This window comes from Deltaproteobacteria bacterium (assembly GCA_035063765.1).
GTDB lineage: Bacteria > Myxococcota_A > UBA9160 > UBA9160 > PR03 > CAADGG01.
Genome location: JAPSFT010000007.1, coordinates 56655 through 113365 on the forward strand (window position 1 = coordinate 56655; position 56711 = coordinate 113365).

A 56711-nucleotide genomic window follows, 5' to 3' on the forward strand; every position below is an offset into this window, starting at 1 on the left:
CTGCTACCCGCCGCGGAGATCGAGCCCTGGACCGGGCCCGACGACGCTGCGCGTCCCGCACGCCACCTGTTCTTCGACACGCGTGAGCCGATCGCCGAGGAGCTGCGCCGCGGCGGCGCAGCCGGTGCCCACCGCGTCGTGCTCGATCGCACCGATCACGTCGACGACGCCGAACTCAGCGTGTTGCCCAACCTGCACGGCTCCGGCCGTCGCCACCCGCGCCTGCTCCAGGGCGGGCGCTGGTGTGTGATCCCGAGGGAGTTCCGCGCGCTCGCCGCGCGTTGCGAGACACCGGCGCGCAGCGGCGTGCTCGTCACGATGGGCGGCGCCGACCCGCACGACCTGACTGGCACGCTCTGCGAGCCGCTCGGCAAGGCGCTCGCCGCCGCGGGCGCCGATCTCGGCCCCGTCCACGTGCTGATCGGCCGCTGCTTCGGGCGGCGAGAGACGCTGCTTCGGCGCATCGACCAGCTCGGCTTCCGCGTACACACGGATCTCGACCGGAGCACGCTCGGACTGCTCATGCAGCGCAGCGTGTTCGCCGTGTGCGGCTTCGGCACGACGGTCTACGAGCTGGCCTGGTTCGGAACGCCGGCCCTGTACCTCGCGCACGGCCTCGAGGACGCAGCCGACGCCGAGGGGCTGGAAGCGATCGGCGTCGGCGGCCTCGGCGGCGCCGCGCCCACCATCGAGCCGGAAGCCCTGCACCGGCGGCTGCTCGAGACGGTGCTCGATCCGGAGTGGCGCCGGCCGCGTTCCGCGCGGGCGCGCGCGCTGCTCGGCGACGGGCGGGGCGCGGTTCGGCTCGTCGAGGCGATGGACGCCGCGCGGTGCGCGATCGCGAGCGAGGGGGGACAGAGGTGAGGCTACGGGGCAAGGTGTGCCTGGTGACGGGGGGGAGCCGCGGGCTGGGTGCGGCGATCGTACGCGCCTTTGCGCGCGAGGGCGCGATTGCGGTGCCCACGTACTGCACGGGCCGCGCCGACGCGGAGAAGCTCGCGGCCGACGCCGGCTGCGCCGAGCCGCTGGCGCTCGACGTGCGCGATCGCACGAGCGTGCGCGGAGCGATGGCGACGGTGGCCGCCCGCTACGGCCGCATCGACGTGCTCGTCAACAACGCGGGCGTCAACGTGACCGGCGACTTCGACCAGATCAGCGACGCCCAGTGGGACGCGGTGCTCGACGTCGACTTGAAGGGTGTCTTCGTGTGCTGCCAGGAGGCGCTGCCGTACCTGCCGCAGGGCGGGCGCGTGATCAACGTCGGCTCGCTGTCGGGCGAGTACGGCGGCCCGCGCACCCCCTCCTACGCCGCCGCCAAGGCTGGCGTGATGGCGCTGACCCACTGCCTGGCCCGCTTCCTCGGGCCCCGCGGCATCACCGTGAACTGCCTCTCGCCGGGCGTGATCGACTCCGAGCTCACGGACCGCTCGATGCCGGCGTCGCTGCGCGACCGCATCCTGCCGACGATCCTGCTCGGCCGCCTCGGTCGACCCGACGAGGTACCCGGTGCCGCCGTCTTCCTGGCCTCCGACGAGGCCAGCTACGTCACCGCGCAGACGATCTCGGTGAACGGCGGCGCGTGGGTGCGATGAGCGCGCTGGCGGGACGCCACCTCCTGCTGGTCGGCGGGGGCCGTGAGGCGCTGCCCGGCTTCGCACGCCTGCGCGCGCTCGGCGCCCGGCTCGCGGTGAGCGACCGGGATCCCGCAGCCCCCGGCTTCGCCCTCGCCGACGAGCGCCTGCTCGCCAGCACCTACGACGCCGAGGCGACAGTGGCTGCCGCTCGCGCCCTGCACGCGCGCCTGCCGCTCGACGGCGTGCTCACGATCGCGGCCGACGTACCCGTCACCGTGGCGAGCGTCGCCGACGCGCTGGGCCTGCCCGGACTCCCGCTCGCCGCTGCACGCCGCGCGGCGGACAAGCTTGCGATGAAGGAAGCGCTGCGCGCGGGCGGCGTGCCGGTACCCGAGTTCGCTCCGGTAGCCTCCGCTGCCGACCTGAGCTCCGCGCTGCGCCGTATCGGGCTGCCAGCGATCGTGAAGCCGGTCGACAGCCGTGGCGCGCGTGGCGTGGTCCGGCTGCGCCCGGGCGACGACGTCGCGGCGGCCTTCGCCGCCGCGCAAGCGGCCTCGCCGGCGGGTCGCGTGCTGGTGGAGCGCTTCGTCCCCGGACCACAGCTCTCGAGCGAGTCCTTCGTCGCGGGCGACACGATCGCGACGCCTGGCCTCGCCGATCGGAACTACGAGTGGCTCGAGGCGTGCGCGCCGCACGTCATCGAGAACGGTGGCCTCCAGCCGGCCCGGGCGGCCACCGTGCTGGCGCCACGCGTCGACGCGCTGGTGCGCGCCGCCGCGCATGCGCTCGGCCTGCCGGGCGGCATCGTGAAGGGTGACCTCGTGGTCGACGAGGACGGCACCCTGCGCGTGATCGAGGTGGCGGCGCGGCTCTCGGGGGGCGCCTTCTGCACGCTCACGATTCCGCTCTCGACCGGTGTAGACCTCGTCGCTGCCGCCGCGTGTCACGCCGTCGGCGTTCCCGTCGATCCGACGACGCTGCGGCCGCGCCGCGCGACGCCGGTGGCGAATCGCTTCTTCCGGCCGCCGCCGGGACGATTGCGCGCGGTCACGGGCTTCGCCGCGGCGGCGCGCCTGCCCGGCGTCGCGTGGGCCGAGCTCACCGTCGAGCCCGGCGACCGGATCCGCCCGCTGACCGACCACACCTGCCGCGTCGGCTCCGTGATCGCGATCGGCGAAGGCGCCGACCAGGCGATCGCGCGCGCCGAGGCCGCCGTCGCGGCCGTGCGCTTCGATGTCGAACCCGAGGCCGCATCACCCGCGGCCGTTACGGAGGAAAACCACCGTGAAGCTCTTCCTCGATACGGCCTCGCTCGCTGAGATCGAGCGGCTCGCGCCGCTCGGCCTGGTCGACGGGGTCACCAGCAACCCGGCGTTGCTCGCGCGCGAGCCGGGTGAACCCCTCGACGTGCTGCGCGCGATCGCGGCACGCGTCGCCGGCCCCGTGTCCGCGCAGGTGACGCACGGCGACGCCAAGGAGATGGTGGCACAGGGTCGCGGACTCGCCGCGCTGGCGCCGAACGTCGTGGTCAAACTTCCCGCCGACCGCGCCGGCCTGGAGGCCGCCCGCACGCTCGGTGCGGAGGGCATCCCGTGCAACGTGACGCTCTGCTTCGAGCCCGCGCAGATCGTGGCCTTCGCACGGGTGCCCGTCGCCTACGTGAGCCTGATCCTCGGCCGCACGGAGGACTTCGGGCTCGGTGACGAGCAGCGCGTGGCGGACGCCGCCAGCCTGCTCGCGCGCCTCGGCTCGCCGACCGAGCTGCTCGTCGCGAGCGTGCGCAACCCCGGCCACCTGCGACTCGCCGCGCTGGCCGGCGCGCACGTTGCCACGGTGCCGCCCGCCACCTGGGACCTCGTACTCGACCACCCGCTCACCGGCCGGGGCCTCGACGATTTCGCACGCAGCTGGCTCACCCTGCCTGCGCCGCGCCGCGCCGCCTACGACGCGCTGGGGACCCCGTGCCCGGGCGCGTGCTAGACCGGCCTTCCGCCGCACCGGCGCCCATCGCAGACAGCGAGGCGGCGTTCTTCGCCGCCTGCGGCGCGCCTCTCGCGGAGCGACTCGCCAATTTCGAGAAGTACGTGCCGCGGCCGAGCCTGCTGCGCTTCGTGGTCCGTTACGAGCTGTTCCGCCGCGCGCTCGACGTCAAGGGCTCGGTGATCGAGTGCGGGGTGCGGCAGGGGGGGGGACTGTTCGCGTGGGCCAAGCTCTCCTCGACCCTCGAGCCCTTCGCGATCCACCGGCGCGTGATCGGCTTCGACACCTTCGAGGGCTTCCCCGCACTCTCGGCCCACGACGAGCCCGCCGCCGGGACGCCGCTCGCCGAGCGCCGCCCCGGCGGTTTCGCGCCCACGCACGACGTCCACGGCGAGCTGTCGGCGCTGGCGGAGCTCCACGACCGCGGCCGCATCCTCGGCCACCATCCCAAGATCGAGCTGGTGCGCGGTGATGCTTGCGAGACGATCCCGCGCTTCGTCGCCGAGAACCGGCACCTGCTGGTGGCGTTGCTGTTCCTCGACTTCGACCTCTACGAGCCGACCCGGGCCGCGCTCGAGCACCTGCTTCCGCGCATGCCGAAGGGCGCCGTGATCGCCTTCGACGAGGTCAACAGCGCGTACTGGCCGGGCGAGACCGAGGCGCTGCTCGAGCGGTTCGACCTGCGCCGGCTACGGCTGCGCAAGTTCCCGTTCGACCCGAACGTCGCGTGGGCGGTGCTGTGACGGCCGTGCCCTCCCGGTCGCGGGCGCCGCGGGTACTCCAATGCGGATTCCCGAAGTCGGGCAACTATGGCGTCTACCGTCTGCTGGCCGCGCTGCTCGATCGTCACGGCCTGCGCCAATCCTTCAAGCGGCGCACCGGGTTGGCCCACGTCGCCGCGACGCTGGGTGCCGAGCAGCTGCTCTTCCCGGAGGCCGCCGAGGTCGACGCCGTCTCGTTTGCGAGCGGGGCTGCGCTCCTCGAGTTCCCGCACCCGGACTGCCGCTGGCTGCCCGTCGACGCCGGACTCCTGCTCGCGGGCTCGACCTTGCTCTGGACGCACGACCCGTGCGAGGTAGCGTCCCGTCCCGAGCTCGACGCGGTCACGCACCGCGTCTACGTCGCCCGCGACGGGCGCGACGTCCTCGACTCGCTCGCCCATCACGTGGTGCGTCCGGAGATCCGGCGCCTGCACCCCGAGTACCGGCACGCGTCGCCGGCCGCGGTCTACGCCGACCTGCCGCTCTTCACGCGCTACGCCCGGCGCTGGTCCGAGCACGTGGGTTCGTACCTGAAGCACCGCGAGCGCTTCCTGCTCGTGCGCCTCGAGGACCTGGCACGTGACCCGGCCGGCACCGTGGAGCGGGTCGCAGCGGCGCTCGGGCTTGCCGTCGACGCACCCGCGCTCGGAGCGCGGCTCACGTTCGCGGCGCTCGCGCCCGATGCGCCGGGCCACCTTCGCCGCGGTGCGCCGGGGGGCTGGCGCGAAGCCTTCGGCCCCGCCCAACGGCTCGCCTTCGAAGAGGCGGCGGGCGAGGCGCTGGCCGCGCTCGGCTACACGCCGGGAGACGCGTCGTGAGCACGGCGCGCAACGTTCCGCTGGCGCGCTTCCTCGTACAGGCGAGCTCGCGCTCCTGGAAGGGCGCACCCGACCCCTGCCTGCAGCCGCTGGAAGGGCGCCCTGCCGTCGTGCATACCCTCGAGCGCGTCGCTGCACGCTGGCCGGCGCTCGGAGTGACCCTGGTGGCACCGGCCTTCGATCGCGAGGGGCCCTTCCCCGGACTCGCGCCGCGCATCGCACCGGCCCGCTTCGCGCGCCTGTTCGCCCACGACGGCGATCCGCTCGCGAGGCTCGTCGATGCAACAGCCGATCTCCCCGCCGGCGCACTCGTCGCGCGCTGCGACGGCCAGCACCCCTTCGTCGACCTCGACGTCACCGAGGCGCTGGCGGCCTGCGCGACGGCCGAGGGACTCGACTGCGCGAAGCTGCCCGACGACTTCCCGCCGGCTTTCGCCTCCGAGGTGTATCGAGTGGGCGCGCTGCGCCGGCTGGCCGCGGCGCTCCACCCGGCCCGCGACGCCGCCCTGCGCGCGTACCCGCGCCATGCGGCCTGCCGGGCGGAGAGCGGCCTGCGCTGGCGGCACTTCCCCCCGCCCCGCTACGCGCCGGCCCGCCTGCACGCCTGGCGTCGTGCCGCGCGTGCCCTCTACGACACGCCGCGCGCCGAGGGGGACCCCGCGCACCGCCAGGCCGCCGGCGACCAGTCGCGCTTCCACTACGAGCTTGCCGCCGCGCACCTCGCGTCCGACTTCCGCGTCCTCGAGGCCGCCTGCGGAGACGGCGGCGGCACACGCTTCCTGGCCGAGCGGGTGGCCGAGGTCGTCGCCGTCGACCTCGCGCGCGGCCAGCTCCCGCGACTTGCCGGGCTGCGCGCACGCCGCTGGCCGGTGCGCGCCGTCGTCGCCGACGTGTCCCGATTGCCCTTCCCCACCGGTCGCTTCGACGCCGTTACGTCGTTCGAGACGCTCGAGCACACGGTGGATCCCGAAGCCTGCCTGGCCTCGTTCGCCCGCGTGCTGCGGCCCGGCGGGGTCCTGGTGCTCTCGACGCCGCAGAGCTCGCTCGGCGCCGTGCCGCTCAACCCGCATCACCACCGGGAGTTCTCGCTCGACGAGTTGCGCGCACTGGTGACCGCGCGCTTCCGGATCCACGAACTGATCGGGATCAAGGCTGGACGCATCGTCGTCCCGGGGGATCCGGTGGGCAACAACACGGTGATGGTATGCGAGCGGCGTTGACTCCTCCGGACGGAGCCCCGCTGCGCGTCCTCCAGTGCGGCTACTCGAAGTCCGGCAACTGGCTGCTGCACGGGATCGTGGCGGCGATCCTCGGCCGGCACGGACGCTTCCGCTCCTTCGTCGAGGCGAGCGGCGTGGGAGCGGTGATCGATGGACTCTGCGGCGCCACGCGGCGCATGCCCGACGCCCACCGCGTGGACAACTTCAAGCTCGTCGACGGGCGCTGGCACGTGCAGTTCCCGGACCATCGCTGCCGCTTCCTGCCGCTCGACATCGAGCTGGCACTGGCACACTCGACGCTGGTCTGGAGCCACGATCGACCGGACGAGCTGGCGCCCTGGAGCCCACGCTTCTCGCACCGTCTCTACGTGCTGCGCGACGGCCGCGACGTCGTGAACTCGATGCTCCACTACCTGGTGACGCCCGCGATCCTGGCGCTCTACCCGGACCACCGCTTCGAGACGATCGAGCAGATCTACGGGGACCTCGACTTCTTCGCCGGCAAGGTGACGGCCTGGCGCGACCACGTGCGCGCTCTGGCCGGCCGCGCCGGTGGCTGGCGGCTGGTGCGCTACGAGGCGCTGGTCGAGGACCGAGAGGCGACGGTCGCCGCCCTCGCCGCACACCTCGGTCTGCCGGTCGACGCGTCCGCGATCGCACGCGACGCGGACTTCGCACGCATGCGCGAACAGGCGCCACGCCACCTGCGCGCGGGCCGGCGCGGCGACTGGCGACGCTGGTTCGGCACCCGGCACCGCGCGGTCTTCAAGGACCTGGCCGGGTGCGAGCTCGTCGAGCTCGGCTACGCCAGCTCCCTCGACTGGTGAGGCGATGCCGCGTTCTGCCAGCGCCAGGGATCCAGGACTGTCTCGGGGAGCGGCGGCACCAGCACCGCAAGCTCCTGCTGCAGGCGCGCCGCACGCGCGATCGCCGCGTCTGCCCGCAGGTGCGCGCCGAGCTGGGCCGCGCACTCGACGCCGATCACGAGCGCCACGCCAGGGACCGCAGCCGCAAAGCCGAGCAGCAGCGCGGGGAGCGGCAACGCATGCGCCGCGGCGAAGGCGTGGACGCGTGCGAGCGGCGGCCGCAGCGCAGCGAGTGCGGGCGGCAGGGCGTCGGGCGGCAGGAGGGCGGCGCCCTGGAGGAACACGCTGCGCACCTGCACCTCGACGCCACGCGCCGCAGCCTCGGCAAAGAAGCCGGTGCGCAGCAACCGCTGGTCGAACAGGCTCGCCGCCACCTGGACGCGCTCGACGGTGGGATCGGCGAGCGCGTCCCAGGCCTCGGCGGGGCTCGCCGCGGAGACGCCGAGCCGGCCGATCCGGCCGGCTCGGCGTTCCGCCCGTAGTCGCGCCCAGAGCGCGCCGGCCGCGGCCTCCCGGTGCGCTGCCCGGTGCAGGAGCAGCGCATCGAGGCGCTCCACACCGAGCGCCTCGCGGCTCGCGAGGAGGCTCTGCTCGACGCGCGCGTGCACCTCGGCCTCCGACGCACCCGGCGGGCAGACGTCGGGAGCGAGCTTGGTCCCCACCGTGAAACAGGTCGCGGTGGCGGCCATCGCTGCGGCGATGCGTTGCTCGCTCTCGCCGTAGGCACGCGCCGTGTCGAGCCCGCGTACGCCGGCAGCGCGCGCCAGCATGAGCAGGCGCGCCCGCTCGTCGGCGACCGGTGGTCCGCCGCGGTTGGCGATCCCGTAGGGTCCGCCCCACTGCGCGGTCCCGAGCACGAGGCGCGCCGCGATCACCAGGCGGTCCAGCCGCCGTCGACGACCAGGTCGTGGCCGGTCACGAAGCTCGCCGCGGGGGAGAGCAGGAACGCAACCGGCCCGACCAGCTCCTCGGCGGCGGCCACCCGCCCGAGCGGCGTGCGCGCCTCGAGCGCGGCCCGGAAATCGGCGTCGCCACGGATCTCGTCGCGGGGGAAGGGACCCGGCGAGACGCTGTTGACGCGGATCCCGAGCGGGCCCAGGTGGCAGGCCGCGTAGCGCGTGAACTGCACGAGGCCCGCCTTGGCTGCGCCGTAGGCCGGGGGGTTGTGCCACTGTGGATGACGCCGATAGGCAGCGGGTTGCGGTGAGACGTGGCCGTACATCGAGGCCACGTTCACGATCGCCCCGCCCCCTCCACGCATGCGTCGCGCGGCGGCCTGCGTGGCGAGGATCGGGTCGGCGAGGCCGCTCGCGAGCGCGGCGCGCGCTGTCTCCGGCGTGAGGTCCGCGAACAGCAGCCCGCCCGGGCCCCCGTAGGCGTTGTTCACCCAGCCGCCGACAGCGCCCGCCTCGCGCTCGATGCGGTCGAGGACGCGCTCGACGTCGTCGGGCCGCGCGACGTCGGCCACCTCCCAGCACACGCGACCGGCGGCGCCGCGCGCAGCCGCAGCGTCGGCGACGGCGCGGAGCGGCGCCTCGCGGCGCCCGCACACCACCACCACCGCGCCGGCCGCGGCGAGCCCGCTCGCGAGCGCGCTTCCAAGGTGCCCCCCGCCGCCCGTCACGCCGATCCCGACGCCGGCGAGCCCAAGGCCCGCGAGCGGCGGTGCAGCGACGGACGGCGGCGACACGCTCACCCCTCCGCCAGCGCCTTCTGGCGCACGTGCGCGTTGCCCGCGACGAGCGCCGGCCGCGCGTCGAGCGCACGCACCATGGCCGGGTAGTCGATCGTCACGGCCTGCGCGCCGAAGGCGGCGAAGGCTCCCTGCGCCATGGTCAGATCCGCCGGCGTGTCGACGGTCCAGCGCCACGTCGGACGCGCCGGCCAGGCCGGCGGCAGCGGCACGGCGTGGCGCGCGCCACGCGCGGCGAGCCAGGTGAGCACGTGCGCCCGGTCGTGCGCCTCGGTGGCGCCTGCGTCGGCCGCCAGGACCGCCGCGCCACGCGCTACCTGCGGCGCGTAGCCGAGCGGCAGCACGCCGCCGGCGGCCTCGACGAGCGCTACGGACGGCGGCTGCACGGCCGCTCCGGCCAGCAGGTGGTCGACGATCGCGGCGTCGGTGAAGGGGTCGTCAGCGGTGATGCGGACGATCCAGGCAGGGCGTCGCGCGCGCGCGATCTCGGCGAAGCGCGACAGCACGTCCTCCACAGCGCCGCGCTGCACATGCCATCCGAGCGCCTCGCCCCAGCGTGCGGTCACGTCGTCGTCGGGGCCGGCGGTGGTGGCGAGCCACCACTCGTCGATCCGCGCCGGCGCGAGCCGCGCCGCCAGCAGCGCGAGGAGCGGCCGGCCGGCCAGCGGCGCCAGCACCTTGTTCGGGAGCCGGGTCGAGCCAGCGCGCGCCTGCACGATGCCGACGATGGCGCCCCTCACGCCGGTTCGCCTCCGGAATCCGCGGCGGGATCCGCCGCCGTCGCCCCCGGGCAGGCTTGCGCTCCGGCGGCGGCGGGATCCGACCCGGGTGGCTCCACCCCCGCCGTGGCCGGCGGTGCCGTGTGCGCCGAGGAGCCCGGGGCGCCCGGCGATGCTGCCTCCACCACCGTGCTCGTGTCGTCCGCGCCGGCGGCCGGCGGTGATCCCGTCCCGGCCCACAGTGCCCGCGCGATCTCGGCCGGGTCGTAGGGCCGGCGCACGACGGTGCGCGCACCCGCACGCAGCGCGAGCTCGATGTGCACGCGCGTCGGCGCCTCGACAGCGAGGGCCGCTGGCACTCCTCCGGTGGCCGGGTCGTGCGCGAGCGCCTCCACCACGTCGAGTCCTGCCCGCACGCCCAGGTCCCAGGCCACGACGACTCCCCGCGCGCCGGCCAGCGCGGCAAGAGCGGCCGGCCCGAGCACGCCCGGGTCGAGAGCCACGACCGGCACGCCGCCGAGCGCGTCCGCGGCCGCCGCGAGCCGCTCGCGCTGCGCCGGACTCGGGTCGATGACGACGAGCGCCGGCGCTGCCGCCGCCCCTTCCGCGGTCATCGCGCGGCCCCGGTGATCGCCCGCGCCCGGGCGCCCGCTTCGTGCGCCGGGGCCGGCCGTCCGGGCGCCGGGCCACCGTCCTCTCGCGGTGTCGGCCCAGCTTCCGGTACCGACGCGAGCTGCTGTTCGAGCCGGTCGAGGAGAGCTCGGGCCCGCTGCGCCGCGGTGAGGGTCGCGGCGAAGAGCCGTGCCGCCTCGGCGGCGGCGCCCTCGGCGGCGGGCGTCGCGTCGGCGCGGCGCGTGGCGAGCTCGTTGCGGTGACGGTCGAGCTCGGTGAGATCGTCGAGCCAGGGCAGCGCGTCGAGCGCACGGCGCACGTCACGCTCGGCACGTCCGATGGTCCGCAGCAGCTCCGCGCGCCGGCGGAGTCCGGAGGCCTGGCGCAGCGCGCGCGGCGCCTCCGCCGCGGCGCGCGCGCCCATCCGCGCCGCCCGCTCGATCGCACCGAGCGCACGGCGCCCTGCCGCGACACGTTCCGCGAACGCCGCGACCGGCGGGCGCGACGCGATTGCGTGCGCACGATCGATCGCGCCGACGTCTACCGTCTGCGCCGGCAGCTCGCCCAGGACCTCGGCGAGCGCACGATGTGCGAGGCCCGGGATGCGCGCTCCTCCCTCGGTGCAGTTGACGATGCGTACCCCGCGCGCGGCCCAGAAGGCACCGATCGCGCGGTAGTGCTCGAGGAAGGCAGCGTAGGTGCGGGATGTGGCAACGTGGCCACCGTTCCAACCCGCCACCTGGAGCAGCTCGTCGCTAGCTCCCTCGGAAGGCGGGGCCAGGCCGAGCATCGACTTCTTCTCGGCGAGTCCCGCGAACGCGTAGCGGCCGCCGCCGAGCGTACGCAGCGACACCATGTCGTAGGCGCTGCCGCGCGCGTAGACCCGCCCGTCGGTGAAGGCGAGGTCCTGGCCGACGAGCAGGATCGGGTCGGCGCCGAGGTGCGCTGCCAGATGGACGGCGCTCTGGGCCACCGTCGCCCCGCCCGGCAGCCAGCGGCGCTCGCCGAAGCCGCGTGCCAGCCAGCAGGCCAGCCCGTTGGGCTCGGGGTAGCCGACGAAGCGCGCGCGCACCGGCGTGGCGAAGACCCGGGGATGCACCGAGGGCGGCACCACCAGCGCCAGCGACTCCGCCGGCCCGCCGTCGACGAGCTGCCCCGAGACGTCCTTGCTCTCCACCACGTGTACCAGGTCGGGTTCGATCCCGGCTCGGCGCAGCGCCGGCAAGGCCTGCCCGATCGCGATCAGCAGCACCTGCTTGCGCGCCTGCGCCAGCGTCTCGAGCTGCCGGTCGAGCGAGGGCCCGGCAGCGGCCACGACCGCCGGAACGCCCGCGAACGCGTCGAAGAGCACCGCGGCCGAGGGCGTCGCCGCGAGCGCGGGAGCGTTCTCGATCGCGAGCGCGGCCCAGGTCTCCATCATCGCGATGCGTGTGCCGGCCACCAGGTCAGCGCTGCGCTTGGTATCGGCGACGCGGCCAAGTGCCGCACGCGCCGCATCCGGCGCGAGCGCCTGGAGGGAGGGGTGCAGGAAGACGCGCACGGCGAGTCCCGCGACGTAGCGCTGCGCGAAGGCGCGCGCGAGCTCGTCGGGATCGGCCGCGAAGGCCAGCGCCGGATCGGACAGCCAGGGCAGCTCGCCGCGCAGCGCGAGCGCCGCGCGCAGACGCGCCGGTGACGGTTCGTGCACGAGCACGCGCGCCGCCGGCCGGCGGGCAAGGAAGGTCTCGAGGTGGTAGCCGAGGCCGAAGCCGACCGCGACCAGGAGGTCCACCGGCGAGGCGGCGAGCACCTCCGCTTGCGCCGCGCCCTCGCCGGCGGGGTCGTACGCGGAGGCGATCTGGCGGCCGCCCTCGACGAGCGTGGTGGCGCCCGTCGGTCCCTGGACGGCGGCGATCGCTGCGGAGTCCGCCGCCGCCACCGCCGCGGCCAGGGCCGGGTGCGCCCGGCGCAAGCGCGCCAGGTTGCGCTCAAAGTCCCGGGGTGAGGCCAACGCCGTGCTCCGTTCGGTAGGCAAGCCCGCGCTGGATCGCGCGCGCCGTGCGACGCACGCCGCCGAGCTCGCCGGCATAGCCGACCAGCGCGACGTGGAACGACTGCACACCGCGCAGGAAGGTGGCGCGCGTCTCGTCGGTCTCCGCGGCGCTCTGGTGCAGGCGCAGCAGGAAGCGGTCCTCGGCGTCCTGGAACTCGAGCAGTGGCGCGAGCGCGGCCTGGGCGCGGTCGCCGATCACGGCGACGCCGGCCCGCTCGTCGCCCGCCGCCACCCAGCCCTCGGTTGCGCCCAGGCAGGACGTCGCCGACACCGACGGCGCAGCGGCGCGCGGCTGCTCGATGCGCGTCCCGGGCGGCAGGACGAAGCGCTCGATCTCGCGACCGCCGTTCACCGTGGCGAACGTGAGCCGTGCGCGCGCGTAGGCGCCGGGCATCCAGGTGACGGCCGCCACGCGCAGCGAGCGCAAGCGCACCTCGCGCAGGTGCAGCTCGTGCAACAGGTCGAGGCGCGGGCGGTCGCGGTAGGCACGGTAGACCTTGCGCCAGGGGCCGAGAGGGGTCGGGACCTCGAGCGCCAGCACGTCTCGCAGCGGACCCGCCGCCAGGCGGCGTACCCGCGCGATCGGCTGGAGGTCCGTGACCTTCTCGCCCGGCTCGGTCACGGCCACGGCATGCCCCGAGTAGAAATCGGGCGAAAGCGCCACGTCGGAGAAGGTGCCGTGCGGGATCGTGCCGACCAGCGGGGCCGGCGCGAGCGCCGGGAAGGCGAGCGCAGCGAGCGCGCCGCCCCGGTGCGGCAGCAGGCGCGCCTGCACGGCGTCCGTCTCGAGCCGCTCTGGATCCGCGGGGGCATCCGCGTCCTGTGTCGCCGGGCCTGGCACGAGGCGCAGCTCGAGGCGCTCACCCGGCGCGAGACACGGCGCCGCCACGAGCCGGGCGGTGCGGATCGAGCCGTCGCGGTGGCGCTCGAGCACCTCGACCTGCGCGGCACCGGCAGCCAGCGCCTCGGGCCGTTCAGCGACGACCGAGGCTGCCGCGAGGCGCCCGGGAGGCAGGCGCAGCAGCACCTCGACGACCTCACCCGGCCAGGGCTCCTCCCACGGGTTCGCGAGCAGCACGTCGGTGTCAGCACTACGTAGCGGCAGCAGCGCCTCGAGCCGCTCGCGCAAGAAGGCGTCGAGCCGCCCGGCGCCGGCGTGGAAGTCCTCGAGCTTCTCCTCGGTGGCGCGCGTGCGCAGGTCGCTGCGCCAGAGCTCGACGAGAGTCCGGCACCACTCCGGGCGCCGCGCCGTGCCGAGCGGCCCCTCGAGCGCACGCACCGCATGCAGCGTGCGGTGGAGCCGGAAGCAGCGCGTGTTCTGGCCGAGCCCGTCGCGGCCCGACACCGCCCAGCGGGTCGGGTTGTAGCGCGGCTGCTTCTTGCACGGGATCGGGTCGGCCGCGCTGGCCAGCTCGACCCGCGGGCCCGGCGCGAGACCGGCGCCGGCGTCGCGAGGCAGCACGAGCGCGCAGTCGGGCCGGCGCGCGAGCGCGGCGAGCGCGCCGCGGACGCGCGTCATCTCCTCGCCGCGCTCCGCGCCGGCGGGCGCCGAATGGCCCGGCCGGTAGTCGAAGATCTCGAGGTCGCCGCCGTAGGCGCAGGCCAGGCGCGGCTCACCCGGCGCCCGCGCCGCCAGCACGAAGTCGACATAGTCGGCGAGCGGCAGGACGCCGTGGGCGACGCGTTGGAACTTCTGGAACAGCACCGAGTCGTTCCACAGCAGCGGCAAGCCGCCGGTGTTGCCGATCGCGAGCCGCGCCGGGCGGTGGCGCAGCGGGCGCAGCTCCGGACGCCGGCTGGCCGGGTTGTTCCATTCCATCACGAGCGCAGTGGCGCCCAGTTCCTCGTAGAGCGGGCCGAGGCCCTGTGCGAAGGTCTGTTCGTGCACGAACCAGGTGCCCGGTGCCGCGCCGAGCAGCGCGGTATAGACGTCGCGGCCGAGGCGCAGGTTGGCGCGGTTCACGTCCTCGGGCACGAGCGGCGCGGCGAGCTGTGCAAGCCCCGAGCCCACCACCTCGACGAGCCCGCGCCCGGCCAGTTCGCGCAGGGTCTTCACCCACTCGGGATCCTCGCGCACCAGGCGTTCGAGCGTGCGCGCCGGCAGCTCGATGCCGAGCGGTAGCCGCTCCTCGGCGCTGGTGCGCAGGAGCGGCCAGTAGCAGCGCTCGAGCACCCGCGGCACGTCCGCTTCGGGTAGCGCCGAGAAATCCAGGTTGGCGTGGAAGACCGTGAACAGCCGCAGCACGCTCATCGTCGAGCCCGCCGTAGCTCGCCACGTAGCTCGTCGAGCACCCGATCCCAGTCGGCGTCGCCCAGCCAGGGATGGAGCGGCAGCGAGAGCAGGCCCAGGTACGCCTGCTCGGCCACCGGATGGTCACCGAAGCGGGTGCCGAGACGCTCGCGGTAGAGCGGCTGGAGGTGCACCGGCACGTAGTGCACCTGTACGCCGATGCCGCGCATGCGCAGAGCGGCGAAGAGCGCGGCCCGCCCGCCGCGCAGCGTGCCTGGCTGCACGCGCACCGGGTAGAGGTGCCAGGCCGAGCGCACGCCCGGGCGCTCGGAGGGCAGTACGAGCGCGTCCTCGCCGGCCAGCGCACTCGTGTAGCGCTCGGCGAGCGCACGCCGGCGCGCCACCCGCGAGGCGAGCCGCGCCAGCTGGCTGCGGCCGAGCGCCGCTGCGGGCTCCGCGAGGCGGTGGTTGGTGCCGAGCGCGTGCAGCTCGTAGACCCAGTCGCCGCGCTGCTCGGCGTCCCATTCCGGCGGCAGGCCCAGGCCGCGACGGCCGCTGTGCGCGCGCTCGAGACCGTGGTCGCGCAGGCGGCGCACCGCGCCGGCCAGCTCGGCGTCGTCGGTCACGACGGCACCGCCCTCACCGGTGGTGATGGCCTTGGCAGGGTGGAACGAGAAGCACGCCGCGTGGCCGAGCGCGCCGGCCGCGCGCTCCCCTACCGCGGCGCCGAGTGCGTGGCAGGCGTCCTCGAGCACGAAGCGCCCGGGACCCAGCGCCTCGGCGATCGCAGCGACGTCGGCCGGGTGGCCGGCGTAGTGGACCGGGATCGCGCCGCGCGTGCGCGACGTCACGGCGCGCGCCACCGCGGCGGGATCGAGGTTGAGCGTGTCGGGCTCGACATCCGCGAAGCGCGGTCGCGCGCCGCAGGCCAGCACGGCGTTCGCCGTCGCCACGAAGGTCAGCGGCGGTACGATCACCTCGTCACCGGGCCCGACGCCGAGGGCGCCGAGCGCCGCCGTCAGCGCGGCGGTACCGCTCGTGACGGCCACACCGTGCCGGGTCCCGATCGTGCGGGCCAGCTCGGCGCCAAGCGCCTCCGCTTCCGGCCCCTGGGCGATCGCCGGGCTTGCGAGGGCACGCAGCACGGCGGCGCGATCACCGTCGTCGACGTGGTGGCGCGCGTACGGGATCGGCGGGCCGGGCGCCGGCGGCGGCGCAGGCGCCGCGCTAGCGCTCATCGCCGGCAAGCTCGTGGACGAGCTCGCGCAGCCGGTCCACGTCGAGCCACTGGCTATTGGTGTCGCTGCGGTAGGCGAAGTCCTCGGATACCGGTCGACCATCGCTGCGCGGCGTGGTGCGGGACACGACGAAGTGGGTCGCGTACTCGCGCGTGCGGTGCGCCTCCTCGGGCGTCAGGAGCATCTCGTGCAGCTTCTCTCCGGGCCGCATGCCCACCTCCTTGAGCATCGCCTCGGGCGCGATCGCGCGCGCCAGATCCACCATCCGCATGCTGGGGATCTTGGGCACGTAGATCTCGCCCCCGCGCAGGTCGTGCAGGACCTGGAGCACCAGCTCCACCGCCTGGCCGAGCGTGATCCAGAATCGACTCATCCGCAGGTCCGTGATCGGCAGCACGCCGGTCGCTGCCTGCTCCAGGAAGAGCGGGACCACGCTGCCGCGGCTTCCCAGCACGTTGCCGTAGCGCACGCAGGCAAAGCGGGTCTCGCGCGGACCGCTGTAGGCGCTGCCGTGCACGAAGAGCTTCTCGGCGCAAAGCTTGGTGGCGCCGTAGAGGTTGACCGGGTTCACGGCCTTGTCGGTCGACAGCGCGACGACCTTCGCGACGCCGGCATCGATGGCGGCATCGATCACGTTCTGGGCGCCGAGCACGTTGGTCTTGACTGCTTCGGCCGGGTTGTACTCACACAGGTGGACCTGCTTGAGGGCGGCCGCGTGCACCAGCCAGTCGACGCCGTAGAGAGCGCGCGCCAGCCGGTCGCGGTCGCGCACGTCGCCGATGAAGAACCGGAGCCGCGGGTCGTTCCCGAAGGCGCGCGCCATCTCGTACTGCTTGAGCTCGTCACGGCTGTAGATCCGGATCGTGCAATCGGCCCGTTCGCGCAGCAGGCGGCGCACGAAGGCGCGGCCGAACGAGCCGGTCCCCCCGGTGACGAGGACCTGCGGCGGTCTGGCGTCCATGGCGTTCCCCCCCCCCCGCCGCCGGGACGGAACGGCGGCGGTGTTCGATGGAGCAAGACCGATGCCAACGCGTTCCGGGCGTGGGGAGGGAGGAGACGGAGCGGTGGGAAGCGATGGACCGGGGGCCGTGCAGGATGAAACGGTGACGCTTTCCGGTTGCACGCGAGCCGGACGCAGCGCGGGCGCCGCGACCGCTCAGGCCCGCTCGCTCACGAAGCGCGGCTCCTCGCGGCCGGCACCGCGCGCACGGCGGCCGCTCTCGGCTCCGGCCCGCAGCCGGGTGAGCGCGCGTCCGACGGCGTCGCGCCGCTCCGTCGCCAGCGCGACGAGGCGCGGCAGCCCGGCCTTGGAGCGGACCAGCGCAGCGGCGACCGCAGGTGCCGCGAGGGCCTGCGGATCGAGCGCCACGAGCGCGGCGATCCGTGCCTCTCGCTCGGCACCGAGCGCGAGTGCTCGCTCGACGGTGCCGGTCGCCAACGCCTCGCCCAGCGCGGCATCGAGGGCGAGGAGCGCAGCGGCGGCCGCGGAGGCCGCGTCGACCGCGGGCGTCGCGGCGCTCATCCGCCGAGCTCCGCTACCGGCCGTTCGGCCAGCTCGTGCCAGGCATCGCGCAGCGGCCCCAGCACGGAGGCGGCGGCAGCGAGCTCGACGACTGCATTGCGCTGGTTGGCCTCGAACAACCGCTCGCTTGCGTAGACGTAGAGCTCCTCGAGGCGCGGGGCCAGATCGGCGCCCCGCTCGAAATCGAGGCTGCTGCGCAGCTCGCCGACGATCGCAAGCGCGCGCGAGATCGCCTCACCGCGCTCGCGCACGCGTCCGGCCTCGTGGTGACGGCGGGCCGCCTCCACGTGGCGCAGCGCGGCGTCGTAGAGCTGCGCCAGGAGCGCCACCGGCGATGCGGTTCGCACCTGCATGTCGAGGTACGGGTTCGCCACTAGCCGCTACTCCCGAGGAACCCTGCTGACGCCTGGAGCGTCGAGATCAGCCGCTCGAGCGACGCGAACTGGCGCACCAGCGATTCCTCGCGCCGGCCGAGCCGGTCCTCGAGCCGGTCGATCGCATCCTGGAGCTGATCGACTCGCCGATCGAGCGAGGCGATCCGGCTGGTGACGGCCCCGTCGCCGGTGCGCACGAGCGCGTCGAGCGAGCGGGCCAGGGCGGTGGCGATGCCGTCCGTGGTACCGTCACCCGAGAGCAGCTCCCGCACGCTGTCGGGGTCCTGGTCGAGCGCCTCGCCCAGCCGCGCCCGGTCGAGCGTGAGCTTGCCGCTGCGGTCGAACGCGATGCCCACGGCGCCGAGCGAGGCGAAGCCGTTGCCGGCGAAGGCGCGGGTTCCCTGGAGCACGCCCTGGAGCGTGCGCTCGACGGTGCGCAGCGTGAAGTCGCCGGACAGCGGGCCCGCCTGCTCGTCGGCCCCGACCGTGCCCTGCTTCACGGTGAACTCGCGCACGGCGTTCCAGGCGTCGACCAGGGCTTGGAAGCGGCCCGCGACTGCCTCGTCGTCGCGGCTCACCGTGACGGTGTGCGCATCGGCCGGGTCGAGTGGGTCGTTGACCCGGCGCAGTGCAAGAGACACGCCCGGAAGCGCGTCGCCGATCTCGTTGCCCGCGCGCTCGATCGGCACGCCGAGCACGACGAGCCGGGCGTTCTCCGCTGGGCGCGAGAGCGCGGCGTCGAGGAACGCGGCGCCACCCGGGCCGACCAGCGTCCCGCCCAGCGTGAGGTCGTGGGCGGCCCCGGTCCGGGTGCCGGAGATCACCAGGCGTACCCCGCCAAGGCCGTCGTCGAGCAGGGCGGCACGCAGGTCCCCCTGGTTGCCCGAGTCGCCGTTGATCGCGTCGCGTATGCCGGTGAGCGTGGTATCACCGGCCAACTCGATCTCGAGCGGTGACGCGCCGCCGAAGTCGATCTGGATCGTGTCGCCCGCCCCGCCGACGACGTCGTCGGCACTCGCGAAGGCAGCGCTCACGAGCCTGGCGCTGGTGGCGAGACGCTCGACGCGTACGTCGTAGACGCCGGGCGCCGCGCGGCCGTCGGCGCTGACACCGAGTGCATCGGAGTCCGAGCTCTCGGCCGTGAGGGCAAGCAGCTCCTCTTCGGTGGCTACACTCGCCAGCGTGTCACTTCGGTTGTCGATCGCGCGCGCAGCGTCGCGCAGCGCCAGCAACAGGCCGTTGAACTGACGAAGCAGCCCCTGCTGCGTGCGGACGTCCCCCTGCTGCGCCTCGAGGCGCCGGACCGGCTGCCGCTCGACGTCGAGCAGCGCCTCGATGATCGCCGCCGTGTCGATGCCGGTGGCGAGCCCCCCGAAGCTGAGCCGTCCGCCGCTGACGGGATCGGTCGCCATGACCCTCCTTGGCCCGCGCAGGGGCCCGCCGCGGCGGGTGCCGCGGCGGGCCGGAGGCGTCCGGCCGGCAGCGGCCGACCGGAAGCCTCCGCGAGCGCTAGCCGAGCAGCCGCAGCGCGGCCTGGGTCGAGACGTTCGCCTGGGCGAGCACCGCGACACCGGCCTGCTGGAGCACCTGGTTGCGCGTCATCTCCGCGGTCTCGGAGGCGACGTCGACGTCGCGGATCCGCGACTCGGCGGCCGTCGTGTTCTCCACGGCCACCGCGATCGACCGGATCGCGGACTCGAGCCGGTTCTGTGCAGCACCGAACTGCGCGCGCAGGTTCGACACCGTGTCGATCGCGGAGTCGATCGCGGACAGCGCCGCCTGGGCGCCGCTTGCGCTGGTGATGCTGAGGCCGCTGACACCCACGCCCGACGCGGTGGCGTCCACGCCGGTCACCGTGATGCGATCGTTGGCCGTGTTGTTGGTGCCGATCTGGAAGGTCACCGACACGCTGCTCCCACCGTTCAGGACCTGCGTGCCGTTGAACTCGGTGACCGCCGCGATCCGGCTGATCTCCCCCACCAGCGCCTGGAACTCGTCGTTGAGCGTGGTCCGCTCGCCCGAGCCCAAGGTGCCGTTGGCCGACTGGATCGACAGCTCCCGCAGCCGGATCAGGATCCCGCTGGTCTCGTTGAGCGCACCCTCTGCGATCTGGAGCATCGACACGCCGTCGTTGGCGTTGCGCTGCGCCTGCGAGAGGCTGCGGATCTCGGCGCGGAAGCGCTCCGAGATCGCGAGGCCGGCGGCGTCGTCGCTGGCACGCGTGATGCGAAGACCAGACGACAGGCGCTCGAGCGAGCGGTTCAGGCGGTCGGTCGTGTTGACCAGGTTTCGCTGCGCGTTGACCGACGCAACGTTCGTGTTGACCCGAAGGCCCATTCCCATCTCCTTCCCTGTGTGGACGAGCCGCCCATCCCTGGCGGCCCACCGCGCCGGGCGCCGACCTGGCGTCCGGCACGGACGACCCGGCACGCGCCGGGCCGCCACCGGGGAGTGCAAGGGAGGTGCCAGCGGCCTGGCAGCGCAGCTCGGGCAAACCCCCGAGGCGTCCGCCGCCCGCCGCCACGGCGGGGGATCGCCCGCGAGTTGCGCGCGTGCTGCCCGCGCGCGATCGCTTGCTGCCGGCAGGCGCCGCCGCTCGGCCGCTTGCCGGCTGCAAGGGGGCATTCAAAACGCAAGGTTCGCGCAGCGATGCGGTGACCGCGAAGGCGCCGCGTGCGGCACCCGGTTTGCAGGTCTTCCCGCGCGGACACGCTCGACGATGGGAGCGCCCAGGGGCGAGCGGGACGCAGGAACGCCCCCGAAAGGAGCAGGAGGAGCGGAGATGGGGCGAGCGGCGAGCGAGGGCGTGGAGGCGGCGGCGCGTGCGGGACTGCTGGCCTGGCTCGAGGCGGGGCTGAGGCCGGAGCAACCGGGGGCTCTCGTCGCCGAGCAGCCGCTCGCGTTGGCCCCCGAGCGGGTCGGCGACCACGTCGTCGTCCGCCGCGCCGGCCACTTCGCCGCCCACGCGCTCGCCCGCCTGCTCCCGGTGCGCGTCGCCAACCGGCCCGCGTTGGTGGGCCTCGTCGGGCTGGTCTACACGGATCCGGGCTTTCGCGGCCAGGGACTGGCACGTGCCTGCGTGGCAAGGGCCGCACGGCGGCTCGCCGACGGCGGCGCGCTCGCCGTGCTGCTCTGGACCGATCTCGACGCGCTCTACGCGCCCCTCGGCTTCGGCCGGGCCGGGCGCGAGTGGATCCTCGCCCTCGACCCAGCACGCTGTGCGGCGGCCCGAGGCTTTGCGGACGGCGCAGTGGCGGTCGGCCCGCCTGCGCCCGGCGACTGGCCAGCGCTCGAGCGGCTCTACGACACCCGCCCCACGCGCGCCGAGCGCCCGCCCGGCGCGCTCGCGCGCCTGGCTGCGGCGCCCGACTGCACGACGCGTGTCGCACGCCGCGCGGGTCGCCCCGTCGCCTACGCCTGCGCGGGCCGCGGTGCCGACCTCGGCGGCTGTGTCCACGAATGGGCGGGCGATCCCGACGCCGTGCTCGCCTGCATCGAGGCTCTGGCGAAGGCCGGCGCGCGCCGCTGGCTGTGCGGGCCGGGCGACGACCCCGCCGCCGCCCGGCTACGCGAGGGCGGAGCGGAGGCGAGCCCGGGCGACTTCGCGCTCGCCTGGCTGCCCGATCCGCCGGCCCTCCTTGCGCACGTAGCCGGCGGCGTACCGGCGCTGGCCGGCATCCGATTGCGCGCCGAGGGCACGGGCTACGTCCTCACGGGCGGGCGCGGCGCCGTCGCGCTCTCGGCCGACCAGACACGCGCCTGGCTGCTCGGGCCGGAACGGCCGGCCGCAGCGGCGCGGGCGCTGGTGGCGAACGAGTGGCTGGCACTGCGCGCGCGCCTGCCCTGGCCGCTCGCGCTCTCCGGCTTCGACTCGGTATGAGCAAGCCGCTCGGCGTCAGCCCATGGAGCTGGCCGGAGGCAGCCTGGCCGCGTCGAGCACGCGCGCGCGGGTCGGATGGCCCGGCTCCTCCAGGATCACCTGCGCAGCGAGCCGGGTACCGGGGTGGATCAGGATGGGTGCGGCCAGGTTCAGCGTGACGCCGCCGGTGGAGACGGTGGCAAGCGCCAGCACCTCGAGCTCCCCCGGGTCGCTGGCGCCGAGCGCCCGCAGCGCCTGCGCCGGGATCGCGGGCGCGTAGTCGGGTCGGAAGCGAAACGGGCTCGCGACCACGAACGTGAGCGCCGGGTCGTCTACGCACAGGAGCCAACCGAAGCTCCCGCCGCGGTCGTGGCCGCGCACCAGGAAGCGGCGTGCCGCCGGAAAGCCCGGCAGACCGGGGAAGTGGACCAACTCGTCCTCGCTGGCCTCGATCGTCCCGAACTGCAAGGTCTCGAAGCGCATCCGCCCGCTCACTCGACTCCTCCCCCGGTCCTCACGATCTCGATCACCTCGAGCGGTGCCGACGCGGCGGCGCGGGCCGCCTCGCGATTGGCCTCCTCGATGCGCTCGAAGACCTCCTCGCGGTGCACGGCTACCGCATCCGGCGCCTCGACGCCGATCCGCACGTGCCCAGGCGAAACCGACACCACCGTAACGCGTACGTCGGCTCCGATCCGTAGGCTCTCGCCAGGGCGACGGGTCAGGACCAGCATCGCTAGCGCAGGAAGTCCAGCAGCGAAGGCGTGACGACCCGCGCAGCAGCCTCGAGTGCGGCGGTGAGCGCCGTCTCCTGGCTGACCAGGTCGGAGAGGACACGCAGCGTGTCGGCGTCCTGCGTCACGGAGAGCTGGCGGGTGGTCTCCACGCCGGCGTCGGCCAGGCTGCTCTTGGCGGCATCGAGCCGCGCGCCCTCGGCTCCGACGCGCGCACGCTCGAGCTCGAGCTGGCGTTGCACGCGGTCGAGGTCGTCGAGCGTGGCGGCGACCGCATCGCGGTCGTCGTCGACGAGCGCCTGCCAGAGCGCACCGAGCGTCGCGAAGGCGTCGGCACGGCCCGCATCCGGGACGGTGTCGCCGTCGCCGTCGCCGAGGAAGACGCGGCGACCGTCGAGGGTGACGGCGACGCGTTGACCGGGCGCGACGGCGAGCTCGATCTCGTCGGAACTCCCCGCGAAAGCGACGACCGGCGGGGCTCCGGCGGCGAAGGCGCCCGTGACGGTGAAGGCTGGCGTTGCGTTGGCGGTGCCGGCGAAGACCCAACCGTCGTCGTGGCGGGCATTCGCGGCGCCCGTCAGCTCCTCGAACAACACCTCCACCTCGGCGGCGATCGCGCGGCGAGCCACCGCGTCGAGCGTGCCGTTGGCGCCCTGCACGGCCAGCTCGCGGGCGCGTACGATCGCATCGCTCGCCGAGCCGAGCGCGCTCTCCGCGGCGCGGAGCCGGTCGGTGCCCCGCTCGACGTTGCGCGTGTACTGGAGCTGGGCCGCCTGCTCGGCCCGCAGCACGGCAGCGCGGCTTGCGCCGCTGGGATCGTCGGAGGGCCGGTTGATGCGCAGGTTGCTCGACGCCTGCTCCTGGGTGCGTGCGAGCCGGGCGCGCGCACGCACCACGTCGAAGAGACTGGTGCGCGTGACGATCGATCCCGGGATGCGGACGCTCACGGCGACCTCCTCACGCTACGGACCGACCATGCCGAGCACCGAGTCCAGCAGGCGCGTCAGCGTCTCCACCACGCGCGCGTTGGCCTGGTACGCAGACTCCAGCCGGATCAGCTGCACCATCTCTTCGTCGAGCGACACGGCCGACAGCGCGTCGCGGCGGTTCTCGAGCTGCTGGAGGGCGCGCGTCTGGTCGTCACGGGCCGTAGCGAGGCTGCGGCTCTCGGCCCCGACGCGGCCCACGGTCGCCGCCACGTGTCCGAGCAGCGTGCGCGAGGGGCCGCTGGGCGGGCCGGGCGGATCGCCGGGCAGCGCGATCACCAGTGGCGTCTGGCGCAAGGCAGCCAACGCGAGCGCGTTGCGGTTGTCACCGGGATCGGTGCCCAGGCCGGCGGCGATCGCCTCCGCGCTCGCCGCGACGGCGGGATCCAGCGTGAGGCTGCCGGCTGCGTCCTCGACGGCGGCCGTAGCAGCGAACAGGTTGCCGACCGTACCATCGAGTCCCACGCCCGCGGCGTGCACGCCGTTCACCTGGACGGCCAGGTTGTAGGCCAGCACGTCGAGTTCGCGGACCGCGTCCGCGGCGATCCCGTCGCGTACCGCGAGCCAGCCGCCGAGCTCGCCTTGGCCGAGGTCGGCGGTGAGGTCGGTGAGCGAGCTGCCGTCGTCGAAGAGGATGCGCGAGAAGGACGGCGAGAAGGGATGGGTGGGATCGGGCTCGGCGACCAGCCGGCGGGCGGTGACCCCGTCCACGAGCGGAAGCCCGCTTCCGACCATCACGACGAGCGAGCCGTCGGATTCCTCGAAGGTCGAGACGTCCACCTTCCGCGCGAGGTCGCGCACCAACGCGTCGCGCTGGTCGCGCAGGTCGTTGGCGGGAGCGAAGGCCTCGGCACGGACGATCTCACGGTTCAGACCCGCGATCTCGCGGGCCAGCGACTCGATCTCGCCGAGCGTCTGCACCGCACCGCGGTCCGCCTCGGCCTGGAGCCCGCGCAGCGCGCGGTCGGCGTCGTGGATCGCGTCGAGCAGCAGCCCGGCAGCCGCCCGCACGCCCTCTCGCTCGACCGGGGCGCCCGGGGTGGCGGCGCTCGCCAGGTCGTCGAAGGCATCGAAGAGCGCGCCGAGACGCGCCGCCAGGCCCTCGCCCGACTGCTCGTTCCAGACCTCCTCCACCCGTGCCAGCGCATCCGCCTCGATGCCGAGCGCCGCACCACGCGCGTCCTCGTCGGCAAGCTGGCGCAGCAGCAGCGGGTCCGCGAGCCGCTCGATCGAGAGCTGCTCTACGCCGGTCCCGATCGCGCCACTACCCGATTCGATCGGATCACCGGCCGCCAGGACCTGGCGCTGGCGCGAGTAGCCCGGCGTCTCGACGTTGGCGATGTTGTGTGACACCACGCGGACGCCGCTCTGCGTCACCGCGAGACCGCGGCTCGCTACGTCGAGGATGCCGAAGAGGCCCGACACGCCTAGGCCACCCGCTCGACCAGCCGGCCGGGCCCGCCCGCCGCCGCACGCGCGCCGGCCGGGGTATAGACCGGCTCGCAGGGCAGCAGTCGGCCCAACGAGGCGAGCGTCTCGCGCACGTGGGCGAGGCTCTCGCGCGCGAAGCCGGCGTTCGCGTCCACCAGCTCACCCACTGCCGCCAGCAGTGCGACCAGGCGCGAGTGCCGCTCGCGCAGCGCGGCACCCACCCTGCCGAGCCGCTCGCATAGCGCCGACAGCGTCGGCGCCGCCGCCAAGCCGAGTGCTGCGGCCAGCTCGTCCGCGACGGCACGGCGGGTTTCCTCGAGCAGCGCCGCCTCGTCGGCGAGCGCCTCCTTGGCGGCGACCACCGCCTCGAGACCCTCGGCGTCGAGCATCACCATGCAGTCACGCTCGCGTTGGAGGGCGTCGCGCAGCTCCACGTACAGTCGCTCCTCGGCCGCCAGGACGGCCTCGAGCCGTGCCACGATCGGCGCAAGGGGAATCGGACTCATCTCACTCCTCCTTCCCGGACGACCCCGTGCCGGGACGCTCGCGTGAGCCCGCGGTCACCGCCTCGCCGTCGGCCACGTCCGCGACTGCCCGCGCCAGGCCGAGACCGCCGCGCTCTGCCGCGAGCCGCGCCACCTCGGCGGCAAAGAGCTGGCGCGAGAGCGTGCCGCCGGGGCTGCCTCCACCCAGCGAACCCTTCGCGAAGAGCGGGCGAGTGACCGGCTCGAGCAGCCGCTCGAGCACGAGCGCCTCGAAGCGGCGCGCGACCTCGGGGGCGCTTGCCGGCGCCGCAGCACTCGCACGCACGTGCGGAGCCAGCGCATCCATCCGCATCACAGGATCCCCAGCTCGGCCTGCAGCGCACCCGCCGCCTGGATCGCCTGCAGGATCGCGATCAGGTCGCGGGGCGTCACACCGAGCGCGTTGAGGCCGCGAACCAGCTCGTCCACCGTGACGCGCCCGCCGACGAGCGCGAGCTGGCCGGGTTCCTCGGTCGCCACGACGTCGGAGTTGTCGAAGACCACCGTGTCGCCCTCACCGAACGGACTCGGTTGCGACACGTCACGCGTAACGGCGATCGACACCGAGAGGTTTCCGTGTGCCACTGCCACCCGACTGATCGCCACCTCGGCGCCCATCACGACGGTTCCCGTGCGTTCGTTCAGGACGATGCGAGCCGCGCGATCCGCCTCCACCTCGAGCGACTCGACCGACGCCAGGAATCCGACTACGTCACCCTCCCATCCCGGTGCCACATCGACCTCGAGCGTGCCGGCATCGCGAGCACGCGCCACGGCGCTGCCGAAGCGCGCGTTGATGCGCTCGGCCATCCGGCGCGCGGTCGTGAAGTCCGCGCGCTTGAGCGCCACCTCGAAGCGCGACTTGCCATCGATCCGGTATTCCAACTCCCTTTCGACCGTGGCACCGCTGGCGATCCGGCCAACGGTCGGGTGGTTCTTCTGCACGCTGCTCCCCCCGCTCCCGCCGCCGGCCGTGAACCCGCCGACCGAGATCGGGCCCTGGGCGATCGCATAGACCTCGCCGTCGGAGCCGTAGAGCGGGGTCATCAGCAGCGTGCCTCCCTCGAGGCTCGTGGCGTCACCGACCGACGAGATCACGGCGTCGAGCGTCGAGCCGGTCCGTGCGAATGGATGTAGCTGTGTGGTGACCATGACGGCCGCCACGTTCTTGACCTTCACGAGGTCGGACTCGACGCCGATGCCCATGCGCCCGAGCAGGCTCGTCAGCGAGCGGACCGTGAACTCGGTGCGCTCCTTGTCCCCGGTGCCGTTCAGGCCGACGACCAGGCCATAGCCGATGATCTGGTTCTCGCGGACGCCCTTCACGGACGCCAGGTCCTTGACCCGCCCCGCCTCGGCCGGACCGGCCGGCGCGGCCACGACGAGCGCGCCGGCCGCGAGCACGGCCAGCAGCGCGCCCGCTCGGCACGCTCGCGTCCGCCGACGCGCGCTCAGAACGGCGCCGTCCATCCAAGGAGCCTCGCCAGCCACCCGGGCCGCTGCTTGTCGTCGATCACGCCGAGCCCGTCGATCGTGATCCGCGCGTCTGCCAGCGCGGTGGACGGAACCACGTTGTCGATCCCGATGTCCGCGCGGCGCACCAGTCCCTCGACGGTCAGGTACTGGAGCTCGTGGTTCACCACCGTCGCGCGCCGGCCTCGCACGTGGAGGACGTCGCCGGGCAGCACCGCCATCACGCGACAGGTGATCACGGCGTCGAAGCGTCCGCCGCGCGACGTCGTGCCGCTGCCGTCGAACTCGTTCTTCGTGCCGCCTTCGGCGATGTTCAGCTCGGTGCCGGGCGGTACGTCGCGGCTCTCGGCGTTCAGGAGCAGGTCCAGGATCTCGCTTACCGGCTTGGCGATGAGGTCCTGGAGCCCGATGTCGGAGGCGATCGTCGCCGACACGTTGGCATCGCTCTCGACGTTGGTGGCTGCATCGCTGGTGGCGCGGGTGCGCTCGGACACCACCACGGTCACGAGATCTCCGACGCCGCGCGCCTTGCGGTCGAAGGAGAGGAACGAGCCCGAGGCGAAGTAGCCCGGGTAGATCGCGCCCTCGGTGGGCGCCGGGACCGGCGGCACCGCGATCGGCTCGTAGTCGAACGGCTGGCGCGCCTCGCGAAGCGCGGTCTCGACGCAGCCGGCCCCCGCCAGCGCCGCTGCCGCGAGCGCCGCCGCCCCGCGCCGGGCCCGGTTCCGGGACCGGTCAGAACGCGACATGCACGCTCCCGTCCGCGGCCACCCGTCCGCGCAGCTCGCGGTGCGAAGCAGGGTTCTGCACGCGCACCAGCTCGCCCACTCCACCGTCGTCACGCGCGATGCCGGTGGCGTCGATGCGCAGGCCTCCCTGCTCGTAGCGCAGTCGGACCGGCTGGCCGCGGGTCACGACCGGCACCGCCTCCACCCAGTCCTCGCGCCAGAGGGCGCCGTTCGGCACCCTCCGTCGCGTACGCTTGCCGACGAGCGCTGTCGCCTCGACCGGCGTGCCGGCGCGCTCGCCGGCTTCCAGCGGCCGGCGCTCGAGGTCGTCCTTCGTGACGATCTCGCCGCGTTCGAGCGTGCGCGCCGCCACGAGCCGCTCCGCGAGGACATCCACGATCACGTCGACGCGCCCCTGCGCGAGCTCTCGGCCGTCGCGACGTAGCGTCACCGTGAGCGGCACGCGCCCGCGCAGCAGGCCGTCGCCCGGCGCCTCGATCTGGACCGCGACGCCCTCGGGAGCGAGCCCCGGCGGCGCGAAGTCGGAGAACGGCGGCAACGCCACGTGCACCGGCTCGTCCGGCAGATGTGCGAGGACCCACGCCTCGATGTGCCCCCGCAGCCATGCCGGCGGCTCGCGATCGGTGGTCCCGGCGACCGGTGCGGCCACGGCCGGCGCATCGGCTGCACGGCCGGGCGCAGCAAGCGCGAACGCCGCCAGCGCGAGCGCAAACGCGAACGCGCGACCCCGCGCGCTCATCGGTAGAGCGCCCCGATGGTCTGCAGCATCTCGTCGCCTGCCTGGATCGCACGTGCGTTCAACTCGAAGGCGCGCTGCGTAAGGATCATGTTCACCAGCTCCTCGGCCACGTTGACGTTGGCGTTCTCGAGGAAGCCCTGCGCCAGCGAGCCGAACCCCTGCTCGTCCGGCGTACCGGTCTGCGCGTCTCCCGATGCCTCCGTCGGCACGAAGGCGTTGCCACCGATCGCCCGCAGGCCCGCCGGATTGGCGAAGCGGGCCAGCTCGACCTGGCCGGCATCGGTCGGCGCCGCCGCACCCGGCTGGAGGATCGACACCGTGCCGTCGCGCAGGATCGTGACCTGGATCGCGTCGAGCGGGATCTGGATGTTCGGAACCAGCAGGAAGCCCTCGGTCGTGACCACGTTCCCGTCGCGGTCACGCGAAAAGGTGCCGTCGCGGGTGTAGATCGTCTCGCCGTCGGGCCGCTCGACCTGGAAGAAGCCCTCGCCTTCGACGGCGAGGTCGAGGTCGCGGCCGGTGCTCACGAACTCGCCCTGGCCCATCTGCTTGCCGATCGCGGCGAGCTTGACCCCGTTGCCGATCTGCACGCCGGAGGGAAGCGCAGCGCCGCTTGCGGCCAGGGCGCCCGGCGCGCGCAGCGTCTCGTAGAAGAGGTCCTGGAACTCGGCGCGCGACTTCTTGTACCCCGTGGTGTTCACGTTGGCGAGGTTGTTCGAGATCGCGTCGAGGCGTGTCTGTTGGGCGGACATGCCGGTGGCGGCGGTGAAGAGGGCACGCATCAGCTCATCTCCTGGATCAGGCGGCCGGTAGCCTGGTCGTCGGCCTGCATCGCGCGCAGCGAGATCTCGAAGGCGCGCTGCAGGAAGACGAGACTTGCGAGCTGCTCGGCCGGCCGGACGTTGGACCGCTCGAGGGCGCCGGGCGCAACCTGCGGATCCTCGACCGGGATCGCGGCCGCGTCGGGTGCGGCACGCAGCAGCCCAGCGCCGTCGGCGGCGAGCGCCGCGGGATCGTCGAAGGTCACGACCTGGAGCCGGCCCACGACCGCACCCGTGCCGTCCACGACGGCGCCGCCGCCGCGGATCGAGACGGGGCCCTGATCGGCGACGATCGGTCCAGCCTCGCCGCGCACCGGGTGGCCGGCGGCGGTGACCAGCGTGCCGTCCGTGCCGATCGCGAAGGCTCCGGCGCGCGTATAGCGCGGGCCGGCCGGCGTCTCGATCGCGAAGAAGCCGTCTCCGTCGATGGCCGCGTCGAGCGCTCCGCCGGTGGTCGCGACCGGGCCACGCGCGAGGTCGAGCGCAGTTGGAGCGACGGTGGGGAACACACGGCCGGCGGCACCGCGCGCATGGCCCGCACCGACATCGCGGATGCCGGTCTCGAGCAGCGTCGCGAACGATACGCGGCCCGTCTTGAAGCCATCGGTGTCGGCGTTCGCCAGGTTGTTGGCGACGACGTCGAGCTCGCGCACGCGCGCGAGCGCGCCCGCGAGCCCCACCCACATGCCGCTGGCCATCCTCTCTCCTTCCCGGCCGGCACGGACGCCGGCGCCCTACCGGAAAGCAAGCGACGTGCCAGGGCGACGCCCGACGCCTGATCCGTCGGCCTCTCGCGCAGTTGCAGCCGGCCGTGGGCACCGGAGCTGCGTCGCGGGTCGGCAAATCCTTCCCAGGCTGGCAGACCCGCATTGCAGCCTGAACGGGCGGCGTGCACGGGGGGCGCCGCCACGGCCGCGCGGACTCCCGGTGGCTCGCGCTGCGGGCCGGCCGCGCCTCATACGCGCACGTCCAGATGTTGGCCCTTGCCCGGCTCGGTGCTGCCGTCGGGCGATGCCTCGTCCGCCGGGAGCTCGGACGTCGGCGGCGCGCGCCGCGAATCCGGTGGGTCGCGGCGCGGACCAGGCTCGCGGCGGCGCGCCCGCGGCCCGGCAGGTTCGTCCGGAGCGACCCGCGGCACGTCGGCGGGCGGTGCGACCGGCGGCGTGCGGCCGATCGACTCGCTCACGGCGCTGCGGCTCCGTCGCCCCCACGCGCGTCTGCTGCAGCCTGCGCTCCGGCCGTGGCGCGCGCGTCGGCGAGTAGCCGCTCGGCAAGCGCGGTCAGGTGCCGAGCCGCGCGGCTGCGCGGGAACAGCTCGACCACCGCGCGCTGGCGCGCCACCGCCTCGGCGACCCGCGGGTCGTGCGGTAGCCAGCCGAACCAGCCGAGCTCGAGATCGAGAAAGCGCGCCGCCAGGCGCGCGAGCCGCTCGTGCACGGCGCGCGCCTCGCACTCGCCGCTGGCCTCGTTCACGAGCAGCGCCGCCGGCGCCGGCCCGGCCTCACGCGTGAGCACCTTCAGGGTCGCATAGGCATCGGCGAGGCTGGTCGGCTCGGGCGTCGCCACCAGCAGCCGCCGTGCGCAAGCACCCGCGAGCGCGACGACGGCGGGACCGACCCCGCTCGCGGCGTCGATCAGCGCGAGGTCGTAGCCTCTGGCGAGCCGGCCGAGCGCGGCGGCGAGCGGCGCGAGTGCGCGGGCCGGCAGCGCCGCGAGGTCGGCCCGGCCGGCGGCAGCGGGCAGCACCGCCACACCCGACGGGCCCGCAGCCAGCGCGGCGTCCAGCGGACAGCGCCCCGCGGCGACGTCGGCGAGCGTGGGCCCCGGTACCATGCCGAGCAGGACGTCGACCTTGGCCAGCCCGAGATCGCCGTCCACCAGCAGCGCGCGCGCGCCGCGGCGTGCCGCCGCGATCGCGAGGTTCGCGGCCAGGTTGGTCTTGCCGACCCCGCCCTTGCCGCTCACCACGGACACCAGCGGCGCCGCCCCGCACAGCGGAGTCACGCCGCGGCTCCCAGCAACTGCTGCGCGAGCGCTTGCGGTTCCGGCAGCGCCAGGTCTTCGGGAACGCGACGGCCGGTGCCGAGCCAGGCGAGCGGTGGCGTTCGCTCGTCGAGCAGCAGGCTCGCAAGCTCACCCAGTCGGTCACTGTCGTCGAGCCGGGTCACGACGAGCGCGTCGGGCCCGAGCGGTGCGAAGCGACGCAGCTCCTCGTGCATCGCGTCCAGGCGCGTGGTCGCCGACACCACGAGATGGACACGGCCCCGCGGGCCGAGCGCTCTTCGCAGCCGGACCAGCTCGCTAAGAGCGGCGCCGTCGCTCCGGCCGTTGCCCGCGGTGTCGACGAGCACGCGACGCCCAGCGCCGCGAGTGAGCTCGCCGAGCAGCCGCTCCGGCGAGGGTGCGGTCGCGAAGGGGATGCCGTGCTCGCGCGCGAGGCGTCGCAGCACCTCGCAGCCGCCGGCGCGATGCACGTCGGTGGAGCACAGCGCGAGGCGATCGCGGCCGGCGCTGCGGCCGGCGAGCTTCGCCACCGTCGTGGTCTTGCCGACACCAGCAGCGCCGACGAAGAGCGACACCACCGCCGGGTCGTCCTCGCGTGGCACGAGAAGCCGCGCATCGAGCCGCCCCGCGAGCACGGCAGGCAACGCGGCGCGCGGATCGCCCCCGCCGGCGGCCGCTGCCTCTTCGGCCAGCGCGCGCGCCTGGCGCGGCGCGAAGCCGCCCGCCACCAGGCGGCGGGCCAACGGGTCGCGCACGCGTTCGCCCCGCGCCGCCAGTTCCTCCACGGCCTGGCGCAGCTCGGCGATCTCGGCAGCGAACCCGCCCGGGAGCGCACGGGACTGCTGCGCCTCGAGGTCGCGGCGCAGCGCGCGCAGCTCGGCCTCGAGCGGGTCGAGCAGCGCCTGGGTCAGCACGAGCGGCTGCCAGGAGGGATGCGCCTCCACCGGTGCAGGCGCCGGCGCGGACGGCCGCCGGTGCTCGCGATCGACCGCCGCAACCAGCTCGACCATCGGCCGCCCGAGCCAGCCGAACAAGCCGGCGTCGCGGCGCACGCGCCGGGTCGAGAGCACCAGGGCGTCCGGGCCGAGCTCCTCCTTGACCTGCGCGACCGCCTCCTCGAGCGTCGCCGCGACGAAGCGCTTAATGTGCATCGCTGAGCTCCACCACACCCTCGCCCGCCACCCGCAGCTCCGGAGGCAGCTCGTTGTGCGAGAGCACGGCGGTCCGGGCATCGAGCCGCGCGACGAGCTGGCGCAGCGGACCGCGCAGCGCCGGTGCGGCCAACAGCACGAGCGGCCGCTCGCGCCCACCCGCGCGGGTAAGCGCTGCCTCGAGGCCGCGCACCAGGCGCTCGAGCGTGGGCGCGTCGAGGGAGAAGAACGCACCCTGGTCGGTGCGTTGTACCGCACCACGCAGCCGCTCGTCGAGCCCGGGCTCGAGCGTCCAGACGCGAAGCACGCCGTCGCCGTCGAGGTGAGGCCGCGCGATCGTCCGCGCCAGTCGCTGGCGCACCAGCTCCGTCAACTGGTCCACGTCCTGCACCCGCGGCACGTGCTCGGCGAGCGTCTCGAGGATCGTCTCGAGATCGCGGATCGAGACCCGTTCGGCAAGCAACTGGCGCAGCGTGCGGTGCAGCGTCGAGAGCGGGACGATCGCCGGCACGATCTCGTCGACGAGCTTCGGCGCCTGCTCGGCGAGCCGGTCGAGCAGCTCACGCACGTGACGGCGCGTCAGCAGCTCGGCCGCCTGGCCGCGGATCACCTCCGCGAGATGGGTCGCGAGCGCGGTTGCCGGGTCGACGACCGCCCAGCCCGCGGCAGCGGCACGCTCACGATCGCGCGCGCGCACCCAGCGCGCCGGCAGCCCGAAGGCGGGATCCCGGGTGGGATCGCCGGGCACCGGAGGCGCATCGGGGCCGGGTTGGAGCGCGAGCCAGCGGCCGGCCGGGAGCTGGCCTGCCGCGACCGGATTGCCCCGCAACAGGACCGAGTAGTGATCGGCGCCGAGCTGGACGTTGTCGCGGACGTGCACGAGCGGCACGACGAAGCCGAGCTCGCCGGCGAGCTGGCGCCGCAAGGCCTTGATGCGGCCGAGGAGCTCGCCGCCGCGCGCGGGATCCGCGAGCGGCACGAGCTGGTAGCCGAGCTCGAGCTCGAGCTCGTCGACACCGAGTGCAGCACGCACCTGTGCCTCGGGATCGATCGCAGCCGCGGCCGGCGACGGCGGCGGAGCCGACTCCGGTGCTCCACCCAGGCGATCGCGCATGCGCCAGGCGAGCGCCCCCGCACCGACCGCCAGCGTGGCGAAGGGCAGGAACGGGAGCCCCGGCACGAGCGCCAGCGTCCCCAGCATGCCGGCGGCAAGGGCGAGCGGGCGCGGCTGGAGCACGAGCTGGTCGCGCAGCTCCTCGGCAAGCGGGGCGCCACCGGCGGCGCGGCTCACCACGACCCCCGCCGCTGTCGACACCACGAGCGCCGGAATCTGACTCACCAGCCCGTCGCCGACGGTCAGGATCGTGTAGGTAGTGGCCGCCTCGACGAGCGGCATGCCCTCCTGGAACACGCCGATCGCGAGCCCACCCACCACGTTGACGACCAGGATCACGAGCCCAGCGATCGCGTCACCACGCACGAACTTGCTGGCACCGTCCATCGCGCCGTAGAAGTCCGTCTCGCGCTGCAGCTCGACGCGGCGGCGGCGGGCGGTCTGGTCGTCGATCACGCCGTGGTTGAGATCTGCGTCGACGGCCATCTGCTTGCCCGGTAGCGCGTCGAGCGTGAAGCGAGCGGCCACCTCGGCGATCCGGCCGGCGCCCTTCGTGATCACGACGAAGTTGATGACCAGGAAGATCGCGAAGAGCGCGAACCCGACCAGGAAGCTGCCGCCCACCGCGAAGGCGCCGAAGGCCTGGATCAGGTGTCCGGCAGCCTCGGGCCCCTCCGCCCCGTGCAGCAGGATGAGCCGCGTGCTCGCCACGTTCAGCCCGAGACGAAGCAGTGTCACGATCAGAAGCAGGGAGGGAAACACCGAGAAGTCGAGTGGACGATCGGTATAGAGCGCGACCAACAGCACCAGGAGCGACACCGTGAACGAGACCGACAGCAGCAGGTCGAGTAGCGCTGGCGGCAGCGGCACCGCCATCATGGCCAGGATCCAGAAGAACGCCGCTGCCAGCAGCGTGTCGGCGCCCATCCACCTCACGGTGCGCTCCTCGCTCCGGACGCGACGCCCCAGCTCGCTGCGCGAGTACGGTCGAGCCGGTACACGTAGGCCAGCACTTCGGCGATCGCCTCGTAGAGCGCCACCGGGATCTCGGCCCCGGCCTTCACACTGCGGTAGATCAGGCGTGCGAGCGGCGGATCCTCGACGATCGGGATCTCGTGCGCGCGGGCGATCTCGAGGATGCGCAGCGCCAGCCGGCCGCGGCCCTTGGCCAGAACGGTAGGCGCAGCCATTCGAGCCCGATCGTAGGCGAGTGCCACCGCAAAGTGTGTCGGATTGCGCACCACGACGTCGGCGCGACCCACCTCGGCCAGCAGGCGCTGGCGGGTGAGCTCGCGCGCCGCCTGGCGCATGCGCGCGCGCATATGGGGATTGCCCTCGCGCTGGAGCGCCTCCTCGCGCACCTCCTGGCGCGTCATGCGCAGCCGGTGCCGATGGCGATGGCGCGTCCAGGCGACGTCGAGCACCGCGATCACGGCGAGTACCGCCAGCACCGGGAGCGCGAGCGCCCAGGCGAGGCGGTGCAGGGTGGCGGCCGCGGCAGAGGGCTCGGCGCCCGCCAGCGCTAGCACCTCGTCGAGGCGGGGGAGAAGCACAGTGCGCGCCACCGCGAGCAGCACGGCCAGCTTGACGAGCGCCTTGACCAGGTCGACGAGCCGCTCGACCGACACCAGCCGCTGGAGCCCCGTCACGGGGTTCATCCGGTCCCAGCGCAGGGAGAGAGCCTCGCTCGCGAAGAGCGGCCCCACCTGGACCAACGCGCCGAGCGCAGCCACCACGAGCAGGGCAGCGAGCAGCGGGGCCAGCAGGCGGCCGGTGGCGAGACCGTACGCCAGCGTGAGCGCGTGGAAGTCCCCCAGCGTTCCGGGGTGGACGAGCTGTCCGCTCCAGGCGCTGCGCGCGTGGGCCGCGATCCCCTCGACGAGGGCCGCGCCGGGCGTCCCGAGCAGCAACACCAGCGCCGTCGCCAGCCCGAAGAGCGCGCCGACGTCGCGGCTGGACGGCACCTGCCCGCGGCGGCGTGCGTCCTCGAGACGCCTGGGCGTCGCCGGCTCGGTCCGCTCGGCGCCGGGCTCCGCCACTAGCTGGCCCCCACCAGCGCGGCGCTACGCCCGCTCCAGCCGGCCAGCAACCCGGCGAGAGCGTCGACGAGCGTCGTCGCGCCGAGCGCCAGCAGCGCCAGCAGCAGGAGCACGTGCGCCGGTAGCTGGAGCGCCATCAGGTTCACCTCCGGCAGCGCACGGCCGACGAAGCCGAGCACGAGGTTGGCGAGCAGCATCGCCACGGTGACCGGCGCGGCGAGCTGGACCGCGATGCGGAACAGCTCGGCGCCGAGCGTCGCCAGCGCCAGGAACGAGGTCTGCCCGGGTGCACCGCCGCCGATCGGCAGCGATGCAAAGGAGCCCACCAGCGCGCGGAGGAGCGACTCCGGCCCACCGATCGCGAGCCACACCAGCGTCGCCACCGCCTCGAGCACGGCAGAGAACGCCAGCGTCGAGGCCGCGCTCGCGGGATCCAGGACCGAGGCGGCGCCGAGCCCGCCCTGCACCGAGGCGAAGCCGCCGACCAGGCCGATCGCATCGAACACGAGCCGTGCGCCGAAGCCGAGCACGGCCCCGATCGCGAGTTCCCCCCCGGCGAGCGCTGCGAGCCACAGGGCCGAGGGGTCCGGCGGTGCGGCGGACGGCGGCAGCACCGGCGCGAGTGCGGTCGCGACCGCCACGGCCAGCCCGGCGCGCACCCGCAGCGGCACGGCGGGATGGCCGAGCACCGGCGCCGTCGCACAGAGCGCCACGACCCGTGCGCAGGCGGCCAGCCAGACGATCAGCAGCTCCGGCCCGGGCACCACGGCTAGAGGCCTCCTCGCGCCGCGATCTCGAAGGCGCGGGCCGCGAACTCCGCGATGGTGCCCATGATCCATGGGAAGAGCAGCGAGAAGAGCACCAGCGCCGCCACGATCTTCGGCACGAAGGTGAGCGTCTGGTCGTTGATCTGGGTCGCGGTCTGGAGCACCGAGAGCAGGAGGCCCACCGCGAGCACGCCGAGCAGGACCGGCGCCGTCACCAGCAGGCTGGTGCGGATCGTCTCCTGGAGCAGCGCCGTGGCGACTTCGAGCGTCATCCGCCGAGTCCGCCACCAAACCCGCGCACCAGCGATCCGACGATCAGGTTCCAGCCGTCGACGAGCACGAACAGCATCAGCTTGAACGGGAGGGAGACGATCATTGGTGGCAGAACGATCATCTGCATCGAGATCAGCAGCGACGCGATCACCAGGTCGATGACCAGGAACGGCAGGAAGATCGAGAATCCGATCTCGAAGGCGGTGCGCAGCTCGCTGATCAGGTAGGCTGGCAGCAACGTGAAGAGCGGAACCACCTCCGGCGTCTCGGGAGCGGGCGCGCCGGCGATCTCGACGAAGAGCGCCAGGTCCTTCTCACGGGTGTGCTCGAGCAGGAATCCGCGCAAGAGGTCACCCGTGCGGGTGGCAGCCTCCTCGGGCAGGATCGCGCGCGCTACGTAGGGGTCGAGGGCCTGCGACTTGATGCGGGTGCCGAGCGGCGCCATCACGAAGCAGGTGATCGCGAGCGCGAGCCCGATCAGCACCTGGTTCGGCGGGAGTTGCTGCACGCCGAGCGCCTGGCGCAGCAGTGCCAGCACGATCACGACGCGGGTGAAGCAGGTCGCCATCAGCAGCACCGAGGGCGCGACCGAGAGCAGCGTGAGCAGCGCGACGATCTCGAGCGTACCGGAGATGCGCTCCGGCGCCGCGGCCGCGCCGAGGTCCACGGCGAGCCCCGGGCCGGCCACCGCAGCGGCGGGATCGACGGCCGCGAGTGCCGGCAGAGCGGCCAGCACCACGAGCACAGCGCCGCCGGCTGCGAGCACGCGCGCAATGCGGCGGCGCAGCCCGGCCTGGGTCTGGGGTGCTGCGCTGGAGGCGTGCTCCGCGTCGCCGGCTGCCGCGGCCGCGAAGATCGTCCCTGCGTCGGGCCCGCCCGCCCGCGTGGACGCGGGCCCGCTCGCGGGCGCCGTCGCCCGCACCGGGAGCCGGCGCAGCAGGCGCACGGCGGAGTCCGTGGCGCCGAGCAGCAGCCGTTCGCCGTCGACCTCGACCACGTGTAGGCGCTGGCGCGGCCCGAGCGCGCAGCTCGCCTCGATGCGTAGCCGCACGCCGCCCCCTCCGAGGCGCCGGGCGAGCCCCGGGCGCAGCGCGAGGCGCAGGAGCGCCAGCACCGCCAGCACGACGCCGAGCGCGAAGACCGGTTGCAGCACCGTCGCCTCCTCGCCCGTCAGGGCGCGCCCTCGCGGCCGCCGCGCCGCGCGGCGCCGACTACCTCGGTGAGCGTCACCGCGAGCCGGTCGTCCACCATGGACAGCTCGCCGCGCGCCACCAGCCGGCCGTTCACGAGCACGTCGGCGGGCTCGCCACTTGCGCGGTCGAGCTCGACGATCGAGCCCTTCTCGAGCTCCAGAACCTCGCGCACGAGCAGGCGGGCCCTGCCCACCTCGACGGTGAGCTGGAGCGGTACGTCGGCGACGAAGTCGAGCGACGCCGGCGCCTCCGTCGGCGTGGCAGCAGCACGTCCCGCGCTGCCGGCCTTCTTCCCCTCACCGCGCTGCGACGCTTCCATCCGCTGCTTCCTCCCCGGCGTCGAGCCGGTCGATGATCTGCACGGCCAGCCGCCCGTCCATCGCCCCTCGCATTCCGCGGAAGCGGGGCACGCCCTCGACGGCAACGACGACGCCGCCGTCGCGCCGCGCCGCCACCGGCAGCACGTCACCGACGCGCAACGCCGCGAGCTGGGCCACCGTGACCTGCGCGGTACCAGCGGCGACCGCCACCCACAGCGGCGCGTCGAGCAGGCTGCGTGTCAGCGCGCCGCTCGTCTCCCGGCCGGCCTCGCGGCGCGCGCCGGCGGCCGGGGTGTCGCCGAGCACACCGCGCGGCAACGCCAGGCGCAAGCGCCCGATCTCCTCGAAGCCGGCCAGCTCGAAGCTGGCGAGGACGAGGCGCGGTGTGCGCGCGTCGCGGAGCGCTGCGACGCCCTCGAGGCCGCGGATCTCGGGCATACCGCCCAGGCCGGCGGCCGGCGCCAGCCGCTCCACCAGTTCGGCGCCGATCCGGCGCAGGAAGCGCAGCTCGATCTGGGTATAGGGCCGCTCGGGCGGCGATAGCGCGCCGGGCTCGCGCGCGCCGAACGCGAGCCGCATCCACGCGAACAGCAGCGGCCGGCTCAAGAGCAGGAAGCCCGGCTCGCCGCCCGGCGTCGCCGCGAAGACCAGCACGCGATCGCTCGGCAGCATGGCCGCCGCCAGGTCCGCGGGGCGCGCCTCGTCGAGCGCGAGCAGCGAGAGATCGATGCGGCGCTGAAAGCGGCTCGCCAGCGCGCGCGCCTGGTCGCGCGCGAAGCGCTCGAGGCCCCGGCGGAGTCCCGCCAGCCGGTCGGCGCGCCCGCCGGACTCGGGATCGAGGCCGGCGGGCCGGCGCAGGCGCTCGGCGTCGCGGCGCGCACCCGCGAGCTCGTCGACGATCGCCTCGATCTCGTCCGGCGAGAGCAGGCGCCAGGCGGCGTCGGGCTCGCTCATTGGATCACGAACTCCGTGATCAACACCGCGCGGATGCGGTCGGGCCCGGCGATGTCGGCCAGGCGCTCGTGCAGCTCGTTCTTCAGCATCGCCTTCCCCTCGAACCCGTCGAGATCCTCGAGCCGCTTGCTCGAAAGCACCACGATTACCGCGTCGCGCAGCTGTGCGGTGCGCTCGGCGAGCTCCTTCCGGTCACCCGGGCTCGCCAACTCGATCTCGATCCGCGCCTTCAAGAAGCGCTCGAAGCCCTCACCAGCGACGTTCACGACGAAGGGATCGAGGTTGAGGACGCGGTCCACGAGCGGGGCCGGGCCCAGCGAGGCGCCTTCGCCGCTCGCGGCCTCCTCGCCACCGCGGCCGGCATCGGCCGGCAGCCGCGCCGCGCCGCGCTGCGCCGCGAACCAGGCGCCGCCGGCACCGAGACCCAAGCAGACGACGCCGACGAGGATCGTCGACAGCAGCCGCCCGCGCCCTGCCGGTGTGGGCACCGGCGCCGCACTCACGGCTTCTTCCGTGCTCGACATCGCGTCCTCCCCTCGCTCAGAGCCGACCCAGCGGCGGTCCCTGCGGCTCGATCCCGAACTCCCGGAGCCGGCGCCACAGCGTCGTTGTCGAGATCTCGAGGATCTCGGCCGCTCGCTTGCGATTCCAGCCGACCACCTCGAGGGTGCGCAGGATGTGCGCGCGCTCCAGCGTCGCCAGGCTCTGCAGGCCCGGCGCGGGCGGTTCGGCGGGCCGTCGTTCGCGCAGGCGCAGCGGCAGGTCGGCCGCCGAGAGCACCCGCGACCGGCACAGCGCCACACCGCTCTCGATCGTGTTCTCGAGCTGGCGCACGTTTCCCGGCCAGGCGTGGCCGAGCAGCAGCTCGAGGGCATCCTCGCCGATCCGCTCGACCGGCTTGTCCATCTTGCGCGCGAAGCGGCGGAGGAAGTGCTCCACCAGCAGCGCCACGTCCTCACGGCGCTCGCGGAGCGGAGGCACGTGGATCGGGATGACGGCCAGCCGGTAGTACAGATCCTCACGAAAGCGGCCTTCGGCCACCTCCCGCTCGAGATCCTTGTTGGTGGCGGTCACGAGTCGCACGTCCACGAAGCGCGAGGTCTCGCTACCGACCGGACGCAGCTCGCCGGTCTGGAGGAAGCGCAGCAGCTTGGCCTGCATGGTGAGCGGCATCTCCGCGACCTCGTCGAGGAACACGGTGCCGCGGTGGGCGTGCTCGAAGAGCCCACGCTTGTTCGCCGAGGCACCGGTGAAGGAACCGCGCCGGTGCCCGAACAGCTCGCTCTCGAGCAGGGACTCGGGAACGGCGGCAGAGTTCACTGCGCAGAAGACGCGGCCCGCGCGGCGGCTTGCCTGGTGGATCGCCCGACCCACCAGCTCCTTGCCGGTACCGGTCTCGCCGGTGACGAGAACGGTGCTATCGGTGGCAGCGACCTTCTCGATCAGCTGCAGGAGATCGCGGATCGCCGGCGAGCGGCCCACGATCCCGGTGCCGGCGGCAAGCGCACCCGGCGCCCCCGCTTCGGGCTCGTCGCCGAGCAGCTCGTCGACCGTGCCGAGCAGGCGTTCGGCATCCACGCGGCCACCCGGCGCACCTGCTTCGCCGCCGGCCAGCACCAGGCTGGTGCCCGGCAGACGCTCGCGCAGGCGCTCGAGCAGGGCGGGTAGCGCGGGGTCGCTCGCGCGGACGTCGTCGCCGACCACCGCTACGTCGAAGCCCTCGCCCTCGCCCTCGAAGCCCACCTCCTCGGGACGTGTCACGGCCACGACCTCGTGGCCGCGCCCGTCGAGGAGCTCCCGCATGCGCCGCCCGGACTGGCGGTCGGCGTCCACGATCAGGATCCGTGCCACTTCCCGTGCCCCCCTCGCGCGTAGATCGGTTACCCGATGCGCCCACGGTCGGGCGCGGCATCCCTTTCCCACCGGCCTCCCGTCCTGCAACCGCTCGATCGCTGCGTTCTGGAAGCACGGGCTGCGCGGTGAAACGATCTCGTGTCGGACCGGCAACGCGCTCGCAGGCAGAATGATCGGCACGTGCAGAACGTGCTTGAGTGCCGAGTGCACGTTTCCCATCGAAACACCGGAAACACCGAGATGAGGTGCTACCGGGAACACATTTCCTAGGGTGTTGCCCGCCGTGTACTCGGGGATTCTCCCGAGATGCCGGGCGTACGTACACCGATGCACGATCGCGATTGCGTCGTGTTCATCGAAATCCGCTCAGTATCGGTTGGGAATCAGACCCAGGGCTCGTCGGAGTCCGAGCCGAGCACGATCTCGCCCTGGTCCGCAAGGCGGCGTGCGACGTCGACGACCTCGCGCTGCTTGGCCTCCACCTCGGAAAGGCGGCGCGGACCGAGCGACTCGCTCTCGTCGGCCAACGACTCTCGGGCGCGGGTGGAGAGGCAGGCGTGCACACGCTCGCGCAGCGAGTCCGAAGAGGCCTTGAGCGCCAGCGCCAGGTCCTCCATCGGGACCTGCTGGAGCAGCCGCCGCATCCCCTTGTCATCGAGCGAGGACAGGTGCTCGAAGGTGAACAACTGGCGGCGGATCTCCTCGGCGATCGTGCCGTCGGCGGCCTCGAGCGCATCGAGCACCTCGTCGCCTTGCGCCTTGCGGAGCTGCGCGATCAGCTCGGCGGCCAGCGCCGGCCCCGCCGCCGGCGTGGCGCCGCGCTCGTGGTCGGCGAAGAGCTCCTCCAGGCCGGCGGCGACGTCCGACACCACCTCGGCCGTGACCGACTCGAGGGTTGCGAGCCGGCGCACCACCTCGGGCCGCACGGTGTCCGGGAGCGCGGCGATCACCGCCCCGCCCTGCCGGGTGGGGAGCTGCGAGAGGATCAGGGCGATCGTCTGCGGGTCCTCGCCCGCGATGCCGCTCGCGATGAAGGCGGGCGTGTGCGGATGCAGCGCCCAGGCGATCGGCGCGTAGTCGCGGCGGTACTTGGCGCGCAGCCGCTCGGCGTGCGTCGGCGGCAGAAGGGTCTCGATGATCTCGAGGGTGCGGACCGCACCGCCGAAGACGGCCCCGCTGCGGCCCGCGATGCGCTCGCGAAACTCCTCCAGGACCCGGGCCTGGAGCTCTGCCGGAACCGAGTCGATGCGCGACACGGCTGCCAGGATCCTCTCCACTTCCTCCTCGTCCATGCGCGAGAGCAGCTCGCGCGCACCCTCCTCGGGCAGCGAGAGGATCAGGATCGCCGCCTTCTCGGGCCCGGAGAGCTCGCTCACAGGGCATCCCCGACGCGCGCGAGCAGCGCACCGGCGCGCTGCGCGTAGGTCTGGGTCACGGCCTGTGCGAGGCGCTGTGCGAGCCAGGGCTTGGCGGCGCACAGGTAGCGGAACGAGGACTCGTGGATCTCGAGCAGCCGCACGTCGGTGGCGGCCTGGGCGGACTCGCTCGGCAGCCCCTCGGCGACCAGCGGAAGTCCCCCGAAGAGCCGCCCCGGCCCGAGCCGTGCCAGCAGATGGTCGCGCACCCCTCGCGCGCGCACTTGGAGCGCCACCTCACCGCTGTACACGATGAAGATCGAGCTCAGGCCGCTGCGCGGCACATCGCCGCGGTAGATATAGTGACCGGTGGTTACGTTCCGCCAGCGCGATGCGTGCGCGAGGCCAACCGCCTCGTCGACCGAGAAGTGCGACAGGTCCGAGCCTCCGTAGAGGAAGCGTGCCAGCGTCTTGCCGCTGTCGAGCACCAGGTCCCAGAGCCTCGTCACGACCTCGTCGGGCAGATCCGTGAAGGAGACGCCCGTCAGCATGACCTTCTCACTCGGCTCCTCGCGCTGCCAGCGGCCCTCGGCCTCGAGCATGACGGCACCGCCGGGCAGATGGAGCCTCACGCGCCGGATCGAGCGGATGTCGAAGCCCGAGGCCGTCGCGATGCAGGCACCGCCGATTCCGAGGTCGCGGGTCTGCCCGACGAGCGGGCCGGGCAGACCCGCGCTCACGATCTCCGCGCGATGATCGGCTCCCACGCGCGGGTCCGAGCGCGCGTGGCGCAGATGGTCGAAGGGAGCCTGCGAAGTACTCATCGGTGGCCGATCCCTCCCGCGCGCCGCTAGAGCGCGACGAGGCCCTCGTGGATGGCGACACGGACGAGCCGCGATGCCTTCCGGATCTTCAGCTTCGCCATCAGGTTGCAGCGGTGGGTCTCGACCGTCTTGATCGAGACCCCGAGCGCCGTCGCGATCTCCTTGCTCGACAGGCCCTCGGCGATGAGCTGGAGCACCTCGCGCTCGCGACCCGTGAGCAGCGAGACCGGGGACGCGGCCTCGCCCGGTTGCACCAGCGCCCCGACGACGCGGTCGGCGATCGATGGCGAGAGGTACGTGCGCCCCGCCGCGAGCGCGGCGATCGCATCGCGCAGCTCCGCCGGCGAGCAGGATTTCACGAGGTAGCCGGCCGCACCGGCCTGGAGCGCCTGGGTGACCTGAAGCTGGCCATCGTGGATCGAGAGCACGAGGCAGCGCGTGCGCAGCCCGCGCTGCCGGATGCGCCGGATCGCCTCGACTCCGGAGAGGCGCGGCATCGTCAGCTCCAGCACCGCGATGTCGGGCTCGTGCAAGGTGGCGAGCTCCACCGCCTCCTCGCCGGTCGCGGCCTCGGCGACGACGCGCAGCTCGGGCACCTCCTCCACGAGCCGCCGCACACCCTCGCGCACCAGGCGGTGATCGTCGGCGAGCAGGAGCTTTACGATCACGGACTTGCCTCCGATCCGGCGGGCCGCCTGCCGGTGGCACGCACGACGCTGATCGGCGGCGGGCCGGACGGCGCGGATCGGGGAGACCGTGGATTTCTCGGACTTAGACCCTGTACGTCGAGGTCAGGAGAAGCTCCTGGAAGCCTCGGTATTTCTACCGATCTCGCCTCCGCCCTCGGCCTCAGGGAGCGACCAGGCCCTCGCGGATCGCCAGGCGCACCAGCCCCGAGGTCTTGCGGATGCTGAGCTTGGTCATGAGGTTCGCGCGGTGCGTCTCGGCGGTCTTCACCGAGAGGCCGAGCTGGGTGGCGATCTCCTTCGAGGAGAGGCCCTCGGCAACGAGCTGGAGTACCTCGCGCTCGCGGTCGGTGAGCATGGCGAGCGGCGCCGCCCGGCGCTCCTCGCCACCACGGACCGCCTCGACCATGTGGTGCGAGATCGCCGGGGATACGAAGGCACGCCCCCCGCGCACGGCGTCCACCGCCTCCAGGAGCTGGCGCGCGGCGGCGCTCTTGACGACGTAGCCGAGGGCCCCTGCCCGCAGCGCCTCGCGAACATGAGACCAGCTCTCGTGCATCGTCAGGACCAGCACCCGCGTATCGCCCTCGCGTGCGATCTGGCGGGTCGCCTCGACCCCGGAGAGACGCGGCATCCAGAGGTCGAGTACCGCAATGTCGGGTCGATGACACCGCGCCAGATCTACGGCCTCCCGCCCGTCGCTCGCCTCCGCGACGACCTCGAGGTCGGTGCGGCTCTGGATCAGCAGCCGCAGCCCCTCGCGAACCATCTGGTGATCGTCGGCCAACAGGATCCGGGTGGCCATCGCCGCCTCCCGCGCGCTCGCGCGCCATTCTACGAGAACCGGCGACGAAGTGGAACCGCGATCGGAGCAGGATGCGGCGCGCCGGCCGGAGTGGACAATGGCGGGGACCAGGAGCAAGCGCGATGCGAACCGCTCTCCGAGAGCCGACGCGAGGGTCGGCGCCGCAAGGGCACGGGCTGCAGGCCGCCAGGCGCGGAGCGCCGAGCGAGGCACCGGCGCCGTACCGGCGGAGGGCACGCCCGTGAACGAGCTGGGTGCGCTGCTCGCCGTCACGCGCGAAGCGATCGCGCTCGTCGACGCGAACGGCACCGTGCTCGCTAGCAGTGAGGCGTTCGCGCGGCTGCTCGGAGGCGGAGGCGGACGGCCCGCGCGTCTCGCCGACGCACTCGGTAGCGACGCGTGGGCGGCCCTGCACCGTGCGGCCGTCAGCGCGGCGGCCGCAGCGGGCCCGCCCGCAACGGCGGCACCGGAGCGGACCTTCCCGCTGCGCGTCGAGCTGGTGACGGAGACCGGCCCGCGTGCCTTCGACCTGCGCGTACGACGCGTGGCCGGGGCCGGTGGTGCGATCGCCGTCGCGCTCCACGAGACCGGATCCGGGCCGGAAGAGCGAGCCGCCGGCCGCCGCGCCGCGCCGCGCCGCGCCCAGCGCGGCCGGCTGGCGCGCGGGGCAGCGCACGAGCTCGCCAACCTGCTCGTGTCGATCCAGTTCGCGAGCGATGCGCTGCTCCGGGGCGAGGCCTCTCCAGCGGAGGCACGCGACGACCTCACGGCGATCCGCGAGGCGGCCGAGCATGCCGGGGCGCTGCTTCGCCGGCTCCAGGTGGGCTCGGTGCCGCCCGAGGCAGAGGCGCCATGCGACCTCGGCGCCGCGGTCACCGCCTTCGCGCCGCTCCTCGAGCGTCTCCTGCCACCGCGCGGGCCCTGCACGGTGGCGGTGGCCGACGCGCCACTGCGCGTGCGTGCGGGTCGCGAGCGGATCGAGCAGGTGCTCGCGAACCTCGCGCTGCCGGCGGACGACGCGGCGCCCGCCTCCGGCACCTTCGAGCTGCATGTCCGCCGCGCGACGCTCGGCGACGACGCGGGCAGACGCGGCCTGTTCGGTGCGCCGGCCGGCATCTACGGGGCGATCGTGGTACGCAACGCCGGAGCCGGAGCCGCCGCGCTCCACGCCCGGCTCGCCGAAGACGAGGGCCTCGGCCTGCCGCAGGTGCGTGCGCTCGTCGTCGACGGGCTCGGCGGCGACATGGCGATCGAGGACGCACCGGAGGGCGGCGCGCTCGTGACCGTCTACCTCCCGCTCGCGTCCGACGACGCGGCCGGCTGAGCGCCGTGCCGCGCCCCGCCGTCGCTCCAGCGAACGCCCGAGCGCAGCTCGGCACTTCCATCGATCCGTGTCGGAGCGCTCAAGAAGCGCAAGGCCTCGCACCGAAACGGCGGACGGAGGGTACGCCCTTGGCTTCTCGAGACTCAGTAGGCGCCGGCGCGGCAGGGACGGAGCAGCTGCCGCTGACTCGGATCCTGATCGAGGAGGGGCTCGTCACGCCCGAGCAGGTCGGCCACGCCGAGCGCGTGCGCACCAAGCTGCGCAGCGACCGCTCGCTGCTCGAGGTGGTGAAGGAGCTCTACGGGCTCGACGACATGGCGCTCCAGGCCGTGCTGGCCCGCCGCCGTCAGGACGTGCGGCTCGGCGACCTGCTGGTCGAGCTCGGCTACCTGCGCCGCGAGTACCTCGAAACCGCGCTCGCGATCCAGCGCGAGGACCCGGCGTCCAAGCTGCGTATCGGTGAGGTGCTGGTCGCTCACCACTTCATCGAGGAGAGCCGGCTGGTCGAGGTGCTCGCGATCCACCTCGGCTTCCCGCTCGAGACGCCCGACCTCGCGGACACGGCAGCGGAGCTCGTCGACGACGTTCCGCTCCGCTACTGCGAGCAGCACGAGTTCGTGCCCGTGCGCCGCGAGAACGACTGCATCGTCGTGGCGTTTGCCGACCCCACCCACCCCGGCGCACTCGAGGCTGCCGAAGGCGTCTTCGGGAAAGGCCGCGTGGTGGCCGCGATCGCCGCGCGCACCGCGATCCAGACCGCGCTGCGCCGGCTGGCGGGTCGAGAGGGTGCCGTCGTGGTCGAGGGAGCCTCGGGCTCTCTCGTGGTGGAGATCGTCGACGAGATCCTGCAGACGGCGCTCGACCAGGGCGCCAGCGACGTGCACTTCGACCCGCGTCCGGACCGCCTCACGGTGCGGCTGCGGGTGGACGGGGTACTGGCACCGCTGCGCGATCTGCCGCGTACGGTGGCGCCGGCGATCGCCACCCGCATCAAGGTGCTCTGCCAGGCGGACATCGCCGAGCGGCGCCGCCACCAGGGTGGCCGCTTCCTGTACGAGGCGGAGGGCCGCCACGCCGACCTGCGCGTCTCGATCTACGTCACGGTGCACGGTGAGAAGATCGTGCTACGGGTGCTGAACCAGGACCGCCGGCTGCTCTCGCTCGGCGAGATCGGGATGGCGCCCCACATGCTCGAGCGGCTGCGTGACGACGCTCTCGAGCGTCCGAGCGGCGTCGTGCTCGTCACCGGACCCACCGGCTCGGGCAAGACGACGACGCTCTATTCCTGCATCCAGGAGATCCGCAGCGAGGAGATCAGCATCCTCACGGCCGAGGATCCGGTCGAGTACGTGATCGACGGCATCGGCCAGTGCTCGCTGAACCCGGCGATCGACCTGACCTTCGAGGAGACGCTGCGCCACATCGTGCGGCAGGACCCGGACGTGATCGTGATCGGCGAGATCCGTGACCGGCTCTCCGCCGAGACCGCGATCCAGGCGGCGCTCACCGGCCACAAGGTGCTCACCACCTTCCACACCGAGGACACGATCGGTGGTCTGGTGCGCCTGCTCAACATGAACATCGAGGCCTTTCTCATCTCCTCGACGGTGGTGAGCGTGGTCGCGCAGCGCCTGATGCGCCGGGTTTGCAGCCAGTGCGCGCAGCCTCACCGGCCCACGCAGGTGGAGCTGCGCCGGCTCGGCTGCCCGCCGGCCGCGCTCGAGGGCGCGACCTTCCGGGCGGGCAGGGGCTGCGATGCCTGCCGCCACACCGGCTACAAGGGCCGCGTCGCGGCCTACGAGCTCCTCGTGCTCGACGCCGCCGTACGCGACGCGATCCTGGCCCGCGCCAGCTCGCACGAGATCCGCAAGATCTGCCGGGAGAGCACCGGACTCGTCACGCTCTTCGAGGACGGCCTCGTGCGCGCCGCTCGTGGCGACACCACGCTGCGCGAGGTGATCCGCATGCTGCCTCGACTCGATCGACCGCGCCCCCTCGCCGAGGTCCGGCGCCTACTGGGATGGTGACCATGTCGGAATCGCTCGCAGACATCGCGCTCGCGCAGATCGAAGGGGGCAGGGCCCGGATCCCGGTCTTCGATCCCAAGGCCGCGCGTGCCCAGCAGATGCTCGCCGAGGGCAGCTTCGAGATCGAGGAGCTCGAGGCGCTGATCGCCGCCGAGCCGGCGCTGGCCAGCGCATTGCTGCGCGCGGCCAACTCGACCTTCTTCGGCGGCCTCGACAAGGTGGTCTCGATCCACGAGGGCATCCTGCGTCTCGGTGCGCGGCGCAGCGCGCAGCTGGTGGTGGTCCTGGGCCAGAAGCAGGCCCATCGCATGGGCAACCCACAGCTACAGGCGATGGCCGAGCGGCTGTGGTCGCACTCGCTGGCCTGCGCGCTCGGCACGGACTGGCTCGTGCGCCGGCTGCGTGTGCCCGAGATCGAGAACGCAGCCATGCTCGCCGGCCTGCTCCACGACACCGGCAAGCTGTTCCTGCTCTGTGTGCTCGATGATCTGATTTCGTCGCGTAAACTGCAGTTCGAACCCACCGGGACCCTGGTCATCCAGATCCTGGCTGCGCTGCACGCATCGCTCGGTGCGCGCCTGCTCGACGAGTGGCGGATCCCCGATCCGTACCGCGCGCTCGTGCTGCACCACCACGACGAGGAGGTGGACGAGAGCGATGCGCTGCTGCTCGCCGTCCGGCTCGTGGACGGCGTCGCGAACAAGCTCGGCATCGGTCTCGAGCCGCGCCCCGACCACGATCCCGCGGGTACCCTGGAGGCACAGGCGCTGCGCGTGCCCGAGGTGATGATCGCGGAGCTCGAGATCCAGCTCGAGGACGCGCTCGCGATCGAGAGCTGAGGCGCGACCGGAGCCGCGAGGCGCTCAACCCCCCGTGGCTGGCGCCGGCGGGCCGGCCGCGGGTGTACCGTCCGGCACCACGCGCGCCGGCGGGCTCGACTCCGCCGGTGCGGCGGCGGCGTCGCGGAGCAGGATCGAGACGCGGCGGTTGCGCGGATCCTCGGGGTGATCGGCGAGGCGCGGCCGTCCGGAGGCGTAGCCGCGGATCTCCTCCACGCGGTCGGCAGCGACGCCCGACCCCTCCAGGACGCGGCGGGCAGCGTTCGCGCGGTCGGTGGAGAGATCCCAGTTGGAGTAGCCGCCCGGCGCATAGGCCAGGCTGTCGGTGTGACCTTCGATCACCACCCGTCCCGAGCTGGTGCGAAGCGAGTCACCGACGGCCTCGACCACCCGCCGCCCGATCGGCGTCAGCGCCGGACTGCCAAGCGCGTAGAAGGCGCCCTGCTCGGACTCCATCAGCTCGATACGCAGGCCCTCGTCGGTAAGCGTCACCTCGACGAGGTGCGCGATCCGCTCGAAGCCTTCGATCTCGGCGAGCCGGCGGCGCAGCGCCTGCTCGGCTTCCTCCAGCCGCTTCCTTCGATCACGCTCGCGCTGCTCCTGCTCCGTGCCGCGCAACGGTTGGGCCAGTGGCACCTCCAGCAAGGCCGCCTGCCCCGCCATCGGTGCCGAACCCGCGTCGAGCACGCCGGCGGCCCCCTGCTGGGCGTCGGAGCCCGCCACCTCGAGGGTGCCGAGCGGATCGCGGAAGTAGCCGCCGACGGCGCGCTTCACGTCCTCGTTCTGGTTGATCAACCACATCACCATGAAGAAGGCCATCATGGCCGTCACGAAGTCCGCGTAGGCCACCTTCCAGGCGCCGCCGTGGTGGGCGTCGCCGTGACCGCCGCGGCTACGCTTGCGGATGATGATCGTGGGACCAGGCCGGCCGTCACCCCCCACCATTGCCTCCCTGGGTCTTGAGCGCACGACACGCCTCGCTGAGCTCCGCCGAGCTCGGGCGCACCTCCGCCGGCAGCGAACGACGCGCCAGCTCCGCCGCCATTGCCGGGTTGGCACCCTTGTGCAGCGAGAGCAGCAGGTCCTTGAGCGTCACCAGGTAGCCATGGTCCTCCTCGAGCTTCGCGCCGAGGTTGTGGCCCATCGGCTGCACGACGCCGTAGGAGAGCAGCACGCCGAGGAAGGTGCCGACCAGCGCCGCGCCGACGTGATGGCCGATCTCCGCCGGCGGGCCGTCGATGTGGCCCATGGTGACGACGATGCCGAGCACGGCGGCCACGATGCCGAGCCCGGGCAGCGCGTCGGCCATCGTGAGCAGTGCCTTTGCCGGGCGCTGCTCCTCCTCCTTGCGGACGTGGAGGTCCGCCTCGAGAAGCTCCGCGAGCTCGTGGTCGCCGATCTTCACGCCCGAGGTGAAGAGCTCCAGCGTGTCGGTGAGGAAGGTCAGCACGGCGGCGTCGGCAGTGATGCTCGGGTAGCGGGCGAGGATCGGGCTCTGGAGTGGGCTCTCGAGGTGCTTCTCCAGCGCTACCAGGCCTTCGCGGCGCGCCAGCGTGAGCAGCTCGAAGCCCATCAGCAGGAGGTCCAGGTAGTCGCGGTCGCTGCGGCCGCCCTTGATCAGGGCGGGGACCTTGCGCACCAGCCCCTTGATCACACCCGCCGGGGTGCCCACCAGCAGCGCGCCCAAGGCGGCTCCGCCGATCACGATGAACTCGGAGGGCTGGAACAGCACCGGCACCGAGCCGCCGGCCAGCACGAAGCCGCCGATCACGGAGCCCAGGACGACCACGATGCCGACCAGCGCGAGCAAAGCCGCCCCCTCCAGCCGGCTCGCGCGCGCGGGCCAGCCTCGTTCGCGTCATCGGCCCGCGGTTGGGGGTCTTGAGCTGCCGGCGCCTGATCGACTCGACGCTGGGATGTGTCACCGAGACCCGGGTCGGGCGTTCGCCCGAGGCCACGCGGCGGCGGGGGGGAGCGCACGCGTGGCGGGCCGCGCCGCCCGGCGATCCCGACGAGGCGCCAGACAGCCTGCGGGCCGATCGGTACGGTCGCGATCGCCCGCGGCCGGGCGGGTGGCGCCGGCGCGCCCGAGCGGGCCGTGCCCTCGCAAGATCCCGTCGGCTCGGCGACACGATCCCGGTGACGGAGCGGGCAGCCTGGGGTCGGAAACCGCGGTCGTCCCGCCCGGATCGACCCGGACGATCGGGATGGCGGTACAATCGCGCCGCCGCGCAGGCTGCGCGTCCGGGAGCTGGTTTGCTTGGACCCGTCCCTGCACCGATCACGCTGGCTGACCGAGCTCGAGGACGCCCTCCTGCTCGGTGCGGCGACGATCGACGGCGACGGCCGCATCGCGCTCTGCTCCGAGGGCTTCGAGCGCCTGCTCGCCGCTCGCGAGGGAGCGCAGCTTGCCGCGCTGGTGGCGCCGGAGCAGCGTGAGCCGCTGCGCACCGCGCTCGACGCCGTGCGCGACGGTGAGCCGGAACGCGTACTGCGCCTCCCGGACGGCAGCAACGGGCGCGTCGTCGAGCTGCGCCTGCGCCGGTCGGCCGAGCCGGGTGGTCGGGTTGCCGCACTCGCGCGCGACCGCAGCGACCTCGACCGCATCGAGCGCCACCTGCTGCTCTCCGAGCGGCTGCGCCTGGTGGGCGAGATGGTGCTCGGCTGCGCGCACGAGTTGAACAACCTGCTGGGCGTGATCTGCCATGTCGCCGAGTCCGACACGGAGCCCGAGCCCGGCGACCTCGAGCTGCTGCGCCGTTCGGCCGACGACGCGCGGGGGCTCGTCCAGCGGCTGCACGGGTTCGCCCGCAACGAGGATGCCCTGGCCCGGCCCGGCGACGTCGTGGACGCACGCGAGGTGCTGCGCGACGCGCTCGAGTTCACCCGCCTGCGCTGGCAGCGCGAGGCTGCCGCTGCCGGCATCCGGATCGAGGTGGAGGCAGACCTCCAGCCCGTCGGCGTGGTGACCGGCTCGGCGGCCCAGCTCCGGCACGCCGCGATCAACCTGATCACGAACGCGATCGACGCGATGCCGCGCGGCGGGCGGCTCCGGGTGGGGACCCGCCGGGACGGCGACTACGCCGTACTCGAGGTCTCGGACACCGGGACGGGCTTTGCGTCGGAGCTGCAGGAGCGGATCTTCGAGCCCTTCTTCTCGACCAAGGGCGAGACCGGGCTCGGCCTCGGCCTCACGATCGTGGGCGAGATCGTCGCGCGACACGAAGGGCAGCTGCGCGTGCGCTCCCACGCGGACCGGGGCAGTGCCTTCGAGATCCGCCTGCCGGCCCGCACCGACGCATCGGTCCGGGTGGACGGCGCTCCGCCCGCCCGGGCGGGGGCCGCTCGCGCCTCGCGCGTTCTGCTCGTCGACGACAACCAGCTCCTGCGCCGTCTGATCGCGCGCACGCTGCGCGGCGACGGGCACGAGGTGCTCGAGTCGTCGAGCGCGGAGGAAGCGGAGGCGCTCGCGACCGAGCCGGATCGGATCGACCTGCTGATCCTGGATGTGTCGCTACCGGGCCGCTCCGGGCTCGAGCTGATCCGCATCCTGCGCGCGCGCGGCTGCCGGGCCCCGGCGCTCCTGATCACGGGCTGGGGCTTCGATATCCGCGCGGTCGAGGCGACCCGTGTCCTCGCCAAGCCCTTCTCGCCCGAGGCCCTGCGCCGCGCGATCGCTGAGCTCCGGGGTGACGACGGCGCGTAGACCGCGGCCGACCCCCATCCGCGTGGCGTGCAGCACCATGCCACACTCCTGCCACTCGGCATGGGCGCGTGCAGCATAGTACTCGGCGCGGCGCTCCCCGCCGAACCGCCGGCACAGATCGACGTAGGCGGCGTAGGCATCGGCAGCGTGCGGCCGGAGGCCGAGGTCGGCGGCGAGGCGAAGCGACTCCTCGACCGCGTGCTCCGCGCTCTGGCGGTCGGGATGAGGCGCGAGCCCGAGCGCGAGCCCGAGCGTGCGCAGCGCGCGCAGGCGGACGAGCCGCGGCGGCCGGGCGTCGAGGCAGCGGCGGGCCAGATCGGCTGCCTCGCCGAAGCGCCCGCACTCGAGCCTCGCCAGCGCCAGCCAGTCGAGCGTGGTCGGCCAGCGCGGATTGATCTCGGCCAGGCGCTCGAGCACCTCGGCGGCGCGTTTGGGCTCGTCCTGGAGCAGGTACACGTAGCCGGTCCAGAGTGCCGCGTTGTAGACCGCGCTCACCTGGGCGGTCCGGGAGCCGAGCTCGCGAGCCAGCTCCGCGGCACCGAGCGCGGCTTCGCACTCGCCGCGGAAGGCGTGAGCCTTCGCCAGCCACCCGGCTGCCAGCGCCTGCACCACGTCGAGCCTTGCCTCGCGCGCCAGCGCGAGCGCCTCCTGGCAACGCGTGAGAGCCAGGTCGAGGGCGCCCGTGTCACACCAGGCGTAGCCCTCGTTGCCGAGCCCGAACGCGATGCCGGCCCGGTCGCCGGCGGCGCTCGCCTGCTCGGTGATCCAGCGCGCGCTCTCTGCGGCGGAAGCGATCTCCCCATCGAGGTGGCACATGCGGATCCGGTACGCGTGCGCGCGCCCCAGGAGGGCGCGATCGCCGCGCCCGAGCTCGAGACCGCGCTCGAGCAGCGCTCGTGCGTGTACCCCCTCGCCGCCCTCGGCGAAACGCACCCATGCGCCCTCCACCCACGCCTCGGCGAGCCGCACACGGTCCTCGTGCGGCAGTTCGCCGGGCGCCAGCGAATCGAGCACGGCGGCAGCCTCACCGGCGCGATCGAGCGTGTTGAGCGCGCGTGCCAGCGCGATCCCGACCCGCACCGTGAGCGCGGACTCGCTGCCCGCAAGCGGCGGGGCACGCAGGAGCTCCCAGGCACGGCGCAGATGGCTGACCGCCTCGCGCACGGCGTAGAGCGCCAGGTACCCCTTGCCCGCCGTCGCGAGCGCACGCGCTGCGAGTCGCGGCTCGTCGCCCTGGTCGAAATGACGTCCGATCTCGGAGGCGCGCTCGGCACTCGGCAGCTCCTCGCTCTCCTCGAGCAGCACGGCCGAACGGCGGTGCATTTCGCGCCGGCGGGCCAGCAGGATCTGCTCGTACGCCACCTGCCGGTGCATCTGGTGGCCGAAGTCGAGCGCGCCGGCGCCGCACGGAACCAGCAGCGAGCGTTCGATCAGCGGCACCAGCGCCTCGCGCACCGGCTCGGGGTCCTCGCCGGCGAGCCGTGCGAGCAGGCCGGGCGCGAACGGCTTCCCGAACACGGCCGCCGCCTCGAGCAGGCGCTTCGCGCCCTCGGAGAGCGCGTCGATGCGCGCGGCGATCACGCCGCGCAGCGTATCGGGCAGACGCACGCGGGCGCGCCGCCAGCTTGCCTCCAGGCGCGCGGCGGTGCGCAGCTCCTCGTCGCCCTCCGCGAGCGTGCGCGCCACCTCGAGCACGTAGAGCGGATTCCCGCCCGCCCGTTCCGCAGCGAGCAGTGCCAGCGCCTCCGGGTCCTCCCGCATCGTCAGCGAGCCGAGGGCGACCGCGTAGGCGTGCTCGGCGCCGAGCGGTTCGAGCGGGATGCGCTCCGCGCGCGCCGGCCCGTCGCCGCGGCCGCCGGGCTCGCTCGAGCGCGTCACCAGGAAGCAGATGCCGGCGGCGGGTGGACGCTCGAGCAAGGCGCTCGCGAGCCGCAGCGACGATCCGTCGAGCCACTGCACGTCCTCGAGCAGGATCGTCACGGGCCGGCCGGTGGGGCCGCCGTGCGCGTCGAGCAGCACGCGCACGGCCTCCTCGCACGCGGGCGGGTCCACCGCGCCCGCACGGCCATCGAGCTGGCAGGCGACCGCCAGCGCCGCGGCCCGATCGGTCGTCGGCCAGCGGCGTAGCAGGTCGAGCCACGCGTCGTAGGCGCGCGACTCCGCGGCCTCGTGGCAACGACCCTCGAGCCAGGACCCACCCTCCCGCAAACGGATCTCGTCGGCGAGGCGCGACTTTCCGATCCCGGGCTCGCCGACCAGCTCGATCCAGCGCGCGCTGCCCGGCGGCACCGCCTCGAGCCGCGCCAGCACGGTCGCGATCTCGGCCACGCGCCCGACGAAGGGCGCGAGCCCGCTCGCACGCTCGGCGTCGAGCGTGCTCTCGTGCCCCGCGCCACCCAGCACCTCGAAGGCCTCCGCGGGCTCGGGGCTCCCGCGCACCGGAAGTGCGCCGAGGGGGCGCAGCTCGCAGAAGCCGCGCACGCGGCGCGCCGTCACGCCGCTGATCACGATCCGGCCCGGCGCGGCTGCCTGCTCGAGCCGCGCCGCCAGGCCCACGGTGGGGCCCTCCGCGGTGTAGTCGCGGCGCAGATGGTCCCCGATCGAGCCGACCCACACGGGGCCCGAGTGGATGCCCATGCGCAACAGCAGCGGGACCCCGTAGCGCTCGTCGACGAGCCGGGCGTAGCCCGCCGCGGCGCGCCGGATCGCGAGCGCTGCGCGCACGGCGTCGCGCGCGTGGTGCGGGCGCGCCAGCGGCGCCCCGAACAGCGCCATGAACCCGTCGCCCCGGAACTGGTTGATCGTGCCGTGCTCGGCGTGGACCGCGTCGAGCGCCAGCGCGAACAGGCCATCCATCAGCGCGTGCAGGTCCTCGGGGTCGATCCGGTGCGCCATCGCGAGCGAGCCCGCAATGTCGGCCACGAGGACCGTCACCTCCTTGCGCTCCCCCTCGCGCGCGCTGCGCCGCGCGAGCACCTCCGCCAGGTGATCGGGCGTATAGCCGCCGGCCTGCGCTGCGGAGGTGCCGAGCGGAGCTCCGCAGCGCAGGCAGAAACAGCTCTCGGGGGGCAGGCCGCCGGCGCCGCAGCACGCGCAACGGGGCGTCATCCGACCTCCTCCCTGCCCGGGGGATCGGGCGCTACGGCCTCGCTTCGACGACGTCCATGCGCACCGCGTAGGGCGGGACGCTCGCCGAGAGCTGCGGGATCCAGGTGATCAGGTACGCCGCCAGCCGCGCGTCGCCGGCGGCCGGCGGCGCCACACCCGTTGCGGTCTCGTAGCGCAGCACGGCGCGAGCCTGGACGACGTCGCCGAACCCGGCGTCACGCTCCACGATCGTGTCCCACGCGGTCCACCGGTAGCCGGTGCCGTCGAGCGACGGCAGCCGGCCCGCACCGTCGCCGACCACCTGCGGCAGCAGGCCCTTCTCCAGCCCCACGTTGCGCTTGAGCACGACCTTCTCGCCCCCGTACACGAGCGGGACCGAGCGGCCCGGCAGGCCCTCCTCGATCCGCACGCCGCGGTCCAACGGCAGGAAGGCGTCGCCTCCGCCGGCGGCTGCCGGCAGCGGCAGCAGCAGCACCATGTCATAGATCGCGTCGACGCGCTCGTGATTGCGCTCGAAGCCGTCGACGCGCAGCTCCCACTGGCGGCGCTCGGGGCCGGCCGAAGACGTATAGGCGACGGTCGCGGCGGCCGACTCGACGTGCAGCGCTGTGGGCAGCGTCGCGTCCGTACTCGAGAGGCTCGCGAGCGAATCGCCGACCACCGCCTCGTAGTACGTCGCCATCGGCCCGCTGCCCTCCCGAAGGAGCGCCTCGCCGTCGGCCGACTCGCTCTCGTCGTACGGATCCACGCAATCCGGATCCTCGGAGTCGACGAAGCCGTCGCCGTCGTTGTCCTCGGTGTCGCCACACTCCGGCTCCGGCGCCGCCGAGCCGCCGTCGCTGGCGAAGGCCGGTGCTGCAGCAGTGAGCGCGAGCGCACACGCGCCCGCAGCGAACGCGAGGCGCAGCCATTGCTCTCGATGGATCCCCTCGATACCAGGCGTCATGCCCATTCTCCTCTGGAGGTCTCCGGGGTGGAAGGCGGGGCGAGCGTCTGCTGCGCCCCCGAACAGGATCGGATCCCCTGCCGGCAGCGGTGCCGCAGCGCGGCGAGCGCGGCGGGCGCCAGCAGGCCCAGCCAGGCCGGTCCCACACCCCAGCGCGCGTAGGGCGTGATCGGCGCCGGCGCGCCGGCGGGAGCGACCCGCATCGCGCGGGTCCCGGCCTCGATGCGCGCGGTCTCGCGCCCGTAGGCGTCGATCCAGGTGCTCGGGCCGGTGTTGGCCGCGCGCACCAGCGGCAGGCCCACCTCGATCGCACGCAGGCGCGCGATCGCGGCGTGCTGGCGGGCCGACCAGGGGCCCGACTCGGCCTCGTTGGCCGGACTCAGCAGCAGCGAAGCGCCGCGCCGGCGGAGCCCGCGAGCCAGGTCGGGGTGCGCGGAGTCGATGCACAGCAGGATGCCGGCACGCAG

55 protein-coding genes and 1 pseudogene (2 of these 56 cut by a window edge) are annotated in these 56711 nt (G+C 73.9%); 13 read left to right on the forward strand and 43 right to left on the reverse strand.

Annotation, left to right across the window (positions count from 1 at the left end; all coding sequences use genetic code 11):
• The 8 genes from OZ948_06720 to OZ948_06755 all read left to right on the forward strand — a co-directional run.
• Positions 1 to 864, forward strand: the 3' portion of a protein-coding gene (locus tag OZ948_06720) for a hypothetical protein (GenBank protein ID MEB2344412.1). 165 nt of this gene lie to the left of the window's left edge; the window shows 864 of its 1029 coding nt (coding positions 166-1029); the start codon falls outside the window, past its left edge; it ends in the stop codon at positions 862 to 864.
• A complete protein-coding gene (locus tag OZ948_06725) occupies positions 861 to 1592 on the forward strand; it encodes a 3-oxoacyl-ACP reductase FabG (GenBank protein ID MEB2344413.1) in 732 nt (243 codons plus the stop codon). The genes OZ948_06720 and OZ948_06725 overlap by 4 nt, the downstream gene beginning before the upstream one ends.
• The gene (locus OZ948_06730) at positions 1589 to 2893 is read left to right on the forward strand and encodes an ATP-grasp domain-containing protein (protein ID MEB2344414.1); all 1305 of its coding nucleotides are present in this window, start codon (positions 1589 to 1591) and stop codon (positions 2891 to 2893) included. Before OZ948_06725 ends, OZ948_06730 begins: the two co-directional genes overlap by 4 nt.
• Positions 2859 to 3554 (forward strand): fructose-6-phosphate aldolase, encoded by a 696-nt coding sequence (locus OZ948_06735; protein MEB2344415.1) that lies wholly within the window; start codon positions 2859 to 2861, stop codon positions 3552 to 3554. The genes OZ948_06730 and OZ948_06735 overlap by 35 nt, the downstream gene beginning before the upstream one ends.
• A 104-nt stretch (positions 3555 to 3658) precedes the next feature.
• On the forward strand, positions 3659 to 4297 hold the full coding sequence (locus OZ948_06740) for a class I SAM-dependent methyltransferase (GenBank protein MEB2344416.1): 639 nt from the start codon (positions 3659 to 3661) through the stop codon (positions 4295 to 4297).
• A 5-nt stretch (positions 4298 to 4302) separates the two neighbouring features.
• Positions 4303 to 5133 carry a sulfotransferase domain-containing protein gene (locus tag OZ948_06745; GenBank protein MEB2344417.1) on the forward strand — a complete coding sequence of 277 codons (831 nt, stop codon included), beginning with the start codon at positions 4303 to 4305 and terminating at the stop codon, positions 5131 to 5133.
• Positions 5130 to 6353 carry a class I SAM-dependent methyltransferase gene (locus tag OZ948_06750; protein MEB2344418.1) on the forward strand — a complete coding sequence of 408 codons (1224 nt, stop codon included), beginning with the start codon at positions 5130 to 5132 and terminating at the stop codon, positions 6351 to 6353. The genes OZ948_06745 and OZ948_06750 overlap by 4 nt, the downstream gene beginning before the upstream one ends.
• Positions 6350 to 7180 (forward strand): sulfotransferase domain-containing protein, encoded by an 831-nt coding sequence (locus OZ948_06755; protein ID MEB2344419.1) that lies wholly within the window; start codon positions 6350 to 6352, stop codon positions 7178 to 7180. The genes OZ948_06750 and OZ948_06755 overlap by 4 nt, the downstream gene beginning before the upstream one ends.
• Here the strand turns inward: OZ948_06755 and OZ948_06760 are convergent.
• The 12 genes from OZ948_06760 to OZ948_06815 all read right to left on the reverse strand — a co-directional run bounded on the left by OZ948_06760 (position 7156) and on the right by OZ948_06815 (position 19976).
• Entirely contained in the window at positions 7156 to 8094 is a 939-nt protein-coding gene (locus OZ948_06760; GenBank protein MEB2344420.1) for an aldo/keto reductase, read from the reverse strand. The genes OZ948_06755 and OZ948_06760 overlap by 25 nt on opposite strands.
• Positions 8091 to 8909 (reverse strand): SDR family oxidoreductase, encoded by an 819-nt coding sequence (locus tag OZ948_06765; GenBank protein MEB2344421.1) that lies wholly within the window; start codon positions 8907 to 8909, stop codon positions 8091 to 8093. Before OZ948_06765 ends, OZ948_06760 begins: the two co-directional genes overlap by 4 nt.
• Before the next feature lie 2 nt (positions 8910 to 8911).
• The gene (locus tag OZ948_06770; GenBank protein MEB2344422.1) at positions 8912 to 9652 is read right to left on the reverse strand and encodes an NTP transferase domain-containing protein; all 741 of its coding nucleotides are present in this window, start codon (positions 9650 to 9652) and stop codon (positions 8912 to 8914) included.
• Positions 9649 to 10245 carry a hypothetical protein gene (locus OZ948_06775; GenBank protein ID MEB2344423.1) on the reverse strand — a complete coding sequence of 199 codons (597 nt, stop codon included), beginning with the start codon at positions 10243 to 10245 and terminating at the stop codon, positions 9649 to 9651. Before OZ948_06775 ends, OZ948_06770 begins: the two co-directional genes overlap by 4 nt.
• Positions 10242 to 12233: a DUF115 domain-containing protein gene (locus OZ948_06780; protein MEB2344424.1), complete on the reverse strand. Its 1992-nt coding sequence runs from the start codon at positions 12231 to 12233 to the stop codon at positions 10242 to 10244. The genes OZ948_06775 and OZ948_06780 overlap by 4 nt, the downstream gene beginning before the upstream one ends.
• On the reverse strand, positions 12211 to 14526 hold the full coding sequence (locus tag OZ948_06785) for a hypothetical protein (protein ID MEB2344425.1): 2316 nt from the start codon (positions 14524 to 14526) through the stop codon (positions 12211 to 12213). Before OZ948_06785 ends, OZ948_06780 begins: the two co-directional genes overlap by 23 nt.
• A complete protein-coding gene (locus tag OZ948_06790) occupies positions 14523 to 15743 on the reverse strand; it encodes a DegT/DnrJ/EryC1/StrS family aminotransferase (GenBank protein ID MEB2344426.1) in 1221 nt (406 codons plus the stop codon). Before OZ948_06790 ends, OZ948_06785 begins: the two co-directional genes overlap by 4 nt.
• Entirely contained in the window at positions 15733 to 16704 is a 972-nt protein-coding gene (pseB, locus tag OZ948_06795) for a UDP-N-acetylglucosamine 4,6-dehydratase (inverting) (protein ID MEB2344427.1), read from the reverse strand. The genes OZ948_06790 and pseB overlap by 11 nt, the downstream gene beginning before the upstream one ends.
• A 195-nt stretch (positions 16705 to 16899) precedes the next feature.
• Entirely contained in the window at positions 16900 to 17265 is a 366-nt protein-coding gene (locus OZ948_06800) for a hypothetical protein (protein ID MEB2344428.1), read from the reverse strand.
• Positions 17262 to 17639 (reverse strand): flagellar export chaperone FliS, encoded by a 378-nt coding sequence (gene fliS / locus OZ948_06805; GenBank protein ID MEB2344429.1) that lies wholly within the window; start codon positions 17637 to 17639, stop codon positions 17262 to 17264. Before fliS ends, OZ948_06800 begins: the two co-directional genes overlap by 4 nt.
• Positions 17639 to 19051: a flagellar filament capping protein FliD gene (gene fliD / locus OZ948_06810; protein ID MEB2344430.1), complete on the reverse strand. Its 1413-nt coding sequence runs from the start codon at positions 19049 to 19051 to the stop codon at positions 17639 to 17641. The genes fliS and fliD overlap by 1 nt, the downstream gene beginning before the upstream one ends.
• Positions 19052 to 19148: 97 nt before the next feature.
• The gene (locus OZ948_06815) at positions 19149 to 19976 is read right to left on the reverse strand and encodes a flagellin (protein ID MEB2344431.1); all 828 of its coding nucleotides are present in this window, start codon (positions 19974 to 19976) and stop codon (positions 19149 to 19151) included.
• Between the two features lie 445 nt (positions 19977 to 20421).
• Between OZ948_06815 and OZ948_06820 the strand changes: the two genes are divergently transcribed.
• Positions 20422 to 21519 carry a GNAT family N-acetyltransferase gene (locus OZ948_06820; protein ID MEB2344432.1) on the forward strand — a complete coding sequence of 366 codons (1098 nt, stop codon included), beginning with the start codon at positions 20422 to 20424 and terminating at the stop codon, positions 21517 to 21519.
• Between the two features lie 15 nt (positions 21520 to 21534).
• Here OZ948_06820 and fliW read toward each other — a convergent pair whose 3' ends face one another.
• The 26 genes from fliW to OZ948_06950 form a co-directional block, all read right to left on the reverse strand.
• A complete protein-coding gene (gene fliW / locus OZ948_06825; GenBank protein MEB2344433.1) occupies positions 21535 to 21993 on the reverse strand; it encodes a flagellar assembly protein FliW in 459 nt (152 codons plus the stop codon).
• Positions 21990 to 22232: a carbon storage regulator CsrA gene (gene csrA / locus OZ948_06830; GenBank protein MEB2344434.1), complete on the reverse strand. Its 243-nt coding sequence runs from the start codon at positions 22230 to 22232 to the stop codon at positions 21990 to 21992. The genes fliW and csrA overlap by 4 nt, the downstream gene beginning before the upstream one ends.
• Before the next feature lie 2 nt (positions 22233 to 22234).
• A complete protein-coding gene (gene flgL / locus OZ948_06835; GenBank protein MEB2344435.1) occupies positions 22235 to 23179 on the reverse strand; it encodes a flagellar hook-associated protein FlgL in 945 nt (314 codons plus the stop codon).
• A 15-nt stretch (positions 23180 to 23194) separates the two neighbouring features.
• Positions 23195 to 24643, reverse strand: coding sequence for a flagellar hook-associated protein FlgK (flgK, locus tag OZ948_06840; GenBank protein MEB2344436.1), 1449 nt, complete (start codon positions 24641 to 24643; stop codon positions 23195 to 23197).
• Positions 24644 to 24645: 2 nt separating this feature from the next.
• Positions 24646 to 25155 (reverse strand): flagellar protein FlgN, encoded by a 510-nt coding sequence (locus tag OZ948_06845; protein MEB2344437.1) that lies wholly within the window; start codon positions 25153 to 25155, stop codon positions 24646 to 24648.
• 1 nt (position 25156) lies between these two features.
• The gene (locus OZ948_06850) at positions 25157 to 25486 is read right to left on the reverse strand and encodes a hypothetical protein (protein MEB2344438.1); all 330 of its coding nucleotides are present in this window, start codon (positions 25484 to 25486) and stop codon (positions 25157 to 25159) included.
• Positions 25486 to 26643 carry a flagellar basal body P-ring protein FlgI gene (locus OZ948_06855; GenBank protein ID MEB2344439.1) on the reverse strand — a complete coding sequence of 386 codons (1158 nt, stop codon included), beginning with the start codon at positions 26641 to 26643 and terminating at the stop codon, positions 25486 to 25488. Before OZ948_06855 ends, OZ948_06850 begins: the two co-directional genes overlap by 1 nt.
• Positions 26625 to 27395: a flagellar basal body L-ring protein FlgH gene (locus OZ948_06860; protein MEB2344440.1), complete on the reverse strand. Its 771-nt coding sequence runs from the start codon at positions 27393 to 27395 to the stop codon at positions 26625 to 26627. The genes OZ948_06855 and OZ948_06860 overlap by 19 nt, the downstream gene beginning before the upstream one ends.
• The gene (gene flgA, locus OZ948_06865; GenBank protein ID MEB2344441.1) at positions 27382 to 28134 is read right to left on the reverse strand and encodes a flagellar basal body P-ring formation chaperone FlgA; all 753 of its coding nucleotides are present in this window, start codon (positions 28132 to 28134) and stop codon (positions 27382 to 27384) included. The genes OZ948_06860 and flgA overlap by 14 nt, the downstream gene beginning before the upstream one ends.
• A complete protein-coding gene (gene flgG / locus OZ948_06870; GenBank protein MEB2344442.1) occupies positions 28131 to 28919 on the reverse strand; it encodes a flagellar basal-body rod protein FlgG in 789 nt (262 codons plus the stop codon). The genes flgA and flgG overlap by 4 nt, the downstream gene beginning before the upstream one ends.
• Positions 28916 to 29653, reverse strand: a complete 738-nt coding sequence (locus tag OZ948_06875) for a flagellar hook basal-body protein (protein ID MEB2344443.1) — start codon at positions 29651 to 29653, stop codon at positions 28916 to 28918. Before OZ948_06875 ends, flgG begins: the two co-directional genes overlap by 4 nt.
• Positions 29654 to 30137: 484 nt before the next feature.
• The gene (locus tag OZ948_06880; protein MEB2344444.1) at positions 30138 to 30959 is read right to left on the reverse strand and encodes a P-loop NTPase; all 822 of its coding nucleotides are present in this window, start codon (positions 30957 to 30959) and stop codon (positions 30138 to 30140) included.
• Positions 30956 to 32110 (reverse strand): hypothetical protein, encoded by a 1155-nt coding sequence (locus OZ948_06885; protein MEB2344445.1) that lies wholly within the window; start codon positions 32108 to 32110, stop codon positions 30956 to 30958. The genes OZ948_06880 and OZ948_06885 overlap by 4 nt, the downstream gene beginning before the upstream one ends.
• Positions 32100 to 34151, reverse strand: a complete 2052-nt coding sequence (flhA, locus tag OZ948_06890) for a flagellar biosynthesis protein FlhA (GenBank protein ID MEB2344446.1) — start codon at positions 34149 to 34151, stop codon at positions 32100 to 32102. Before flhA ends, OZ948_06885 begins: the two co-directional genes overlap by 11 nt.
• Positions 34152 to 34156: 5 nt before the next feature.
• The gene (locus OZ948_06895; GenBank protein ID MEB2344447.1) at positions 34157 to 35263 is read right to left on the reverse strand and encodes a flagellar type III secretion system protein FlhB; all 1107 of its coding nucleotides are present in this window, start codon (positions 35261 to 35263) and stop codon (positions 34157 to 34159) included.
• Positions 35263 to 36030: a flagellar biosynthetic protein FliR gene (locus tag OZ948_06900; protein MEB2344448.1), complete on the reverse strand. Its 768-nt coding sequence runs from the start codon at positions 36028 to 36030 to the stop codon at positions 35263 to 35265. The genes OZ948_06895 and OZ948_06900 overlap by 1 nt, the downstream gene beginning before the upstream one ends.
• A gap of 2 nt (positions 36031 to 36032) precedes the next feature.
• Positions 36033 to 36302: a flagellar biosynthetic protein FliQ gene (locus tag OZ948_06905; protein MEB2344449.1), complete on the reverse strand. Its 270-nt coding sequence runs from the start codon at positions 36300 to 36302 to the stop codon at positions 36033 to 36035.
• Positions 36299 to 37456: a flagellar type III secretion system pore protein FliP gene (gene fliP, locus OZ948_06910; GenBank protein MEB2344450.1), complete on the reverse strand. Its 1158-nt coding sequence runs from the start codon at positions 37454 to 37456 to the stop codon at positions 36299 to 36301. Before fliP ends, OZ948_06905 begins: the two co-directional genes overlap by 4 nt.
• A 17-nt stretch (positions 37457 to 37473) precedes the next feature.
• Positions 37474 to 37815 carry a flagellar motor switch protein FliN gene (fliN, locus tag OZ948_06915; GenBank protein ID MEB2344451.1) on the reverse strand — a complete coding sequence of 114 codons (342 nt, stop codon included), beginning with the start codon at positions 37813 to 37815 and terminating at the stop codon, positions 37474 to 37476.
• Positions 37793 to 38770, reverse strand: a complete 978-nt coding sequence (locus OZ948_06920; protein MEB2344452.1) for a FliM/FliN family flagellar motor switch protein — start codon at positions 38768 to 38770, stop codon at positions 37793 to 37795. The genes fliN and OZ948_06920 overlap by 23 nt, the downstream gene beginning before the upstream one ends.
• The gene (locus OZ948_06925) at positions 38767 to 39294 is read right to left on the reverse strand and encodes a flagellar basal body-associated FliL family protein (protein MEB2344453.1); all 528 of its coding nucleotides are present in this window, start codon (positions 39292 to 39294) and stop codon (positions 38767 to 38769) included. Before OZ948_06925 ends, OZ948_06920 begins: the two co-directional genes overlap by 4 nt.
• Before the next feature lie 16 nt (positions 39295 to 39310).
• Positions 39311 to 40621: a sigma-54 dependent transcriptional regulator gene (locus tag OZ948_06930; GenBank protein MEB2344454.1), complete on the reverse strand. Its 1311-nt coding sequence runs from the start codon at positions 40619 to 40621 to the stop codon at positions 39311 to 39313.
• A gap of 386 nt (positions 40622 to 41007) precedes the next feature.
• The gene (locus OZ948_06935) at positions 41008 to 42000 is read right to left on the reverse strand and encodes a flagellar motor switch protein FliG (protein ID MEB2344455.1); all 993 of its coding nucleotides are present in this window, start codon (positions 41998 to 42000) and stop codon (positions 41008 to 41010) included.
• On the reverse strand, positions 41997 to 42803 hold the full coding sequence (locus OZ948_06940; GenBank protein ID MEB2344456.1) for a cyclic nucleotide-binding domain-containing protein: 807 nt from the start codon (positions 42801 to 42803) through the stop codon (positions 41997 to 41999). Before OZ948_06940 ends, OZ948_06935 begins: the two co-directional genes overlap by 4 nt.
• 26 nt (positions 42804 to 42829) lie before the next feature.
• On the reverse strand, positions 42830 to 43471 hold the full coding sequence (locus OZ948_06945) for a response regulator transcription factor (GenBank protein ID MEB2344457.1): 642 nt from the start codon (positions 43469 to 43471) through the stop codon (positions 42830 to 42832).
• 181 nt (positions 43472 to 43652) lie between these two features.
• A complete protein-coding gene (locus tag OZ948_06950; GenBank protein ID MEB2344458.1) occupies positions 43653 to 44294 on the reverse strand; it encodes a response regulator transcription factor in 642 nt (213 codons plus the stop codon).
• A gap of 241 nt (positions 44295 to 44535) precedes the next feature.
• Here OZ948_06950 and OZ948_06955 point away from each other — a divergent pair, with 241 nt between their 5' ends.
• From OZ948_06955 to OZ948_06965, 3 genes are all read left to right on the forward strand, one after another.
• The gene (locus OZ948_06955) at positions 44536 to 45618 is read left to right on the forward strand and encodes a hypothetical protein (protein MEB2344459.1); all 1083 of its coding nucleotides are present in this window, start codon (positions 44536 to 44538) and stop codon (positions 45616 to 45618) included.
• Positions 45619 to 45746: 128 nt separating this feature from the next.
• Positions 45747 to 47645 (forward strand): GspE/PulE family protein, encoded by a 1899-nt coding sequence (locus tag OZ948_06960; GenBank protein MEB2344460.1) that lies wholly within the window; start codon positions 45747 to 45749, stop codon positions 47643 to 47645.
• 2 nt (positions 47646 to 47647) lie between these two features.
• Complete coding sequence (locus OZ948_06965; GenBank protein ID MEB2344461.1) at positions 47648 to 48484, forward strand: HDOD domain-containing protein; 837 nt, start codon at positions 47648 to 47650, stop codon at positions 48482 to 48484.
• Between the two features lie 24 nt (positions 48485 to 48508).
• On the opposite strand, the gene OZ948_06970 is transcribed toward OZ948_06965, so the two are convergent.
• Positions 48509 to 49426 (reverse strand): OmpA family protein, encoded by a 918-nt coding sequence (locus OZ948_06970; GenBank protein ID MEB2344462.1) that lies wholly within the window; start codon positions 49424 to 49426, stop codon positions 48509 to 48511.
• On the reverse strand, positions 49416 to 50294 hold the full coding sequence (gene motA / locus OZ948_06975; protein ID MEB2344463.1) for a flagellar motor stator protein MotA: 879 nt from the start codon (positions 50292 to 50294) through the stop codon (positions 49416 to 49418). Before motA ends, OZ948_06970 begins: the two co-directional genes overlap by 11 nt.
• A gap of 450 nt (positions 50295 to 50744) precedes the next feature.
• Here motA and OZ948_06980 point away from each other — a divergent pair, with 450 nt between their 5' ends.
• On the forward strand, positions 50745 to 52190 hold the full coding sequence (locus tag OZ948_06980) for an ATP-binding protein (protein ID MEB2344464.1): 1446 nt from the start codon (positions 50745 to 50747) through the stop codon (positions 52188 to 52190).
• Positions 52191 to 54089: 1899 nt separating this feature from the next.
• Here the strand turns inward: OZ948_06980 and OZ948_06985 are convergent.
• From OZ948_06985 to lnt, 3 genes and pseudogenes are all read right to left on the reverse strand, one after another.
• Positions 54090 to 55298, reverse strand: a pseudogene (locus OZ948_06985) (adenylate/guanylate cyclase domain-containing protein).
• Positions 55299 to 55329: 31 nt separating this feature from the next.
• The gene (locus OZ948_06990; protein ID MEB2344465.1) at positions 55330 to 56244 is read right to left on the reverse strand and encodes a hypothetical protein; all 915 of its coding nucleotides are present in this window, start codon (positions 56242 to 56244) and stop codon (positions 55330 to 55332) included.
• Positions 56241 to 56711, reverse strand: partial view of an apolipoprotein N-acyltransferase gene (lnt, locus tag OZ948_06995; protein MEB2344466.1) — the end only. It continues 1125 nt past the right edge of the window; the window shows 471 of its 1596 coding nt (coding positions 1126-1596); its start codon lies off the right edge, out of view — the gene reads right to left on this strand; it ends in the stop codon at positions 56241 to 56243. The genes OZ948_06990 and lnt overlap by 4 nt, the downstream gene beginning before the upstream one ends.

What these genes read in the sequence shown, in the direction of transcription:
- OZ948_06860 (MEB2344440.1), bottom strand. Translation starts at nt 27,395, where the DNA reads ATGTCGCGTTCTGACCGGTCCCGGAACCGGGCCCGGCGCGGGGCGGCG.
- OZ948_06885 (MEB2344445.1), bottom strand. Translation starts at nt 32,110, where the DNA reads ATGCACATTAAGCGCTTCGTCGCGGCGACGCTCGAGGAGGCGGTCGCG.
- fliD (MEB2344430.1), bottom strand. Translation starts at nt 19,051, where the DNA reads ATGGCGACCGATCCCGTCAGCGGCGGACGGCTCAGCTTCGGGGGGCTC.
- OZ948_06940 (MEB2344456.1), bottom strand. Translation starts at nt 42,803, where the DNA reads ATGAGTACTTCGCAGGCTCCCTTCGACCATCTGCGCCACGCGCGCTCG.
- OZ948_06990 (MEB2344465.1), bottom strand. Translation starts at nt 56,244, where the DNA reads ATGACGCCTGGTATCGAGGGGATCCATCGAGAGCAATGGCTGCGCCTC.
- OZ948_06775 (MEB2344423.1), bottom strand. Translation starts at nt 10,245, where the DNA reads ATGACCGCGGAAGGGGCGGCGGCAGCGCCGGCGCTCGTCGTCATCGAC.
- csrA (MEB2344434.1), bottom strand. Translation starts at nt 22,232, where the DNA reads ATGCTGGTCCTGACCCGTCGCCCTGGCGAGAGCCTACGGATCGGAGCC.
- fliN (MEB2344451.1), bottom strand. Translation starts at nt 37,815, where the DNA reads ATGGAAGCGTCGCAGCGCGGTGAGGGGAAGAAGGCCGGCAGCGCGGGA.
- OZ948_06905 (MEB2344449.1), bottom strand. Translation starts at nt 36,302, where the DNA reads ATGACGCTCGAAGTCGCCACGGCGCTGCTCCAGGAGACGATCCGCACC.
- pseB (MEB2344427.1), bottom strand. Translation starts at nt 16,704, where the DNA reads ATGGACGCCAGACCGCCGCAGGTCCTCGTCACCGGGGGGACCGGCTCG.
- OZ948_06790 (MEB2344426.1), bottom strand. Translation starts at nt 15,743, where the DNA reads ATGAGCGCTAGCGCGGCGCCTGCGCCGCCGCCGGCGCCCGGCCCGCCG.
- OZ948_06850 (MEB2344438.1), bottom strand. Translation starts at nt 25,486, where the DNA reads ATGCGGATGGATGCGCTGGCTCCGCACGTGCGTGCGAGTGCTGCGGCG.
- OZ948_06815 (MEB2344431.1), bottom strand. Translation starts at nt 19,976, where the DNA reads ATGGGCCTTCGGGTCAACACGAACGTTGCGTCGGTCAACGCGCAGCGA.
- OZ948_06920 (MEB2344452.1), bottom strand. Translation starts at nt 38,770, where the DNA reads ATGAGCGAGCCCGACGCCGCCTGGCGCCTGCTCTCGCCGGACGAGATC.
- OZ948_06785 (MEB2344425.1), bottom strand. Translation starts at nt 14,526, where the DNA reads ATGAGCGTGCTGCGGCTGTTCACGGTCTTCCACGCCAACCTGGATTTC.
- OZ948_06845 (MEB2344437.1), bottom strand. Translation starts at nt 25,155, where the DNA reads ATGAGTCCGATTCCCCTTGCGCCGATCGTGGCACGGCTCGAGGCCGTC.
- OZ948_06875 (MEB2344443.1), bottom strand. Translation starts at nt 29,653, where the DNA reads ATGGCCAGCGGCATGTGGGTGGGGCTCGCGGGCGCGCTCGCGCGCGTG.
- OZ948_06965 (MEB2344461.1), top strand. Translation starts at nt 47,648, where the DNA reads ATGTCGGAATCGCTCGCAGACATCGCGCTCGCGCAGATCGAAGGGGGC.
- flhA (MEB2344446.1), bottom strand. Translation starts at nt 34,151, where the DNA reads ATGGGCGCCGACACGCTGCTGGCAGCGGCGTTCTTCTGGATCCTGGCC.
- OZ948_06730 (MEB2344414.1), top strand. Translation starts at nt 1,589, where the DNA reads ATGAGCGCGCTGGCGGGACGCCACCTCCTGCTGGTCGGCGGGGGCCGT.
- flgA (MEB2344441.1), bottom strand. Translation starts at nt 28,134, where the DNA reads ATGAGCGCGCGGGGTCGCGCGTTCGCGTTTGCGCTCGCGCTGGCGGCG.
- OZ948_06855 (MEB2344439.1), bottom strand. Translation starts at nt 26,643, where the DNA reads ATGGACGGCGCCGTTCTGAGCGCGCGTCGGCGGACGCGAGCGTGCCGA.
- OZ948_06800 (MEB2344428.1), bottom strand. Translation starts at nt 17,265, where the DNA reads ATGAGCGCCGCGACGCCCGCGGTCGACGCGGCCTCCGCGGCCGCCGCT.
- OZ948_06820 (MEB2344432.1), top strand. Translation starts at nt 20,422, where the DNA reads ATGGGGCGAGCGGCGAGCGAGGGCGTGGAGGCGGCGGCGCGTGCGGGA.
- OZ948_06950 (MEB2344458.1), bottom strand. Translation starts at nt 44,294, where the DNA reads ATGGCCACCCGGATCCTGTTGGCCGACGATCACCAGATGGTTCGCGAG.
- OZ948_06925 (MEB2344453.1), bottom strand. Translation starts at nt 39,294, where the DNA reads ATGTCGAGCACGGAAGAAGCCGTGAGTGCGGCGCCGGTGCCCACACCG.